General features: G+C 63.1%; 40 protein-coding genes, 1 other RNA gene and 1 pseudogene (1 of these 42 cut by a window edge). 28 read left to right on the top strand and 14 right to left on the bottom strand.

Going from position 1 to position 44,253, the window contains the following annotated elements; genetic code table 11:
• Positions 1-136 precede the first annotated feature (136 nt).
• Positions 137-589, top strand: coding sequence for a YaiI/YqxD family protein (locus J7573_RS14055; RefSeq protein ID WP_103446197.1), 453 nt, complete (start codon positions 137-139; stop codon positions 587-589).
• Here J7573_RS14055 and elbB read toward each other — a convergent pair whose 3' ends face one another.
• A complete protein-coding gene (gene elbB / locus J7573_RS14050) occupies positions 590-1,255 on the bottom strand; it encodes an isoprenoid biosynthesis glyoxalase ElbB (RefSeq protein ID WP_294335687.1) in 666 nt (221 codons plus the stop codon).
• 113 nt (positions 1,256-1,368) lie between these two features.
• On the opposite strand from elbB, the pseudogene J7573_RS14045 reads away from it, so the two are divergent.
• Positions 1,369-1,995 (top strand): annotated as a pseudogene (locus tag J7573_RS14045) (sterol desaturase family protein); the annotation flags it as partial.
• A 501-nt stretch (positions 1,996-2,496) separates the two neighbouring features.
• On the opposite strand, the gene J7573_RS14040 reads toward J7573_RS14045, so the two are convergent.
• Positions 2,497-3,141 (bottom strand): DedA family protein, encoded by a 645-nt coding sequence (locus tag J7573_RS14040; protein ID WP_294335685.1) that lies wholly within the window; start codon positions 3,139-3,141, stop codon positions 2,497-2,499.
• A gap of 213 nt (positions 3,142-3,354) precedes the next feature.
• Between J7573_RS14040 and ppk1 the strand changes: the two genes are divergently transcribed.
• Positions 3,355-5,586, top strand: a complete 2,232-nt coding sequence (gene ppk1, locus J7573_RS14035) for a polyphosphate kinase 1 (RefSeq protein WP_294335683.1) — start codon at positions 3,355-3,357, stop codon at positions 5,584-5,586.
• Here ppk1 and ppx read toward each other — a convergent pair.
• Complete coding sequence (gene ppx / locus J7573_RS14030) at positions 5,573-7,075, bottom strand: exopolyphosphatase (protein ID WP_294335682.1); 1,503 nt, start codon at positions 7,073-7,075, stop codon at positions 5,573-5,575. The genes ppk1 and ppx overlap by 14 nt on opposite strands.
• Positions 7,076-7,317: 242 nt before the next feature.
• On the opposite strand from ppx, the gene trxA reads away from it, so the two are divergent.
• The 5 genes from trxA (at position 7,318) to J7573_RS14005 (ending at position 12,618) form a co-directional block, all read left to right on the top strand.
• Positions 7,318-7,647: a thioredoxin TrxA gene (trxA, locus tag J7573_RS14025; RefSeq protein WP_294335681.1), complete on the top strand. Its 330-nt coding sequence runs from the start codon at positions 7,318-7,320 to the stop codon at positions 7,645-7,647.
• Between the two features lie 232 nt (positions 7,648-7,879).
• Complete coding sequence (gene rho / locus J7573_RS14020; protein ID WP_003253661.1) at positions 7,880-9,139, top strand: transcription termination factor Rho; 1,260 nt, start codon at positions 7,880-7,882, stop codon at positions 9,137-9,139.
• A 123-nt stretch (positions 9,140-9,262) separates the two neighbouring features.
• Positions 9,263-10,729, top strand: coding sequence for a 4-hydroxy-3-polyprenylbenzoate decarboxylase (ubiD, locus tag J7573_RS14015; protein WP_027920866.1), 1,467 nt, complete (start codon positions 9,263-9,265; stop codon positions 10,727-10,729).
• Positions 10,729-11,697, top strand: coding sequence for a CDP-6-deoxy-delta-3,4-glucoseen reductase (locus J7573_RS14010; RefSeq protein ID WP_294335677.1), 969 nt, complete (start codon positions 10,729-10,731; stop codon positions 11,695-11,697). Before ubiD ends, J7573_RS14010 begins: the two co-directional genes overlap by 1 nt.
• Before the next feature lie 246 nt (positions 11,698-11,943).
• Entirely contained in the window at positions 11,944-12,618 is a 675-nt protein-coding gene (locus J7573_RS14005; RefSeq protein ID WP_294335676.1) for a gamma-glutamylcyclotransferase, read from the top strand.
• Between the two features lie 24 nt (positions 12,619-12,642).
• Here the strand turns inward: J7573_RS14005 and J7573_RS14000 are convergent, their stop codons facing one another.
• On the bottom strand, positions 12,643-13,620 hold the full coding sequence (locus J7573_RS14000) for an NADPH:quinone oxidoreductase family protein (protein ID WP_294335675.1): 978 nt from the start codon (positions 13,618-13,620) through the stop codon (positions 12,643-12,645).
• Between the two features lie 169 nt (positions 13,621-13,789).
• Between J7573_RS14000 and J7573_RS13995 the strand changes: the two genes are divergently transcribed.
• Together J7573_RS13995 and J7573_RS13990 are read left to right on the top strand one after the other, a co-directional pair.
• On the top strand, positions 13,790-14,194 hold the full coding sequence (locus J7573_RS13995) for a flagellar basal body-associated protein FliL (protein ID WP_027920870.1): 405 nt from the start codon (positions 13,790-13,792) through the stop codon (positions 14,192-14,194).
• Between the two features lie 131 nt (positions 14,195-14,325).
• On the top strand, positions 14,326-14,766 hold the full coding sequence (locus tag J7573_RS13990; protein ID WP_363263827.1) for a type II toxin-antitoxin system PemK/MazF family toxin: 441 nt from the start codon (positions 14,326-14,328) through the stop codon (positions 14,764-14,766).
• 153 nt (positions 14,767-14,919) lie between these two features.
• Here the strand turns inward: J7573_RS13990 and J7573_RS13985 are convergent, their stop codons facing one another.
• The gene (locus J7573_RS13985; RefSeq protein WP_294335671.1) at positions 14,920-15,372 is read right to left on the bottom strand and encodes an EVE domain-containing protein; all 453 of its coding nucleotides are present in this window, start codon (positions 15,370-15,372) and stop codon (positions 14,920-14,922) included.
• Between the two features lie 178 nt (positions 15,373-15,550).
• On the opposite strand from J7573_RS13985, the gene J7573_RS13980 reads away from it, so the two are divergent.
• Positions 15,551-15,700, top strand: coding sequence for a hypothetical protein (locus J7573_RS13980; RefSeq protein ID WP_165837333.1), 150 nt, complete (start codon positions 15,551-15,553; stop codon positions 15,698-15,700).
• A gap of 20 nt (positions 15,701-15,720) precedes the next feature.
• Here the strand turns inward: J7573_RS13980 and J7573_RS13975 are convergent, their stop codons facing one another.
• From J7573_RS13975 to J7573_RS13960, 4 genes are all read right to left on the bottom strand, one after another.
• Complete coding sequence (locus J7573_RS13975; RefSeq protein WP_110632669.1) at positions 15,721-16,329, bottom strand: 5-formyltetrahydrofolate cyclo-ligase; 609 nt, start codon at positions 16,327-16,329, stop codon at positions 15,721-15,723.
• 56 nt (positions 16,330-16,385) lie between these two features.
• A non-coding RNA gene (ssrS, locus tag J7573_RS13970) (6S RNA) lies at positions 16,386-16,565 on the bottom strand.
• A gap of 17 nt (positions 16,566-16,582) precedes the next feature.
• Positions 16,583-16,903 carry a cell division protein ZapA gene (locus J7573_RS13965; RefSeq protein ID WP_294335669.1) on the bottom strand — a complete coding sequence of 107 codons (321 nt, stop codon included), beginning with the start codon at positions 16,901-16,903 and terminating at the stop codon, positions 16,583-16,585.
• On the bottom strand, positions 16,900-17,082 hold the full coding sequence (locus tag J7573_RS13960; protein ID WP_029886233.1) for a TIGR02449 family protein: 183 nt from the start codon (positions 17,080-17,082) through the stop codon (positions 16,900-16,902). Before J7573_RS13960 ends, J7573_RS13965 begins: the two co-directional genes overlap by 4 nt.
• A 182-nt stretch (positions 17,083-17,264) precedes the next feature.
• On the opposite strand from J7573_RS13960, the gene J7573_RS13955 reads away from it, so the two are divergent.
• From J7573_RS13955 to gcvP, 10 genes are all read left to right on the top strand, one after another.
• Positions 17,265-17,819 (top strand): YecA family protein, encoded by a 555-nt coding sequence (locus J7573_RS13955; RefSeq protein WP_294335667.1) that lies wholly within the window; start codon positions 17,265-17,267, stop codon positions 17,817-17,819.
• 22 nt (positions 17,820-17,841) lie between these two features.
• Positions 17,842-19,176 (top strand): Xaa-Pro aminopeptidase, encoded by a 1,335-nt coding sequence (pepP, locus tag J7573_RS13950; protein WP_110632672.1) that lies wholly within the window; start codon positions 17,842-17,844, stop codon positions 19,174-19,176.
• Positions 19,173-20,372, top strand: a complete 1,200-nt coding sequence (gene ubiH / locus J7573_RS13945; protein WP_294335666.1) for a 2-octaprenyl-6-methoxyphenyl hydroxylase — start codon at positions 19,173-19,175, stop codon at positions 20,370-20,372. The genes pepP and ubiH overlap by 4 nt, the downstream gene beginning before the upstream one ends.
• Positions 20,369-20,851 (top strand): DUF4442 domain-containing protein, encoded by a 483-nt coding sequence (locus J7573_RS13940; protein WP_294335665.1) that lies wholly within the window; start codon positions 20,369-20,371, stop codon positions 20,849-20,851. Before ubiH ends, J7573_RS13940 begins: the two co-directional genes overlap by 4 nt.
• Positions 20,852-20,860: 9 nt before the next feature.
• Complete coding sequence (locus J7573_RS13935; protein WP_294335742.1) at positions 20,861-22,078, top strand: 2-octaprenyl-3-methyl-6-methoxy-1,4-benzoquinol hydroxylase; 1,218 nt, start codon at positions 20,861-20,863, stop codon at positions 22,076-22,078.
• Positions 22,079-22,194: 116 nt separating this feature from the next.
• Positions 22,195-23,196, top strand: coding sequence for an extracellular solute-binding protein (locus J7573_RS13930; RefSeq protein WP_294335663.1), 1,002 nt, complete (start codon positions 22,195-22,197; stop codon positions 23,194-23,196).
• Between the two features lie 141 nt (positions 23,197-23,337).
• Complete coding sequence (locus J7573_RS13925; protein ID WP_294335661.1) at positions 23,338-24,960, top strand: iron ABC transporter permease; 1,623 nt, start codon at positions 23,338-23,340, stop codon at positions 24,958-24,960.
• 123 nt (positions 24,961-25,083) lie between these two features.
• The gene (gene gcvT / locus J7573_RS13920) at positions 25,084-26,166 is read left to right on the top strand and encodes a glycine cleavage system aminomethyltransferase GcvT (RefSeq protein ID WP_294335659.1); all 1,083 of its coding nucleotides are present in this window, start codon (positions 25,084-25,086) and stop codon (positions 26,164-26,166) included.
• A 48-nt stretch (positions 26,167-26,214) separates the two neighbouring features.
• Entirely contained in the window at positions 26,215-26,598 is a 384-nt protein-coding gene (gcvH, locus tag J7573_RS13915; RefSeq protein WP_294335658.1) for a glycine cleavage system protein GcvH, read from the top strand.
• Positions 26,599-26,795: 197 nt separating this feature from the next.
• Positions 26,796-29,669 carry an aminomethyl-transferring glycine dehydrogenase gene (gene gcvP / locus J7573_RS13910; protein ID WP_294335656.1) on the top strand — a complete coding sequence of 958 codons (2,874 nt, stop codon included), beginning with the start codon at positions 26,796-26,798 and terminating at the stop codon, positions 29,667-29,669.
• Between the two features lie 117 nt (positions 29,670-29,786).
• Here the strand turns inward: gcvP and J7573_RS13905 are convergent, their stop codons facing one another.
• From J7573_RS13905 to J7573_RS13895, 3 genes are all read right to left on the bottom strand, one after another.
• Entirely contained in the window at positions 29,787-30,101 is a 315-nt protein-coding gene (locus J7573_RS13905; protein ID WP_294335654.1) for a DUF2388 domain-containing protein, read from the bottom strand.
• Positions 30,102-30,190: 89 nt separating this feature from the next.
• A complete protein-coding gene (locus tag J7573_RS13900; protein ID WP_294335652.1) occupies positions 30,191-31,867 on the bottom strand; it encodes a GspE/PulE family protein in 1,677 nt (558 codons plus the stop codon).
• A gap of 99 nt (positions 31,868-31,966) precedes the next feature.
• Entirely contained in the window at positions 31,967-32,284 is a 318-nt protein-coding gene (locus tag J7573_RS13895) for a hypothetical protein (RefSeq protein WP_294335650.1), read from the bottom strand.
• A 125-nt stretch (positions 32,285-32,409) separates the two neighbouring features.
• Between J7573_RS13895 and J7573_RS13890 the strand changes: the two genes are divergently transcribed.
• A complete protein-coding gene (locus J7573_RS13890; protein WP_294335649.1) occupies positions 32,410-32,880 on the top strand; it encodes an Lrp/AsnC family transcriptional regulator in 471 nt (156 codons plus the stop codon).
• Positions 32,881-32,997: 117 nt separating this feature from the next.
• On the opposite strand, the gene J7573_RS13885 is transcribed toward J7573_RS13890, so the two are convergent.
• A complete protein-coding gene (locus J7573_RS13885; protein WP_294335647.1) occupies positions 32,998-34,365 on the bottom strand; it encodes a CYTH domain-containing protein in 1,368 nt (455 codons plus the stop codon).
• A 115-nt stretch (positions 34,366-34,480) separates the two neighbouring features.
• On the opposite strand from J7573_RS13885, the gene argE reads away from it, so the two are divergent.
• Both argE and argA read left to right on the top strand, forming a co-directional pair.
• Entirely contained in the window at positions 34,481-35,623 is a 1,143-nt protein-coding gene (argE, locus tag J7573_RS13880) for an acetylornithine deacetylase (protein WP_294335645.1), read from the top strand.
• Positions 35,624-35,748: 125 nt separating this feature from the next.
• Complete coding sequence (gene argA / locus J7573_RS13875) at positions 35,749-37,047, top strand: amino-acid N-acetyltransferase (RefSeq protein ID WP_110632713.1); 1,299 nt, start codon at positions 35,749-35,751, stop codon at positions 37,045-37,047.
• A gap of 150 nt (positions 37,048-37,197) precedes the next feature.
• On the opposite strand, the gene J7573_RS13870 is transcribed toward argA, so the two are convergent.
• Positions 37,198-38,574: a glutamine synthetase family protein gene (locus J7573_RS13870; RefSeq protein ID WP_294335643.1), complete on the bottom strand. Its 1,377-nt coding sequence runs from the start codon at positions 38,572-38,574 to the stop codon at positions 37,198-37,200.
• Between the two features lie 574 nt (positions 38,575-39,148).
• Between J7573_RS13870 and J7573_RS13865 the strand changes: the two genes are divergently transcribed.
• From J7573_RS13865 to J7573_RS13850, 4 genes are all read left to right on the top strand, one after another.
• A complete protein-coding gene (locus J7573_RS13865) occupies positions 39,149-40,507 on the top strand; it encodes a glutamine synthetase family protein (RefSeq protein ID WP_159412555.1) in 1,359 nt (452 codons plus the stop codon).
• A 46-nt stretch (positions 40,508-40,553) separates the two neighbouring features.
• Positions 40,554-41,915: an aspartate aminotransferase family protein gene (locus J7573_RS13860; protein WP_294335639.1), complete on the top strand. Its 1,362-nt coding sequence runs from the start codon at positions 40,554-40,556 to the stop codon at positions 41,913-41,915.
• A 169-nt stretch (positions 41,916-42,084) separates the two neighbouring features.
• Complete coding sequence (locus tag J7573_RS13855; RefSeq protein ID WP_294335638.1) at positions 42,085-43,182, top strand: polyamine ABC transporter substrate-binding protein; 1,098 nt, start codon at positions 42,085-42,087, stop codon at positions 43,180-43,182.
• Between the two features lie 173 nt (positions 43,183-43,355).
• Positions 43,356-44,253, top strand: the 5' portion of a protein-coding gene (locus tag J7573_RS13850) for a polyamine ABC transporter substrate-binding protein (protein ID WP_294335637.1). Its footprint extends 197 nt past the window's final position; 898 of the gene's 1,095 nt are visible here — the first part of the coding sequence; its start codon is at positions 43,356-43,358; its stop codon lies beyond the right edge, outside the window.

The following is a 44,253-nucleotide window of genomic DNA, read 5'->3' as shown; positions in this document are numbered from 1 at the left end:
CTTCTTTCCTGCACCGGCCTCTTCGCGGGCACGCCCGCTCCCACAGGTACTGCACAGGTTTCAGATATTGTGCGATCCCTGTGGGAGCGGGCGTGCCCGCGAAGAGGCCGGTGCAGGAAAGAAGAGATTTAACTGAATGCGCATCTGGATCGACGCCGACGCCTGCCCCAAGGCAGCCAAGGACCTGATCGTCAAATTCGCCCTCAAGCGCCAGCTCGAAGTGGTGATGGTGGCCGGCCAGGCCGTGGCCAAGCCGGCCTTCGCGATCGTTCGCCTGATCGTGGTGCCCAGCGGCATGGACGCGGCCGACGATTACCTGGTCGAGCACGCTGTGCCCGGCGAGCTGGTGATCTGCAGCGACGTGCCGCTGGCCGACCGCCTGATCAAGAAGGGCGTGGCGGCCCTGGACCCACGTGGCCGCGAGTTCGACGAACGCAACATGGGCGAGCGCCTGGCGGTGCGCAACCTGTTCACCGAGCTGCGTGAGCAGGGCCAGGTCGGAGGCGGGCAGGCGCCCTATGGCGAACGCGAGAAGCAGGCTTTCGCCAATGCCCTGGATCGAATCCTGACCCGCCTGAGCAAGGGCTGATCACGCCCCTTCGTGGGTCAGCTCCAGCACCCGGTCCACCAGCTTGTAGATGCCACTGGCCGCTTCACTGATCGACTTGGCCACCATGTAGGCCGGGGTGGTCACCAGCTTGCGTTGGGTGTCTTCGACGATGTCATGTACATCGCACTCTTCGTGCTTGCCGCCCATCTTTTCCACAGCTGCCGCGGTGCCCGCGTCATTGCCGATGGTGCAGATCACGCCCGGGCCATAGATCTTCGCCGCCAGCGCCGGCGAGATGCAGATCAGGCCAACCGGCTTGCAGGCATCGGCAAACGCTTCGGCCAGCGCCAGTACATCTGGGTTCACTGTGCACCCGCTGCCTTCCACGGCAAAGTTGGACAGGTTCTTCGCCGCGCCGAAACCGCCTGGCACGATCAACGCATCGAAGTCTTCGGCCTTGGCCTCGCGGATGTCCTTCAGTTCGCCACGGGCGATGCGCGCCGATTCGGTCAGCACATTGCGTGATTCCGGCATTTCCTGACCAGTCAGGTGGTCGATCACGTGCATCTGCGCGATGTTCGGCGCAAAGCACTGCACCTGTGCGCCGCGCTGGTCGAGGCGCAGCAGGGTGATCACGCTTTCGTGGATTTCGGCGCCGTCGTAGACGCCGCAGCCGGAAAGAATCACCGCTACTTTCTTGGTCATGCTCATTACTCCATTTTCGAGGCGCTAAATGTCCTCTAGTTTGGCAGATGTGGCCATAGGGATTACGGCAGGCGCATCCTAATCTCTGTGGATAACCTTACCGAGCGTTGCCCATGGACCTGATTCTGCTGGCCGTGCCGTTTTTCTTCGTGCTGATCGCCGTGGAGCTGATTGCCGACCGCGTGCGCGGCCAGCGCAACTTCACCCTGGCCGATTCGATCAACAGCCTCAGCACCGGCGCGCTGTCCACCAGCACCGGCCTGCTGACCAAGGGGGTAGGGCTGCTGACCTATGCGCTGGCCTGGGAGCACCTGGCGCTGCTGCGTCTGCCGCAGAACGCCGTGTGGGTCTGGCTGCTGGCCTTCGTGCTGTACGACCTGTGCTACTACTGGCTGCACCGCCTGGGTCATGAACGCAACGTGTTGTGGGCGGCGCATTCGGTGCATCACCAGAGCGAGGAGTACAACCTCACCACGGCGCTGCGCCAGACCAGCAGCGGTTTCATCTTCTCGTGGATCTTCTACCTGCCGCTGGCGCTGATTGGCGTGCCTCCGGTGGTGTTCATCACCGTGGCGTCGCTGAACCTGCTGTACCAGTTCTGGGTGCACACCCGGCACATCCCCAAGCTCGGCTGGCTTGAGTGGGTGCTGATCACACCATCCAACCATCGCGTCCACCATGCGCAGAATCCTGCCTACTTGGATCGCAACTACGGCGGCGTGTTCATTATCTGGGACCGTCTGTTCGGCACGTTCAAGGAGGAGGACCCGGCCGAGCCGGTGGTGTTCGGCGTGACCACGCCCTTGGCCAGCTGGAACCCGCTGTGGGCCAACCTGCAGTTCTACGCCCAGCTGTGCAGCGATGCCCGCCGTACCCGCAGCTGGAAGGACAAGCTGCGCATCTGGTTCATGCCCACCGGCTGGCGCCCGGCCGATGTCGCGGCGGCTTATCCACAGGCGAAGCAGAACCTGGCGTTGTTCCGCAAGTTCGAGATTGCCCTGGGCCGGGCGTGGCAGGTGTACGTGGCGGCACAGTTCGCCGCCTACATCGCACTGGGCAGTTATCTGATGGACGTGGCCGAGCGCGTGCCAACCGCGGCACTGGTGCTGGGCTGGTCGCTGATGGCGTTCGGCTTGTTCGTGCTGGGAGCGGCCCTGGAAAAGCGGCCGTGGGCGGTGCGCCTGGAGCTGGCGCGCCTGCTGACGCTGGTGCCGGCGCTGTACCTGGCCGGCACGCTGGGCTTAGCGGTGGTCGTGCCCGTGTTCTGGCTGCTTCTCGGCGGCTACCTGCTGCTCAGCGCTGGCGGGCTGCTCGTCTGCCGCCGCGCGGCGCTCGGCGCGGATGGTGCGGAAGCGCCGGCGCAGCCAGAGCAGGCCACCCAGCAGCAACAGGCCGCCGAGCACCCATAGCTCGTATTTCTTGATGCTGCCCAGCATGCCTTCGAGGATGGCGCCGAAGTGGTAGGCCGCCAGGCCCAGTGCCAGGGCCCATACGGCAGCGCCGATGCCGTTGAGCAGCAGGTAGCGGCGCGGCGAGTAGCCGGACAGGCCGATGGCGATCGGCATCACCGTACGCAGGCCGTAGACGAAGCGGAAGCTCAGCACCCAGATGTCCGGGTGGCGGCGAATGTGCTCCAGCGCCCGGTCACCCATGGCCTGCCAGCGCGGCTTGCGCGCGAGGATCTTGCGCCCGTGCCGCCGGCCCATGAAGTACCACAGTTGGTCGCCGGCGTAGCTGCCGCAGAAGGCCACCAGGACCACCAGCTTGATGTCCATGTATTCGCGGAACGCAAGGAATCCCGCAAGTACCAGAATGGTCTCGCCTTCGAAGAAGGTGCCTAGAAAAAGGGCAAAGTAGCCGAAATCCTGCAGGAATTGTTGGAGCATTTTCTGAGGTGCTGGCGAAATGAACGCGCAGCCTACCCCTTCGCGCGCATTCGTGAAAGTGTCCAAATGTGTCTCGACGTGAACAATTCCTGCACGGACAATACCGGCAGCCTTAAGTCGCGGCTTGCGCGAAGCTGTAACACAGCCGTCATAATGGGCGCTTATCTTGCCGCTCAATTGATCATAGGGCGTTAACGTCCTCAGGAACGTCAGATGAATAATGAAGTGCTAACCCCTGTCGCGATCAAGGATGCCCAGGCAGTCCCCGAAGAGATGGTACAGACCCCGCCAGACCTGCCCGAGGTCGTGGAGCCGGTGGTCGAAGCCGCCGCCCCGGCCCCCGCGCCTGCGCCGGCCATCGCCGTCCCGGGCCTGGACGACAGCAGCCTGTACATTCATCGCGAACTTTCGCAGCTGCAATTCAACATCCGCGTGCTGGAACAGGCGCTGGACGAATCGTACCCGCTGCTCGAACGCCTCAAATTCCTGCTGATCTTCTCCAGCAACCTCGACGAGTTCTTCGAGATCCGCGTCGCCGGCCTGAAGAAGCAGATCAACTTCGCCCGCGAACTGGCCGGCGCCGACGGCCTGCAGCCGCACCAGGCACTGGCGCGCATCAGTGAGCTGGTGCACTTCGAGGTGGAGCGCCAGTACGCGATCCTCAACGACGTACTGCTGCCGGAGCTGGAAAAGCACGCCATCCGCTTCATTCGTCGCCGCTACTGGACGCCCAAGCTCAAGACCTGGGTACGCCGCTTCTTCCGCGACGAGATTGCGCCGATCATCACCCCGATCGGCCTCGACCCGACTCACCCGTTCCCGCTGCTGGTGAACAAGAGCCTGAACTTCATCGTCGAGCTCGAAGGTGTCGACGCCTTTGGCCGCGATTCCGGTCTGGCGATCATCCCGGCACCACGCCTGTTGCCACGGGTCATTCGTGTGCCGGAAGAAGTCGGTGGCCCAGGCGACAACTATGTCTTCCTGTCGTCGATGATCCATGCCCACGCCGATGACCTGTTCCAGGGCATGAAGGTCAAGGGTTGCTACCAGTTCCGCCTGACCCGTAACGCCGACCTGGCGCTGGACTCCGAAGAAGTCGACGACCTGGCGCGCGCCCTGCGCGGCGAGCTGTTCTCGCGCCGCTACGGCGATGCCGTGCGCCTGGAAGTCGCCGACACCTGCCCGAAACACCTGTCGGACTACCTGCTCAAGCAGTTCAGCCTGAGCGAGAGCGAGCTCTACCAGGTCAACGGCCCGGTCAACCTGACCCGTCTGTTCAGCATCACCGGCCTCGACAGCCATCCGGAGCTGCAGTACACGCCGTTCACCCCGGCCATCCCCAAGCTGCTGCAGAACGCCGACAACATCTTCAGCGTGATCGGCAAGCAGGACATCCTGCTGATGCACCCATTCGAGTCCTTCACCCCGGTGATCGACCTGCTGCGCCAGGCCGCCAAGGACCCGCACGTGCTCGCCGTGCGCCAGACCCTGTACCGTTCCGGGGCCAACTCGGAGATCGTCGACGCCTTGGTGGATGCGGCGCGTAACGGCAAGGAGGTCACCGCGGTGATCGAGCTGCGCGCGCGCTTCGACGAAGAGTCCAACCTGCAGATGGCCAGCCGCCTGCAGGCAGCCGGTGCGGTGGTGATCTACGGCGTGGTCGGCTTCAAGACCCACGCCAAGATGATGCTGATCCTGCGCCGCGAGCAGGGCGAGATCGTGCGTTACGCGCACCTGGGTACGGGCAACTATCACGCCGGCAACGCCCGCCTGTACACCGACTACAGCCTGCTGACCTCTGACGACGCCCTCACCGAGGACGTCGGCAAGCTGTTCAGCCAGCTGATCGGCATGGGCAAGACCCTGCGCATGAAGAAGCTGCTGCACGCGCCGTTCACCCTGAAGAAGGGCATGCTCGACATGATCGCCCGGGAGACCCAGTTCGCCCTGGATGGCAAGCCCGCGCACATCATCGCCAAGTTCAACTCGCTGACCGACGCCAAGGTCATCAAGGCGCTGTACAAGGCCAGCCAGTCGGGCGTGAGGATCGACCTGGTGGTGCGCGGCATGTGCTGCCTGCGCCCAGGTATTCCGGGGGTTTCGCACAACATCCAGGTGCGCTCGATCATCGGCCGCTTCCTCGAGCACACGCGGGTGTTCTACTTCCTCAATGGCGGCGAAGAGCAGATCTACCTGTCCAGCGCCGACTGGATGGAGCGTAACCTCGACAAGCGCGTCGAGACCTGCTTCCCGGTAGAGGGCAAGAAGCTATTGCTGCGGGTGAAGAAGGAGCTGGAAGGCTACCTGACCGACAACACCCACGCCTGGACCTTGCAGCCTGACGGGCGCTACGTGCGCAGCACCCCGACCGGCAACCAGAACCCGCGCAGTGCCCAGGCGACCCTGCTGGAGCGCCTGAGCAACCCGCTCCTCAACGTACGCTGAGGACGAAGCCGACCCGGGCCAGCCACTCCGCCTCGTTGGCGAAGTCGGCCTGGGTCAGCTGGTTCTGTTCCAGCCAGCCTTCTGGGAACACCACTTCAAGGCTGTCTTCGCCGGCCTGCAGGTCCACCTTGGGCATCTGCTGGTTGCCACGGATGTGGTGGAACAGGATGGCGAAGCGCAGCAGCACGCACAGGCGAATCAGCTGCACGGCGTCGTCACCGAATTCCGTGAACTTGTCCTTGGGAATGTTGCGGCGATGGCCGCGCACCAGCAAGGCCATCATCTGCTGCTCGTCGCGCGAGAAGCCCGCCAGGTCGGAGTGCTCGATCAGGTAGGCGCCGTGCTTGTGGTAATGGTAGTGGGCGATATCCAGGCCGATTTCGTGGATTTTCGCCGCCCAACCCAGCAGATCGCGCCAGTTTCCTTCTTCAAGCTTCCATGCCTTGGCCACCTGGTCGAAGGCGCTCAGGGCCTTGCGCTCGACCCGTGCTGCCTGGCCCTGGTCGGCGTGATAGCGTTCCATCAGCGAGTTCAGGGTGCGCTCGCGCACATCCTCGTGGTGGTGGCGACCGAGCAGGTCGAACAACACGCCTTCACGCAGGGCGCCGTCGCAGTGGTCCATGCGCTGCAGCTCAAGGGCATCGAAGATGGCCTCGAGAATCGCCAGGCCGGCCGGGAAGATGGTGCGACGGTCGGGTTTGATGCCTTCGAAGTCGATCTTGTCGACCTCGCCGAGCTTGAACAGCTTGCGCTTGACCCAGGCCAGGCCCTCGGCATTGACCTCGCCGTTGCCCAGGCCACCGGCCTTGATCGCGGCGCCGATGGCGCGGATGGTGCCGGACGAACCGATGGCCTCGTCCCAGGTCAGGCGATGCAGGGCGTTTTCGATGCTCATCAGTTCCAGACGTGCGGCGGTATAGGCCTGGGCGTAGCGTGCCGGGGTGATCTTGCCGTCGCGGAAGTAGCGCTGGGTGAAGCTGACGCAGCCCATCTGCAGGCTTTCGCGCAGCAGCGGCTCGAAGCGCTGGCCGATGATGAACTCGGTGCTGCCGCCGCCGATGTCGGCGACCAGGCGCTTGCCGGGAGTGTCGGCCAGGGTGTGCGACACGCCGAGGTAGATCAGGCGCGCCTCTTCACGGCCGGAGATGACCTCGACCGGGTGGCCGAGGATGGCTTCGGCACGCAGGATGAAGTCGTTGCGGTTGCGCGCTTCGCGCAGGGCGTTAGTGCCGACGATGCGCACGGCGCCTGCCGGCATGCCGTTGATCAGTTGGGCAAAACGCTTGAGGCATTCCAGGCCTCGCTCCATGGCTTCTTCGCTGAGCATGCGCTCATCGTCGATGCCGGCGGCCAGCTGAACCTTCTCGCCGAGCCGCTCGAGAATGCGGATTTCGGTGTGGTGCGCCTTGGCCACGACCATGTGGAAGCTGTTGGAGCCCAGGTCGATGGCGGCGATCAGGGACAGGTTCTTCGCGGAGGTATGCGGCATTCTGTGTGTTCTCGGTCGGTAACCCGGCAATCGTGCCACGATCCTTGGCTGACGCCAACGCGCACCACACCGGGCCTTGATGCAAGGCAATGTGCCATTCCATGCTATGACACTTGTGTGACAGTTTCGATTCGCGGCGTCTTGCACAACTATAGTTACACTCAATCGTCCGTGACTTCCTGTAGGGCCTGGGTGCCGCTATCATGGGCCACGTTTTTTTGCTTACGACCCTGGAGATATCCATGAGCAGCGATCTGATCAAACACGTCACCGACGCTACCTTCGAAGCCGAAGTCCTGAAGGCCGAAGGCGCGGTACTGGTCGACTACTGGGCTGAATGGTGCGGTCCATGCAAGATGATCGCTCCGGTTCTGGACGACATCGCCGCTGAATACGAAGGCAAGGTGACCATCGCCAAGCTGAACATCGACAACAACCAGGAAACCCCGGCCAAGCACGGCGTACGTGGCATTCCGACCCTGATGCTGTTCAAGAACGGCAACGTCGAAGCCACCAAGGTCGGCGCCCTGTCGAAGTCGCAGCTGAAGGCGTTCCTCGACGCCAGCCTGTGATGTGATGTGAAAAAGCCCCGCAAATGCGGGGTTTTTTCTTTTTCAGAGCACTAGACGCAGAAAAAAGCAAGTGTTACATTCGGCCTCGCACTGCTTCTCCAGTGCCCTCTGCACGCCGTCGCCGAAGCATCCCTAATTCGAATCAGTACGCGATCCTGTCGCCATCTAGCGGCGCGGCCTCATTAAGCCACAGCTTAATTCTCCCTTCTTACATGATTACGTCACTCCCCTTATGAACCTGACTGAACTCAAGCAAAAGCCGATTACCGATCTTTTGGAAATGGCCGAACAGATGGGCATCGAAAACATGGCCCGTTCGCGCAAACAGGACGTGATTTTCGCCCTGCTGAAGAAGCACGCGAAAAGCGGCGAAGAGATCTCGGGTGACGGCGTGCTGGAGATTCTCCAGGATGGTTTCGGTTTCCTGCGTTCGGCTGATGCGTCCTACCTGGCCGGCCCCGACGACATCTACGTCTCGCCAAGCCAGATCCGCCGTTTCAACCTGCGTACCGGCGACACCATCGTCGGCAAGATCCGCCCACCGAAGGAAGGGGAGCGTTACTTCGCCCTGCTGAAGGTCGACACCATCAACTTCGACCGTCCGGAAAACGCGAAGAACAAGATCCTGTTCGAAAACCTGACGCCGCTGTTCCCGAACAAGCGCCTGAAGATGGAAGCCGGTAACGGCTCCACCGAAGACCTCACCGGTCGCGTCATCGACCTGTGCGCCCCGATCGGCAAAGGCCAGCGTGGCCTGATTGTCGCTCCGCCGAAAGCCGGTAAGACCATCATGCTGCAGAACATCGCGGCGAACATCACCCGTAACAACCCCGAGTGCCACCTGATCGTCCTGCTGATCGACGAGCGCCCGGAAGAAGTGACCGAAATGCAGCGCACCGTGCGCGGCGAAGTGGTCGCCTCGACCTTCGACGAGCCACCAACCCGCCACGTGCAGGTTGCCGAAATGGTCATCGAGAAGGCCAAGCGCCTGGTCGAGCACAAGAAGGACGTGGTCATCCTGCTGGACTCCATCACCCGCCTGGCGCGTGCCTACAACACCGTGATCCCGAGCTCCGGCAAGGTGCTGACCGGTGGTGTCGACGCCCACGCCCTGGAGAAGCCGAAGCGCTTCTTCGGTGCCGCGCGTAACATCGAGGAAGGCGGTTCGCTGACCATCATCGCCACCGCGCTGGTCGAAACCGGCTCGAAGATGGACGAAGTGATCTACGAAGAGTTCAAGGGTACCGGCAACATGGAACTGCCCCTGGACCGTCGCATCGCTGAAAAGCGCGTGTTCCCGGCCATCAACATCAACCGTTCCGGTACCCGCCGCGAAGAGCTGCTGACCGCCGACGACGAACTGCAGCGCATGTGGATCCTGCGCAAGCTGCTGCACCCGATGGACGAGATCGCCGCCATCGAGTTCCTGGTCGACAAGCTCAAGCAGACCAAGACCAACGACGAGTTCTTCCTGTCGATGAAGCGCAAGTAAGATCGTCGTACCACGCGAAAAGCCGGGGAAACCCGGCTTTTTGCTATCTGTACTTTGGCTATTGCGGCCCTATCGGCGCTACACTCTGCACCCCGACCGATACGGCCAACACGAGGCTCATGCATGCAGTATCGCGATTTGCGCGACTTCATCCGTGGCCTGGAGCAGCGCGGTGAACTCAAGCGCATCCAGGTTCCGATTTCCCCTGTCCTGGAAATGACCGAGGTCTGCGACCGCACCCTGCGCGCCAAGGGTCCGGCGTTGCTGTTCGAAAAGCCCACCGGCTTCGACATCCCGGTACTGGGCAACCTGTTCGGCACGCCAGAACGCGTGGCCATGGGCATGGGCGCCGAGTCGGTCGACGAACTGCGTGAGATCGGCAAGCTGCTGGCCTTCCTCAAGGAGCCCGAGCCGCCGAAAGGCCTGAAGGACGCCTGGTCCAAGCTGCCGATCTTCAAGAAGGTCGTGTCGATGGCGCCGAAGGTGGTCAAGGACGCGGTGTGCCAGGAAGTGGTCATCGAGGGTGACGATGTCGACCTCGGCCAGCTGCCGATCCAGCACTGCTGGCCAGGCGACGTGGCGCCGCTGATCACCTGGGGCCTGACCGTGACCCGTGGCCCGAACAAGGATCGCCAGAACCTGGGCATCTACCGTCAGCAGGTGATCGGCCGCAACAAGGTGATCATGCGCTGGCTGAGCCACCGTGGCGGCGCCCTGGATTATCGCGAGTGGTGCGAAAAGAATCCGGGCCAGCCGTTCCCGGTCGCCGTGGCCCTGGGCGCTGACCCGGCCACCATCCTTGGCGCCGTGACGCCAGTGCCGGACACCCTTTCCGAATACGCCTTCGCCGGCTTGCTGCGCGGCAACCGCACCGAGCTGGTCAAGTGCCGTGGCAGCAACCTGCAGGTGCCGGCCACTGCCGAGATCATCCTCGAAGGCGTGATTCATCCGGGCGAAATGGCCCCGGAAGGCCCGTATGGCGATCACACCGGCTACTACAACGAAGTGGACAGCTTCCCGGTGTTCACCGTCGAGCGCATCACCCACCGACAGAAGCCGATCTACCACAGCACCTACACTGGCCGGCCGCCGGATGAGCCGGCGATCCTGGGTGTGGCGCTGAACGAAGTGTTCGTGCCGATCCTGCAGAAGCAGTTCCCGGAAATCGTCGACTTCTACCTGCCGCCGGAAGGCTGCTCGTACCGCATGGCGGTAGTGACCATGAAGAAGCAGTACCCAGGCCACGCGAAGCGCGTGATGCTGGGTGTGTGGTCGTTCCTGCGACAGTTCATGTACACCAAGTTCGTTATTGTCACCGACGACGATATCAACGCCCGCGACTGGAACGATGTGATCTGGGCCATCACCACGCGCATGGACCCCAAGCGTGATACGGTGATGATCGACAACACGCCGATCGACTACCTGGACTTCGCGTCACCGGTATCGGGGCTGGGGTCGAAGATGGGCCTGGACGCCACGCACAAGTGGCCGGGCGAGACTACACGCGAATGGGGCCGGGTCATCGTCAAGGACGAGGCCGTCACCCGCCGTATCGATGAGCTGTGGGATCAGTTGGGAATAGATTGATGCAGGTAACGTTGCAGCCGTCCGGGGCGGTGCTGGCGCTCGAACCCGGGGAACGGATCCTGGATGGAGCGCGGCGGCTGGGCTATGACTGCCCGAACAGCTGCCGCAATGGCAATTGCCATGTCTGCGCCGCGTTGTTGGTCGAAGGAAGCGTGCGTCAGGACGGTGTAGTCCGTGACCATGGCGAGTTGTTTACCTGCATTGCCGAACCGCTGGAGGACTGTGTGTTGCTCTGGGATGGTGTGCTTGCCCTGGGCGAGCTGCCAGTGCGCAAGCTGGCGTGCAGCGTGAGCGAATGCGTCGAGGTCGGTGGCGACGTCTGGCGCGTGCGCCTGCGCGCGCCGGCCGGCAAGCCGCCGCGTTACCATGCCGGGCAGTACCTGATGATCGAGCGCGAGGGCGGCAAGCCGGCGGCCTTCTCGCTGGCCTCTGCGCCGCATTCCGGGCGAGAGCTCGAACTGCATGTGCTGGCCCGCGAAGCCAGTGCGCTGCAGCTGTTGGCGCAGCTGCAGCGTGACCGCGTGGCGCGTATCGAAATGCCGTTCGGCGATACCCACCTGGCCGAGTTGCCTGACGGGCCGCTGGTGCTGATTGCCGCTGGCACCGGCATGGGCCAGATGCACAGCCTGGTCGAACATTGCCGCGCCCAGGGCTTCAAGCACCCGGTGCACCTGTACTGGGGTGTCCGTCGCCCGGAGGACTTCTACAGCATCGAGCACTGGGCTGAATGGGAGCGCTTGCCGAACCTGTTCCTGCATAAGGTGGTCAGCGACCTGTGTGGCTGGGAAGGGCGTTGCGGCATGCTGCATGAAGCGGTGTGCGAGGACGTGAAAGACCTAAATACCGTGCATGTGTATGCCAGCGGTTCGCCGAACATGGTCTACGCCACCCTCGATGCCCTGGTCGAGGCCGGCATGGATGCGCACCGCATGCGCGCCGATGTGTTTGCCTACGCACCACGCGGTTAATAACCGAAGTTCCAACTAGCGGGTATAAGGCGGTAATTGTTACCGCCTTGGCCATTAACTTTCGCGGCCATCGAAACAATACTTCCCAGTCGTCGGAACTGTGCATGAAACTCTGTTCATGGGACTTGAGTATTGGCGCATTTCTATCCTATGGTTACAGCAAGCGCCGCTGGCGCGGCCGCGCAGGCCACGTCATCAGCGCCTCCCGCTTTATGCGTAGTAAACAGGGAATAATGGCGGCAGCTTATGTCGGCACTTGAAAGTTTGTCCTGGGAAGTTGCATATCCTCCGACGCTCGACTTCGGTCAGCAACTGACCCGTGAGCAATTGCTCAACTCCATGCAAATGACCATGTCTCGCCATGAAGGTGGCCCTGTCTGGCTGTTTGCCTATGGCTCGCTGATCTGGCGGCCGGAATGTAATTCGGTGGAGCGCCAACGGGCGCGAGTGCATGGTTATCACCGTGGGTTGTACCTGTGGTCGCATGAGCACCGGGGGACGCCGGAAACGCCAGGCCTGGTGTTCGGCCTTGATCGCGGCGGCTCCTGCAGCGGTTTTGCCTACCGACTTGAAGACAGCAACCTCGATGATTCGCTGATGGCCCTGTGGCAGCGGGAAATGCCTTATCCGGCGTATCGGCCGCACTGGCTCAGCTGCCGACTGGGTGATGGCAGCAAGGTGCAGGCCTTGGGGTTCGTGCTGGAACGGCATCTGCCGTGCTATGCGGGCAATTTGCCGGATACGCTGCTCAGCCAGATTCTGGCCAGTGCCAAGGGGCGCTATGGCACCACGCGGGACTATGTCGAGCAGACATTGAATGCGCTGCGCAGCCATCAGATGCCGGATCGCAACCTCGAGGCGCGGTTCAGGCGCTGCCATAACCTGCACGGGCCTCTTCGCGGCGGTTCGACGCCTCGATAAACCCGCGAAGAGGCCAGACCTGCCTTACTTGGCCAATACCACCAACTTACCCACAGCCCGCCGCTGCCCAAGTTCTTCAATGGCAGCCCCGGCTTCAGCCAGTGGATAAGTCTTCGACACCAACGGCTTCAACTTGCCCTCGGCATGCCAGGCAAACAATTGCCGGAAGTTCGCCGCATTGTCCTCAGGTTGACGCTGGGCAAACGCCCCCCAGAACACCCCAAGTACCGCCGCCCCCTTGAGTAGCACCAGGTTCGCCGCCATCTGCGGAATCGTCCCGCTGGCAAACCCCACCACCAGCAGCCGTCCCTGCCACGCCAGCCCGCGCACGGCCTGGTCGAACAGCTCGCCACCCACCGGGTCGTAGATCACATCCACGCCCTGGCCGCCGGTCAGGCGCTTGATTTCTTCCTTGAGGCTGGCCTGGCTGTAGTCGATCAGTTCGTCAGCCCCGGCAGCCTTGGCAACGGCGAGCTTCTCGGCGCTGCTGGCTGCGGCGATCACTCTTGCGCCCATGGCCTTGCCGATTTCCACCGCTGCCAGGCCAACACCACCGGATGCACCGAGCACCAGCAGGGTTTCGCCGGGCTGCAACTGGCCGCGCTGCTTGAGGGCATGCATCGAGGTGCCGTAGGTCATGCCGAACGCCGCGGCGGTGGCAAAATCCATGTGCTCGGGGATCGGCATCACGTTGTAGAACGGCACCGCCACTTGCTCGGCGAACGCCCCCCAGCCGGTCAGGGCCATCACTCGGTCGCCCACCTTGAAGTTGCCGGCCCGTTCGCCGACCGCAGCAACCACACCGGCGGCCTCGCCACCTGGCGAGAACGGCAGCGGTGGCTGGAACTGGTATTTGCCTTCGATGATCAGCGTGTCGGGGAAGTTGACCCCGGCAGCCTGCACATCGAGCAGGATCTCGTTCTTCTTCGGCACCGGGCTGGCCACGTCTTCCAGCACCAGGTCACGAGCCGGGCCCAGGGTTTTGCACAACACAGCTTTCATCGGGGCTATTCCTTTGCGTGTAGTGGCCGATAAGTGTAGGAGGGTCGCCTGCCGGGTCAACGAGCATGCCCCGCCCTGATGTGCAGACATAAGTGGTTGCACAAGCCCGTGCTTGGGTTTGTGCTGCATGCTGGGTAAGCTGGCGCCAACTGTTTTGAGGAGCGAATTCGTGAAAGCGTGGATCTTGATGGTACTGGCGCTGATGCTGCCAGCGGCGGCCATGGCCGAGGAAGCCAAGGAAGGGGAACCGAAAGTTTCCTACATCACCCTGAGCCCACCCTTCGTCGGCAACTATGCCCTTGATGGCAGCCCCAAGCTGCGCGTGTACAAGGCCGATGTCGCCCTGCGCGTGACCGGTGACGCCGCGGCGGCTGCGGTCAAGCACCAGGAGCCGCTGATCCGCAACCAGCTGGTAGCCCTGTTCACCCAGCAAACGGTGGATAGCATGAGCAACGTCGACGCCAAGGAGAAGCTGCGCCAGGAAGCGTTGAAGCAGGTGCAGCAGGTGATGGAATCGGAAGAGGGCAAGCCGATTGTCGAGGATCTGCTGTTCAATAACCTGATTGTGCAGTGATTTGATTTTGCCAGTGGCGCCTATGGCGTAGGAGAGATCTATCTTTCCTGTAGGTCTGCCAATTTTCGACTCGTGATGTCTCTGCCACGCTAGATTGCGCATGGTTTTCAGATGTTCGAGAGAAGTTGGCAATGCCATTGAAGTTTCAGCCGAAGGAAGCGACTGTTCTGATGTGCGATTTCTCGGGTTTTCAGGTACCTGAGATGGTCAAGGTTCGACCGGTCGTTGTCCTTCGCAAGCATAGCCACAATCAACAACTGGTTACCATTGTGCCGCTGAGCACGACTGAGCCTGAGCGGTTGGCCAGGCATCATGTAGTACTGCCCAGCTATCTGCCAGGCTCTGCTTTGGCATGCTGGGCCAAGTGCGACATGGTATACACCGTCTCCATAACCAGATTGGACAGGTGTCGTATCAAGTCGCGCCGAGGTGGTGGCCGAGAGTACGTGGTGTTGACGATGCAGCCAGAGCACTTCGCCGCTGTGCGGGAAGCTGTCAGTTGTGCGCTTGGCTTCAAACATCCAGCAACAGTGCGGACAGTTGTCAGTAGGGCACAGGATGGACCATACTGACGCTCGTTCCCGAGAGGGGCTTGTGAGACTCTGCGGATCCTGGATTATCCAGCAATTACAGAGCCGGGCAGGTATAAGGCGATAACAAGCCTACCTGTCTGTGAGTAGGGCGCCGCGAGGCGCCCTTTGTCTTTGTGGGCTATGGAAAAGCGGTTAGCGCGCCAGCGCGATGATCGCCGCCCACTGCTCTTCGGTCACTGGCATCACCGACAACCGCGTGCCTTTCTGCACCAGCGGCAAATCTGCCAGCGCACTCTGCTGTTTCAGCAGGCCCAACCCCAGCACCTGGCGGAAGGTCTTCACGTGGGCCACGTCCACCGCGCTCCAAGGGTTCTTTTCGGCATTGGCCTTGGCGTCGAAGTAGTGGCTTTCCGGGTCCAGTGCCGTCGGGTCCGGGTAGGCCGCCGCAATGATGCGGGCGATGCCGGCAATGCCCGGCTGCGGGCAGCTGGAGTGGTAGAAAAAGAACTCGTCGCCTACGCTCATGGCCCGCATGAAGTTGCGCGCCTGGTAGTTGCGTACGCCATCCCAGCGTGCCTCGCCCAAGCGGCCCAGGCCTTCGATCGAGAGCTCATCGGGCTCGGACTTCATCAGCCAATAGGCCATGGATACTGCTCCTGAAAAGGTTTGAAATAACCTGTTGCACGAAACCGACAGCCGGTTGGCGTCAACGTTTGCGTGACGACTCAGGTTGTCGGAAAATGCGCCGATTTTAAAGCTAGACGCTCCGGCGGCACCAAGAAGGTCGCCGAGCCTGAACGTATGCCTAGGGGGGCATTCTTCGATGAATCAACGCAAACCGGATCTGCTGTGGATCCTGGTCTTCATCTTTGGCCTTGGTGTGGTCACCACCGGTTATGCCCAGGGTATCTGGGAGCGCAAGCTGGATACCGCCTATCAGACGCCGGTCGACGCCAACCCACAGCAACGCTGATATCCCCTCGCTGACGCCGCCTACTTCGGCGCCAGGTACCAGCCACGGTCACTGACCGTGCCCTGCAGTGGTACATCCCAACTGGCCTGCGCCAGTCGCTCGACCTTCTGGCATTCATGCGCCAGCCCCAGCAGCAGCGGTTTTTTCCAGGTCTTGCGGCGTGCCTGGTAGGCCAGGCTACGGTCGTAGAATCCCCCACCCATCCCCAATCGCCCGCCGACTTCATCGAAGCCGACCAGCGGCAGCAGGATCAGGTCCAGCGACCAGATCGGGCGCTGGCGCCGACGATCGGTCAACGGCTCGGGAATACGGAAGCGGTTACGCTTGAGCTTTTCGCCCTGTTCGAAACGCTGGAACACCATGCGCGTGCGCGGCCAGGCATGCAGTACCGGCAGGTAGGTGCGCTTACCCCGGCGCTGGGCCTCGCGCAGCAGCAGGCGCGGGTCGATTTCACCGTCATTGGGCAGGTACAGGGCGATATGCCGGGCACGGCGGAACAGTGGGTGCTGCGCCAATTGCCGGTACAGGCCACGTGAAGCCTGGTGTTGCTGGGCGGGGGTAAGGGCGCGGCGGGCATTGCGAAGCAGGCGACGAAGCTGGGGGCGGGTGAGCGGCGCAGTTTCGGTCATGGCACTGGCGATCCCAGGTGTCGGATTGCCCAGCTGGGCGCTGGGCAGGAAGAATCAGGCTCCCCGATAAGACCGCTATCGGTGTAGCCCTTGAACCCGAAAGTTCAAGGTGGAGATTGCAGGGGGCGTTAAGGCTTTCCGTCGGGCGGACATGCACACCGGCCCCAGCGTGCAACCCCCGTGGTTGTGCGTATCGGCTCAGGGACATAACCGACTGGCGCATCCCCCAGGGAGTGGCGCCAGTATACCAATCTCAGCCGTTTTTGGTACCCGCATCGTCGGACAAAGCCTGATCGACCCGCTCCAGCAGGTCACGCACCTGTTCACGGTTGGTGCCGCTCACCGGCGCATCGCTGCGATCCTCCTGGCGGTGCAGCATCTCGTGAGTGATGTTCAACGCCGCCATGACCGCAATGCGGTCGGCTCCGATCACCTTGCCGCTGCTGCGGATCTCGCGCATCTTGCCGTCCAGGTAGCGCGCAGCGCTGACCAGGTTGTTGCGCTCTTCCGGCGGGCAGATGATCGAATACTCCTTGTCGAGGATCTGCACGGTGACGCTATTGCTTGAACTCATGAGTCTTGCTCCAGGGCCTTCAGGCGTAAAATCATCGACTCGACCTTGCGCTTGGCGATCTCGTTCTTTTCGATGAGGTGGGCGCGCTCCTCGCGCCAGGATTTTTCCTGAGCTACTAGGAGTGCATTTTGCCGTTTTAGTTGCTCGACGCGTTCAATCAGCAACTCGAATCGGCTCATCAGCGCTTGCAGGTCATTCTCTTGCGTGGGTTGCACTCGATTCGCTCCGTCGTTGAATCACCCTGCGATGATGCCTCTCCCTGCGCGGCTGCGGCCAGTGCCGATGGTCTTGGCGCGCCTGCCGGTGCTAGGATACAAGGTCTTCATTCTAGTCAAATGCGCCGTCTGGCGCCTAGCCGACCATGCCTAATACTCAATCGCCTTATGTTGCTTTTGCCATGCTCCTCTCGAGCAATGGCCATCCTGTCACCCCTGCCGAGCTGCACGGCCTGCTGATCGGGCGCAGCTGTGCCGGTGCGGGCTTCGATGCCGAGGCCTGGTTGGCCGACGCCGCCCAACTGCTGGAAACCGAACCCGGCGACACCGTGCGCAATGCCCTGATCGGCCTGCAAGAGATGGTCAAGGGTGAGCTGAACAGCGAAGACATGGCCATCGTCCTGCTGCTGCCGAGCGACGATGCCGCACTGGCCGACCGCGCCGAGGCGCTGGGCCAGTGGTGCCAGGGCTTCATCACTGGCTTCGGCCTGAACGCCGGTGGCAAGGACCTGTCTACCGAAGCCAAGGAAGTGCTGCAGGACCTGGTGGCCATTTCCCAGGTCCAGGAGGCCCTTGAAGAATCCGAAGACGGCGAGAGCGACTACATGGAAGTCATGGAGTACCTGCGCGTCGCACCGCTGCTGCTGTACACGGAGCTGGCGGCGCCTGCCGCACCTGCATCAAAACCTTCGCTGCACTGATCAACCGAGGGTAGTCCTGCCCATGAGCCACATACCCAAGGCCGAGTATGCCCGTCGGCGCAAGGCGCTGATGGCGCAGATGGTCCCCAACAGCATTGCCATCCTGCCGGCTGCCGCGGTTGCCATCCGTAACCGCGATGTCGAGCACGTGTACCGCCAGGACAGCGATTTCCAGTACCTCAGCGGCTTCCCCGAGCCAGAGGCGGTGATCGCACTGATCCCTGGCCGTGAGCATGGCGAGTACGTGCTGTTCTGCCGTGAGCGCAACCCGGAGCGTGAGCAATGGGACGGGCTGCGTGCCGGCCAGGAAGGCGCAGTCCGTGACTTTGGTGCGGACGATGCCTTCCCGATCACCGATATCGACGAGATCCTGCCGGGCCTGATCGAAGGCCGCGAACGGGTCTACAGCGCCATGGGCAGCAACGCTGAGTTCGACCGGCGCCTGATGGACTGGATCAACGTGATCCGCTCCAAGGCGCGCCTCGGCGCCCAGCCGCCGAACGAGTTCGTTGCGCTGGATCACCTGCTGCACGACATGCGCCTGTATAAATCGGCAGCGGAAGTGAAGGTGATGCGTGCCGCTGCGGATATCTCCGCACGCGCCCATGTACGGGCCATGCAGGCTTGCCGCGCCGGGCTGCACGAATACAGCCTGGAAGCCGAGCTGGACTACGAGTTCCGCAAGGGCGGGGCGAAGATGCCGGCCTACGGCTCGATCGTCGCCGCCGGGCGCAATGGCTGCATCCTGCACTACCAGCAGAACGATGCTCCGCTCAAGGACGGTGACCTGGTGCTGATCGATGCCGGTTGCGAGATCGACTGCTACGCCAGCGATATCACCCGTACCTTCCCGGTCAGCGGGCGTTTTTCGCCCGAGCAGAAGGCCATCTACGAGCTGGTGCTCAAGGCCCAGGCCGCCGCCTTTGCCGAGATCGCCCCGGGCAAGCACTGGAACCACGCCCACGAGGCGACCGTGCGTGTCATCACCGAAGGCCTGGTGGAACTCGGCTTGCTCAAGGGTGAGGTGCAGGCGCTGATCGACAGCGAGGCCTACCGGGCCTTCTACATGCACCGTGCCGGGCACTGGCTGGGCATGGATGTGCACGATGTTGGCGAATACAAGGTGGGTGGCGAGTGGCGGGTGCTGGAGCCTGGCATGGCGTTGACGGTCGAGCCCGGCATCTACATTGCCGCCGACAACGAGTCGGTCGCGAAGAAATGGCGCGGCATCGGCATCAGGATCGAGGACGACGTGGTAGTGACCAGGCAAGGCTGTGACATTCTGACCTCGGGCGTGCCCCGTACGGTCGCTGAGATCGAGGCGCTGATGCAGGCTGCACGTAAGGACGCGGCATGAGTCGGGTCAACCTGGCAATTATCGGCGGTGGTCTGGTCGGCGCAAGCCTGGCCCTGGCTCTGCAGGCCGGCGCCAAGGCACGTGGCTGGAAGATCCTGCTGATCGAGCCGTTCGCCCCCGGCGACAGCTTCCAGCCCAGCTACGACGCACGTTCCTCGGCATTGTCTTTCGGCACCCGGCAGATCTATCAGCACCTTGGCCTGTGGCAAACCATCAGTCTGCGCGCCGAGCCGATCCGGCAGATCCAGGTCTCTGACCGGGGCCGTTTCGGTGCTACCCGCCTGGATGCCATGGAAGAGGGCGTGCCGGCCCTGGGCTACGTGGTGGAGAACGCCTGGCTCGGCCAATGCCTGTGGCAAGGGCTGGACAGCGAGGTGGTGAGCTGGCGCTGCCCGGCCGAGGTGAAGGCCATGCAGGCCATTGAAGGTGGCTACCGCCTGCTGCTGGACGACGACACCAGCCTGGAATGCGACCTGGCGGTGCTGGCTGACGGTGGCCGCTCCGGCCTGCGCGAGCAACTGGGTATCCATGTGCGCCGTACGCCCTACGAGCAAAGCGCGCTGATCGCCAACATCACCCCAGGCGAGGCCCACTGTGGTCAAGCCTTCGAGCGCTTCACCGAGCAAGGCCCGATGGCCTTGCTGCCATTACCGGAAAACCGCTGCGCGCTGGTCTGGACGCGGCAGGGGATGGATGCCCGGCGCCTGGCTGAAATTGATGAGCGCAGCTTCCTGCGTGAGCTGCAGGATGCCTTTGGCTATCGCCTCGGCGCCCTGCGCCAGGTCGGTGCCCGGCATCTCTACCCGCTGGCGCTGATCGAAGCCCAGGAGCAGGTACGCCCACACCTGGTGGTGCTGGGCAACGCCGCGCACAGCTTGCACCCGATTGCCGGGCAGGGCTTCAACCTGTCGCTGCGTGACGTACAGTCGCTGGCCGATGCGCTGCTGGCCGGCCCGCAGCATCCGGGTGATCTTGCCAGCCTGTTGGCCTATCACCAGCGCCAGCGGCTCGACCAGGCCCTGACCATTGGTTTCTCCGACCAGGTCACCCGCCTGTTCGGCAGCAACCAGCCGCTGCTGGCGGCGGGGCGCAATATCGGCCTGCTCGGGCTCGACCTGCTTCCACCGGCAAAAAGCTGGTTCGCCCGCCAGGCCATGGGTCTCGGCACCCGCCCCGATCCGCGGGGCCAGGCATGAGCAACCCGCGCAGGCTGGCGCGCCGGGCGCGCATGTTGCGCTGGCTACTGAACCTCTACCCGCCCTACATGGGTGCCGGTATCCGCATCCAGCACATCAGCCCTGACATGCGCAGCGTCAAGGTTCGCATGAAGCTGACCCGCTGGAACCGCAACTATGTCGGCACCCAGTTTGGCGGCAGCCTGTACTCGATGGTCGACCCGTTCTACATGCTGCTGCTGATCGAGCAGCTGGGCCGCGAGTACATCGTCTGGGACAAGGCTGCCACCATCGATTTCATCGCTCCGGGCAAGGGCACGGTGTACGCCGAATTCCACGTCGATGACGCGCTGCTGGACGAGATCCGCCAGCAGACCGCCACCGGCAAGAAGTACCTGCCGCGTGTGCAGGTCGATATCCGTGACGAAGCCGGCGAGCTGGTGGCGCGGGTCGATAAAACCCTATACGTGCGGCTCAAGCCGCAAGCGAGGCAGGCGTAAGGCATGGAAATGCGCGCAGATCTGTTGATTGTCGGTGCCGGTATGGTCGGCAGCGCCCTGGCCCTGGCGCTTCGCCACAGCGGCCTGGAAATTCTCCTGCTCGATGGCGGCCCGCTGTCGGTCAAACCGTTCGATGGCGCCGCTCCGTTCGAGCCTCGGGTCAGTGCCCTGTCGGCGGCCAGCCAGCGCATCCTCGAACGCCTGGGTGCCTGGGAAGGTATCGCCGGGCGGCGCGTGTCGCCGTATTCCGACATGCATGTATGGGATGGCAGCGGTACCGGTCAGATTCATTTCTCGGCAGCCAGCGTGCATGCCCAGGTACTCGGCCATATCGTCGAGAACCGGGTGGTACAGGACGGTCTGCTGGAGCGCCTGCACGACAGCGACATCGGCCTGCTGCCCAATGCCCGCCTGGAGCAGCTGCGCCGTTCTGGTGACGAGTGGCTGCTGACCCTGGCCGACGGCCGCCAGCTGCGGACACCGTTGGTGGTGGCCGCCGATGGCGCCAACTCGGCGGTGCGCCGGCTGGCCGGCTGCGAGACCCGCGAATGGGATTACCTGCACCACGCAATCGTCACCAGCGTGCGCTGCAGTGCTGCGCACCAGGCCACCGCCTGGCAGCGGTTCACCGATGAGGGGCCGCTGGCGTTCCTGCCGTTGTCCCGTGACGGCAAGCAGGACTGGTGCTCGATCGTCTGGTCGACAACACCGGAGCAGGCCGAGCAGATCATGGCATTGGATGAGCAGGCCTTCCTCAAGGCCCTGGAACGCGCCTTCGAGGGGCGTCTGGGGGATGTGCTGGAGGCCGACCCGCGCGTCTGCGTGCCGTTGCGCCAGCGCCACGCCAAGCGCTACGTGGACGAAGGGCTGGTGTTGATCGGCGATGCCGCGCACACCATTCACCCGCTGGCCGGGCAGGGCGTCAACCTGGGCTTCCTCGACGCCGCGGTGCTGGCCGAGGTGCTGGAGAATGCCTGCGAGCGCGGTGAGCGGTTGGCGGATGTGAAGGTGCTCAGCCGTTATGAGCGTCGGCGCATGCCGCACAACCTGGCGTTGATGGCGGCGATGGAAGGTTTCGAGCGGTTGTTCCAGGCCAATCCGTTGCCGCTGCGCTGGTTGCGTAACAGCGGGTTGAAGCTGGTGGAACAGCTGCCGGAGGCCAAGGCGCTGTTCGTGCGCCAGGCGCTGGGGCTGACCGGGGACCTGCCGGAACTGGCCAAGGCTTGAGATAGGCGGGGCCGCACAGCGGCCCTCTGCAACATTCGGTAACTGCTCGGATGATGAGTCGGAAAATGGGATTCACTACCATTTGCACCTCTCATACGATCCGAGGAGTGCTTTCCATGTTGCCACGCAAGCCCCTACTGGCCGCCCTGGCCCTGACCCTGTTCGGCGGCACAGCCCAGGCGGCGGACGAAGTGGTGGTGTACTCCTCGCGCATCGACGAGCTGATCAAGCCGGTGTTCGATGCCTACACCGCCAAGACCGGGGTCAAGGTCAAGTTCATCACCGACAAGGAAGCCCCGTTGATGCAGCGCATCAAGGCCGAGGGCGAGAACGGCGTGGCCGACCTGCTGCTCACCGTCGATGCCGGCAACCTCTGGCAGGCCGAGCAGATGGGCATCCTGCAGCCGATCAAGTCGGACATCATCGACCAGAACATTCCCCCGCAGTACCGCGCCTCGTCCCATGACTGGACTGGCCTGAGCCTGCGTGCACGGACCATTGTCTACTCCACCGAGCGGGTCAAGCCGGCCGAGCTGACCACCTATGAAGCCCTCGCCGACAAGCACTGGGAAGGACGCCTGTGCCTGCGCACCGCGAAGAAGGTGTACAACCAGTCGCTGACCGCCACGCTGATCGAGAACCATGGCGAGGCCAAGACCGAGCAGATCGTCAAAGGCTGGGTCGGCAACCTGGCCACCGATGTGTTCTCCGACGATAACTCGGTGATCCAGGCCATCGAGGCCGGCCAATGCGATGTGGGCGTGGTCAACACCTACTACTACGGCCGCCTGCATGCCCAGAACCCGAAACTGCCGGTGAAGATCTTCTGGCCCAACCAGGGTGACCGTGGCGTGCACGTCAACCTGTCGGGCATCGGCCTGACCAAGCATGCGCCGCACCCGGAAGCCGCCAAGAAGCTGGTCGAGTGGATGACTGGCGAAGAGGCGCAGAAGCTGTTCGCCGACATCAACCAGGAGTTCCCGGCCAACCCGAAGGTCAAGCCGTCGGAGGAAGTGGCAGCCTGGGGTAGCTTCAAGGCCGACAGCCTGCCGGTGGAAGTGGCCGGCAAGCGCCAGGCCGAGGCCATTCGCCTGATGGATCGCGCTGGCTGGAATTAAGCACCCGGCCTTAAGCTTCCGGGTTCTTCAAGGGCCTGTTCGCGGGCACGCCCGCTCCCACAGGAAAACTCGATCCCTGTGGGAGCGGGCACGCCCGCGAACGACCGCAAAGCGGTCGCAATCAGTCACAGAGACATTCACTTGCCCCATACCGCCCAACGCCGCTGGTACCTCCCGGTCACCCTGACCGCCGCCCTGGTCCTCCTGCCCCTGAGTGTGCTGCTGCTGTCCTGGCAGTCGGTCGACCTGCAGATCTGGTCGCACCTGCTCGACACCCAGATGGGCCGCCTGCTGGGCAATACCGCGACCTTGGTGGTCGGCGTCGGTATCGGCGTCACCCTGCTCGGGGTCAGCCTGGCCTGGCTCACCAGCCTCTGCGAGTTCCCCGGCCGACGCTGGCTCGACTGGGCGCTGATGCTGCCGTTCGCCATTCCGGCCTACGTACTGGCCTTCGTCTTTGTCGGCCTGCTCGATTTTTCCGGCCCGGTACAAAGCGCCCTGCGCGAAGTGTTCGGGCCCATGCGCCTGCCACGGGTACGCTCTACGGGTGGGGTGATCATCGTGCTGGTGCTGGTGTTCTACCCCTATGTCTACCTGCTGGCGCGCACGGCGTTCCTGGCCCAGGGCAAGGGCTTGATGGAGGCTGCGCGGGTACTGGGCCTGTCACCCCTGCAGGCCTTCTGGCGAGTGGCGATGCCGATGGCGCGGCCTGCGATTGGTGCGGGTATTGCCCTGGCGCTGATGGAGACCCTGGCTGATTTTGGCGCAGTGGCCGTGTTCAACTTCGACACGTTCACCACGGCCATCTACAAGACCTGGTACGGGTTCTTCAGCCTGTCCAGCGCGGCCCAGTTGGCCAGTCTGCTGCTGTTGGCGGTGATGCTGGTGCTGTATGGCGAGCGCCGCGCCCGTGGCGCGACCCGCAGCGGCAACGAGCGCCCGCGCGGGCAGGCGCTATACCACTTGCGCGGGTTCAAGGCGCTGCTGGCCAGCGGCTGGTGCCTGCTGGTGTTCGCCTGCGCATTCGTCATTCCGCTGCTGCAGTTGCTGGCGTGGTTCTGGCAGCGCGGCCGGCATGATCTGGACGAGCGGTATGTCGGCCTGGTGCTGCATACGTTGTACCTGGGCGGTATGGCCGCTCTGATCACCGTTTGCGTGGCCCTGCTGCTGGCCTTCGCCCGCCGTCAGGCGCCGACGGGCGGCATCCGTGCCGGCGTCGGGCTGGCCAATCTGGGCTACGCCTTGCCCGGCTCGGTGCTGGCGGTCTCGATCATGCTGGCTTTCAGCTATCTGGATAATCAGCTGGTCATTCCGCTGTCGACCTGGTTGGGCGGTGCGGGCAAGCCGCTGTTGCTGGGCAGCCTGGCCGCGTTGCTGCTGGCTTACCTGGTGCGTTTCATCGCCGTGGCCTATGGCCCATTGGAGAGCAGCCTGGAACGTATCCGCCCCTCATTGCCGGAGGCTTCGCGCAGTCTCGGCGTCGGTGGCGTGGGTTTGTTTTTCAAGGTGTATCTGCCGCTGCTGGTGCCCGGGGCTTTGAGCGCTGCGTTGCTGGTGTTCGTCGACGTGCTCAAGGAAATGCCCGCCACCCTGCTGATGCGCCCGTTCGGCTGGGACACCCTGGCGGTCAGGGTGTTCGAGATGACCAGCGAAGGCGAATGGGCGCGCGCCTCGCTACCGGCGCTGACCTTGGTGCTGGTCGGGCTGTTGCCGGTCATCGGGCTGATTCGCCGTTCCGCTCGGCGTCCCGGTCACAGTCACTGAGGATGCCAGCTTGCGCCCTTGCGGCTACAATGCGCGGCATTCGCGCGGCGGGTCCTACAAGAAGAGCTGACGATTAAACGTCATCGACCGCCGCCGCTTCGCCACGCCCGGAAGGAGAAACCCATGGGACAGCGCACGCTTTTGTACGACTTGCACCTGGCGCTCGGCGCCAAGACGGTCGATTTCGGCGGCTGGGACATGCCGCTGCACTATGGCTCGCAGGTCGAGGAGCACCATCAGGTGCGCAGCGACTGCGGTGTCTTCGATGTGTCCCACATGACGGTCATCGACATCACCGGCGACGACGCCACGCCCTGGCTGCAACGTCTGCTGGCCAACGACGTGGCCCGTCTCGACGGCACCGGCAAGGCGCTGTACAGCCCGTTGCTCAACGAAGACGGCGGGGTCATCGACGACCTGATCGTCTACCGCACCCAGAGCGGCTACCGCCTGGTCACCAACGCGGCCACACGGGCGAAGGTCGCCGATTGGCTACAGCGCCAGAGCGCCGGCTTCAGCGTATCGTTCGATGTGCGTCCCGACCTCGCCATCCTCGCCATCCAGGGGCCCCATGCCCGTGAGAAAGTCGCCGCGCTGCTCAGCCCGGCCCGCGCCGCGCTGATCCGTGAACTGCGCCCGTTCGAAGGTATTGCCGAAGGTGACTGGTTCATCGCCCGCACCGGCTACACCGGTGAAGACGGCCTGGAAATCATCCTGCCGGGTGATCAGGCCGTAGCGTTTTTCAACGACCTGGTCGGCGCCGGCATCGCGCCGAGCGGCTTGGGCGCGCGCGACACCCTGCGCCTGGAAGCCGGCATGAATCTGTACGGCCAGGACATCGATGAAAGCCATACCCCGCTGACCTCCAACCTGGGCTGGTGCATTGCCTGGGAACCTGCCGAACGCAACTTCGTCGGCCGTACCGGCCTGTTGGCGGAAATCGAGCGCGGTGTGCAGGAAAAACTGGTTGGCCTGGTGCTCGAAGAGCGCGGCGTTCTGCGTGCCCACCAGGTGGTGCGTGTAGCCGGGATTGGCGAAGGGGAGATCACCAGTGGTAGTTTCTCGCCTACGCTGAGCAAGTCCATTGCCTTGGCGCGCGTGCCCATGGCTACTGGTGACCGTGCCGAGGTCGAGATCCGCGGCAAATGGTACCCGGTGCGGGTGGTCAAACCGACCTTCGTGCGCCACGGCAAGATTCTGATCTGATCATTCAACGGCGGGCCGAACCGCTGACCCAAACGAGGAATTCAAGACATGAGCAATATCCCCGCCGATCTGCGTTTCGCCGAAAGCCACGAGTGGGCACGCCTGGAAGCTGATGGCACTGTGACCGTGGGTATCAGCGACCACGCCCAGCAAGCGCTGGGTGACGTGGTGTTCGTCGAGCTGGCCGAAGTCGGCAAGGTGTTCGCTGCGGGCGACGCTGCTGGCGTGGTCGAGTCGGTCAAGGCCGCTTCCGACATCTACGCCCCGGTTGCCGGTGAAGTGATCGCGGTCAACGAAGAACTGGCCGACAGCCCGGAGCTGCTCAACGAAGAGCCTTACGCGTCGTGGATCTTCAAGCTGAAGCCAAGCGACAAGTCGCAACTGGACAAGCTGCTGGATGCCGCTGGCTATCAGGCACTGATCGGCGAGTAAGTCTGCGTCGCCTGCTTCGCGGCTAAAGCCGCTCCTACAGGAATAGCGCCGCCTTCGAGGCCTGTGTGTTGCCCTGTAGGAGCGGCTTTAGCCGCGAAGAGGCCGAGCCTGCCGAAACAAGTTTTCCCGCACCATCGCCGATCCCTTCCTAGACTTATAAGTCTCCATGAGACCTGGTCTAGGAAGAGAGCGTCGACATGTCCCAGTCGCCATCCCTGCATCAACTGCAAGAGCTCAACCCTTTCCTGCGCCGCCACCTGGGGCCCGATGCCTCGGAGCAGCAGGCGATGCTCAGCACCCTCGGCCTCAACAGCCGCAGCGAGCTGATCGAGCAGACCGTGCCGCCAGGCATCCGCTTCAACCGCGCCCTCGACTTGCCGCCGGCCTTGGATGAACAGGCTGCGTTGGCCAAGCTCGCCGGCTACGCCGAGCAGAACCAGGTGTGGACCAGCCTCATCGGCATGGGCTACCACGGCACCGTCACGCCCACCGTCATCCTGCGCAACGTGCTGGAAAACCCCGGCTGGTACACCGCCTACACGCCCTATCAGCCGGAAATCGCCCAAGGCCGTCTGGAGGCGCTGCTCAACTTCCAGCAGATGGTCATCGACCTCACCGGGCTGGCCCTGGCCAATGCGTCGTTGCTCGATGAAGCCACGGCCGCTGCCGAAGCCATGGCCCTGGCCAAGCGAATGGCGCGCAACAAGAGCAACGCCTTCTTTGCCGACGAGCATTGCCACCCACAGACCTTGTCGGTACTGAAAACCCGCGCGGAGGGCTTCGGTTTCCAGCTGATCATCGACACTGTGGATAACCTTGCCAAACACCAGGTATTCGGTGCCCTGCTGCAATACCCGGACACCCACGGCGAAGTGCGTGACCTGCGGCCATTGATTGACCAGCTGCACAGCCAGCAGGCCGTGGCCTGTGTGGCCGCCGACCTGCTCAGCCTGGTGATGCTGACACCACCCGGTGAGCTCGGAGCCGATGTAGTGCTGGGTTCGACCCAGCGCTTTGGTGTACCGATGGGCTACGGTGGCCCGCACGCGGCCTACTTCGCTTGCCGTGACGACTACAAGCGGGCGATGCCCGGGCGCATCATTGGCGTGTCCCGCGATGCCCGTGGCAACACGGCGCTGCGCATGGCCCTGCAGACGCGTGAGCAGCATATCCGCCGCGAAAAGGCCAACTCCAACATCTGCACCGCCCAGGTGCTGCTGGCCAACATCGCCAGTTTCTATGCGGTGTATCACGGCCCGGAAGGCCTGCAGCGCATCGCCCAGCGGGTGCATCGGCTGACCTTCGTGCTGGCGGCAGGCCTTGAGGCCAAAGGCATCAAGCGCCTCAACCAGCACTTTTTCGACACCTTGACCCTGGACGTCGGCGGCGCTCAGGCGGCGATCATCGAAAGTGCCGAGGCCGCCCGCATCAACCTGCGCATTCTGGGGCGCGGCCATCTGGGCGTGAGCCTGGACGAAACCTGTAACGAAGCCACCGTGCTGCGGCTGTTCGACATTTTCCTGGGCGTCGATCACGGCCTGGATATCGCCACGCTCGACCAGCACGCGCTGCCCGAAGGCATCCCCGCTGCGCTGGTGCGCCGCACGCCGTTCCTCAGCCACCCGGTGTTCAACCTGCACCACAGCGAAACCGAGATGCTGCGCTACCTCAAGCAGCTGGAAAACAAGGACCTGGCGCTGAACCAGTCGATGATCCCGCTCGGCTCCTGCACCATGAAGCTCAATGCCACCAGCGAGATGATCCCCATCACCTGGCCTGCTTTCGCCCAGCTTCACCCCTTTGCGCCCGCCGCACAGGCCACGGGCTACAGGGCGATGATCGACGAGCTGGAAAGCTGGTTGTGCGCCATTACCGGCTTCGACGCCATCTGCATGCAACCCAACTCCGGCGCCCAGGGTGAATACGCCGGGCTCATGGCCATTACCCGTTATCACCGCAGCCGTCATGAGCCTCAGCGCACGCTGTGCCTGATCCCGTCATCGGCCCATGGCACCAACCCGGCTTCGGCGCAGATGGCGGGCATGGAGGTGGTGATCGTCGATTGCGACGAGGCTGGCAACGTCGACCTCGAAGACCTCAAGGCCAAGGCCCATGCCGCCGGGGCCAGGCTGTCGTGCCTGATGGTCACCTATCCCTCGACCCATGGTGTGTACGAAGAGGGCATCCGCGAGATTTGCGAGGTGGTCCACCAGCACGGTGGCCAGGTGTACATGGACGGCGCCAACCTCAACGCCCAGGTCGGCCTGGCGCGACCGGCTGATATCGGTGCCGACGTTTCGCACATGAACCTGCACAAGACGTTCTGCATTCCCCACGGTGGTGGCGGCCCAGGCATGGGGCCGATTGGCATCCGTGCGCATCTGAAGCCGTTTGTCGCCAGCCATCCGGTGGTGCCGGTGCCGGGGCTGGACCCGAACAACAGCGCGGTCAGCGCCGCGCCCTGGGGCAGTGCGAGCATCCTGCCGATCAGCTGGATGTACATCGCCATGATGGGCCCACAGCTTGCTGATGCCAGCGAAGTGGCGATCCTCTCGGCCAACTACCTGGCCAGCCAGCTCGGCGGCGCGTTCCCGGTGCTGTACCGCGGGCGCAACCAGCGCGTGGCCCATGAGTGCATCCTCGACCTGCGGCCACTCAAGGCACAGACCGGCATCACCGAGGAGGACGTCGCCAAGCGCCTGATGGACTATGGCTTCCACGCCCCGACCATGTCATTCCCGGTGCCGGGGACCTTGATGGTCGAGCCCACCGAAAGCGAGTCGAAGGCCGAGCTGGACCGCTTCGTCGAAGCGATGCTGGCGATTCGGGCAGAGATTGCCGAGGTGCAGGAGGGTAACTGGCCGGCGGAAGACAACCCGCTCAAGCATGCACCGCATACCCTGGCCGATGTGCTGGCGCCGTGGAGCCGGCCTTACAGCCTGGAGCAGGCGGTTGCGCCCAGTGCTCACGTGCGCCAGCACAAGTACTGGCCAGCGGTGAATCGGGTCGACAACGTGTATGGGGACAGGAATCTGTTCTGTGCTTGCGTGCCGGTGGAGGCTTACCGGTAAGGCTGAAGATAAGTGCTGGGTTCTTCGCGGGACAAGCCCGCTCCTACAGGTTATTCACAAGCCCTCAGGCAGTGTTTTCCTGTAGGAGCGGGCTTGCCCGCGAAGCAGGCGACGCGGTTATTCGGCTACCGCGTTCTTGGCCAGAATGGCGTTGGCCAGATCCATGTCCGAGGCTTGCAAACCTGGGTTCTCGGCGCGCACCTGTTGCAGCGCCTGCTCCAGGAACGGCCCGCGAATCGCACCTTCACTGGCGACGAAGCTGCCGGCGTCATCCTGTGCCGCGAGTACCAGCTTGTGGTCGTGCGAAGTGATGTAGCTCGACGCCGTGGTCGCGCCGGAAGTCATTACGTTACGCCAGAAGGTATCGGCCATGGCAGAGCCAACAGGCAGCGAAAGCAGGGCAGCAGCTGCGATGGCGGTTTTGAGACGCATGATGAAACACCTCGAAGGGTGAGGGTTGGGGATGGTCGGTTTGATCCAGCAAAATGGGCGCAAGTTCCTTGAATACAAGGGTTTTTTGCTCAGGAACAGACCCGCAGCACCTCCTCGGAACGGGTCAGCCCACGGGCCACTTTCGCCTCCCCACAGCGGCGCAGATCCTGTAACCCTTCAGCTAGAGCCTGCCGTTGCAGTGCGGCCAGATCGGTGCTGGCGCCTATCCGTGCACGCAGGCTGTCGCTCGGGATCAGCAGTTCGAACAAGCCCGTACGGCCACGGTAGCCGGTGCCCCGACAAACCTGGCAAGGATTGCTCGATGGGCGACCCCGGCATGCCTGGCAGAGCAAGCGCACCAGGCGCTGGGCCATGACCCCGCCCAGGGTCGCCCGGATCAGGTAATCGGCCACCCCCAGCTCAAGCAGGCGGGTAATGGCGCTACAGGTGTCATTGGTGTGCAGGGTCGAGAGTACCAGGTGCCCGGTGAGCGCAGCCTGAACCGCCACCAGTGCGGTCTCGCGGTCGCGGATTTCACCGATCATGATGATGTCCGGGTCCTGGCGCAGCAGGGTGCGCACGCCATCGGCAAAACCCAGGCCCAGGGCTGGCTGCACCTGCATCTGGTTGAACGCCGGTTCCAGCCGCTCGATCGGGTCTTCGATGGTGCACAGGTTGACCTGCGGCGTGGCCAGCTGCTTGAGGCTGGCGTAGAGCGTGCTGGTCTTGCCGGACCCGGTAGGCCCGGTGACCAGCAGGATACCCTGGCGGCGCTGCAGCAGCGTTTGCCACTGGGCCAGTGGCTCGCCCTCCAGGCCCAATTGGTCGAAGTCCTCCTGCAGCTGGCGCGGGTCGAACAAGCGCAACACCAGTTTTTCACCAAAGGGCGTCGGCAGCGTCGAAAGGCGCAGCTCGACCTCGCTACCGCCTGGCAGGCTGCTCTTCACCCGGCCGTCCTGCGGGCGGCGCTTTTCCGCTACATCCATGCGGCCCAGGTGTTTCAGGCGGCTGACCACGGCCAGGGTGACGCTGGCCGGGAAGGCGTAGACCGTGTGCAGCAGGCCATCGATGCGGTAGCGCAGGTGGCCTTGATCGCGGCGTGGCTCCAGATGGATGTCGCTGGCACGTTGCTCGATGGCGTACTGCAGCAGCCAGTCGACGATATGCACGATGTGCGCGTCGTCGGCCGTGGCCTCTGCCTGCCGCTTGCCGAGCTCAAGCAAGTGCTCGAGCTCGCCCAGGCTGGTCGCTTGTTGGTGCTGCGCACCTTGTACCGAGTGGGCCAGGCGAAACAGCGACTGGCCCAGTTGGCGAATCTGCAGCGGGCTGGCCAGCACGCGGCGAATCGGTTTGCCCAGGCTGCGCGCCAGGTCAGCCTGCCAAAGCTGTTGATAGGGTTCGGCACTGGCCACGGTGATGGCGTTGGCGTCGTTGGCAATGATCAGGATGCCGTGGCGTTGCGCGAAGGCGGGGGAGATCAGGCCATTGACCTGGGCCAGGTCGAGTTGCATGGGGTCAATGCGCAAGTAAGGCTGGCCGACCTTTTGCGCCAGCCATTGGCAGAGGGTGTCCAGATTCAGCCGCTGACCGGGCTGGCAGCGATCCTCCAGGTCCAGCGCCGCGATGGCTTCAAGCGGGTGGTGAGCACTGTACCGGGACGCTTGCTCGCGGACTTGGCATGAGTCGGTGGCGGTCAGGTGCTGGTCGGCCTGCAAGGCGTCCAGCAGGCTTTTGAGATCGAGGGATTGCTCGTTGGGAGTGAACATCGGCGGCGTCCGTGCCTTGGGGGAGTCCTGGGTCAAGGCTAGCCGGGCAAGGAGGCGCGAGGTTCGGGAAAGGGTTTCGGGATTTTGCGCCGCCGGGTTTCAGACTGCCGCGAGCTCCAGGCGCGCCAGGTTTTCCAGGCTCACCTCCCCGACACACACCAGGTTGCGCAGTTTTTGCGCAATCACTTCAGCCCGGTGCCAGCTCAACCCGCCGATGCCGACCTCGATGTCGAGCCAGTCGTCCTGCTGGCTGACCTGCACGCTGTGCGGCGTGAGGAACTGCAAGGCAAACAGGTTGAGCACCCGGCACAGGGTATCCGGCTCGGCTTCGGCCTGCAGGCGATAGCGTACGGTGCTGTGGCTGGCGTTGGCGGCCCAGGCATCGCTGCGGGGCAGGGGGCGTTCGAGTGCGTTCATGCTGGATCTCCGAATGTGGGAGAAATTCTTGCACGTCGAAGCCGGTATTTTTTCGCTATGATTCCATCGAATTGCGGGTGTTAAAGATTAAATAATTCGCATAAGCATATTTAGGAGAATTATTCATGCAAGGCGAACTGGATGCCTACGACCGGCGCATTCTCGAGCTTCTGCAAGAGGACGCATCGCTGTCCAGTGCGCAGATCGCCGAGCGTGTGGGGCTGTCGCAATCACCCTGCTGGCGCAGGATTCAGCGGTTGAAAGAGGAGGGGGTGATCCGTGGGCAGGTGACCCTGCTGGATCGCAAGAAGGTCGGCTTGAATACGCAGATCTTCGCCGAGGTGAAGCTCAATGCCCATGGCCGCTCCAACTTCACCGAATTCACCGAGGCGATCCGCGGCTTTCCGGAAGTGCTGGAGTGCTATGTGCTGATGGGGGCTGTGGACTTTTTGCTGCGCATCGTCACCTCGGATATCGAGGCTTATGAGCGCTTCTTCTTCGAAAAGCTATCGAACGTGCCCGGGATCCAGGAAGTGAACTCGATCGTGGCGCTTTCGGAGATCAAGTCCACCACCAGCCTGCCGCTGGCGAGGTGAGGCTATTCGCGGGCAAGCCCGCTCCCACAGGGACTGCGCAGGCCTCAGGCTTTGCGCGATCCCTGTGGGAGCGGCGGTGCGGCGATCCGATTTACCCGCGAAGAAAGCGACTCGGTATCAGGCCTTGAGCAGGTGCTTCCAGCCGCGGCTCTGGTCAACCGCCCGGGCCTGCTCGATCCGCGCTTCCAGCACTTCATCGCTGATCGGCAGTTCCGCCAGCTCATGCAGCTTCTTCAGGTCGCCGTACAGGCGGTCCATCTGCGGTGCTTCGAGCACCTGGCGGGCGTGGTGCAGCCAGGCCAGCAGCTGTTCGATACGCGGCAGCTGTTCGGCCAGGTCTTCCGGACGCTGGGTGTACAGCGGCAGCTTCAGCGAGCGGCCTTCTTCGCCCAGCAGGTGCGCCAGCCAGCTGGCCAGCTGCGCCTTGCCCTGGCGCTCGCCACGGCCCTTGCGCTCCACGGTCCAGGCACGGGCCAGCAGCCAGCGCGAGGTTTCCAGGGAGAACTGGCCCCAGCGTACGTCTTCAAGCTCTTCGATGAACTGCTCGGGCGCGGCACGGCGGATGTCTTCGTCGTCGTTGCCGGCCTGCACCAGCGGGCGCCAGTCTTCCAGCAGCGCGTCGAGGCTGGCGCGCAGCTCGCGAGTGGTCGCGCGTGGTGCGGCCTGGCCCAGGCTGGCAACCAGTGCACGCAGTTCGGCCAGGCACTGTACCCAGTCTTGCAGCAGGCGCCAGTGGCCATTGTGGCGGTACTGCTCGGCCAGGCGCTGGCTGCTGCCCAGCAGCTGCCAGGCGAGCGCGGTGAACGCGTCGTCCACGGCCATTTCGGCGTCCAGTTCGGTGGAAGGCAGGCCCAGCTCGTAGCTGTCCGGCTCCAGCAGGCGGTAGCCACGCTCGGCCTTGCTGATATCGCACGGCATCAGTGGCAGGCTCGCGGCCAGCTCGGCGGCCAGTTCCAGCAGCGCTTCAGGTGCGCCTTCGCGCAGTTCCAGTTCCAGCTCGCTGATCTCTTCCTTGCGCTTGCCAGCGATCACGAAGCCCTGGTCCAGCGCGGCCTCGATCACCACCTTGCTCTTGCCGCGGCCCCAGCTGATCTCGGCATATTCGCGGGTGAAATCGGTGGTGAACAGCGGCTTGATGGTTTTCTTGTCCAGTTCGGCCAGCTGCTCGGGCCAGCAAGTGGCGTCGAGCTTTTTCAGGTCGAGCTTGACCTTGTCCAGGTGCCATTCGTACTCGTTGCGCTCGGACAGCCCGGCGACGCTCTGGCCGCGGCACTTCAGGGTCTGGATGATTTCTTCGCCATCACGGCGCAGGCGCAGGGCGACACGGGCGGTGGAGAGGTCGCGCTCGGGGGTGTCGAAATACTGGTTGAGCAGCTCGCGAGTCTGCCAGCCGGACTTGTTGCGCTTTTTCAGCAGGGGGTGCTCGCGCAGGGCGGCCAGGGTCTCGCGGCTGGCGCGGAGCTTGAGTTCGGTTTCTTTGTGCATCACAGGCTCGAAGGAGGGGCGTCGTTGCAGGGCAGTCTACAGGAGTCGGCCGGCAACGGTTTATTCCAGACGGCGGATAGTCCTATGATGGGCAACGCTTCCGAGGAGTACGCGCATGCCGTTGCCGACGCTGAAAGACCAGTTTGCCGCCTTGATCGCCGCGCCCTCGGTCAGCTGCACCCAGCCTGCACTGGACCAGTCCAACCGCCAGGTCATCGACCTGCTGGCCGGCTGGCTGGGCGATCTGGGCTTCAGCTGTGACATCCAGCAGGTCAGCCTCGGCAAGTTCAACCTGCTGGCCAGCCGTGGTAGCGGCCCTGGCGGCCTGGTGCTGGCGGGTCATAGCGACACCGTGCCGTACGACGAACAGCTGTGGTCCAGCGACCCGCTCAAGCTGACCGAGGCCGATGGCCGCTGGGTCGGCCTGGGCAGCTGCGACATGAAAGGCTTTTTCGCCTTGATCATCGAAGCGGTGATCCCGCTGCTGGAGCACGATTTCAAGCAACCGCTGCTGATCCTCGCCACCTGCGATGAAGAAAGCTCCATGTCCGGCGCCCGCGCCCTGGCCGCTGCCGGCCAGCCGCTCGGCCGCGCGGCGGTGATCGGCGAGCCTACGGGCTTGCGACCGATCCGCATGCACAAGGGCATCCTCATGGACCGCATCGATATCCTCGGGCGCAGCGGCCATTCGTCCGACCCGAGCCTGGGCCGCAGCGCGATGGAGGCCATGCACGAGGTGATGGGCGAGCTGATGGGCCTGCGCCGGCAGTGGCAGGCACACTTCAGCAACCCGCAGTTCACCGTGCCTACGCCCACCATGAACTTCGGCTGCATCCATGGCGGTGACAACCCCAACCGCATCTGCGGCCAGTGCGCCCTGGAGTTCGACCTGCGCCCGCTGCCAGGCATGGATGTCGAACAGCTGCGCGCCACCATTCGCGGCAAGCTGCAGCCGGTGGCCGAGCGCCATGAGGTACGCATCGACTACGCGCCTCTGTTCCCTGAGGTGCCACCGTTCGAGCAGGCCGCCGATGCCGAGCTGGTGCAAGTGGCCGAGCGCCTCACCGGCCATCGGGCCGAAGCGGTGGCGTTCGGTACCGAAGCGCCTTATCTTCAGCAGCTCGGTTGCCAGACCATCGTGCTGGGCCCCGGCGACATCGCCTGCGCCCACCAGCCTGGCGAATACCTTGAAATGTCACGAATCGAGCCTACCGTGCGTCTATTGCGTGACCTGATCCGGCACTATTGCCTGAATTAAACGTCCACCCTGCTGATTCGTTCTTGCCTAGAGGAGACCGCGCGTGACCGCAAGCCTGTTCCGACGATGATCCTGAACGCCGTGTGATTCACCGTTCTCCGTCCACTTTATCCACAGGCCCTGTCATGCCCGAATACGTCAACTGGCTACGTCATGCCTCCCCGTACATCAATGCCCATCGCGACTGCACCTTCGTGGTGATGCTCCCCGGTGACGGCGTTGAACACCCGAATTTCGGCAACATCGTTCACGACCTGGTGCTGCTGCACAGCCTGGGTGTGCGCCTGGTGCTGGTGCATGGCTCGCGCCCGCAGATCGAGAGCCGCCTGGCTGACCGCGGCCTGACCCCGCACTACCACCGGGGCATGCGCATTACCGATGCCGCCACCCTGGACTGCGTGATCGACGCCGTCGGCGCCCTGCGCCTGGCCATTGAGGCGCGCCTGTCGATGGACATCGCCGCTTCACCGATGCAGGGCTCGCGCCTGCGCGTGGCCTCCGGCAACCTGGTCACCGCACGGCCGATCGGCGTGCTTGAAGGGGTGGACTACCACCACACCGGCGAAGTGCGTCGGGTCGACCGCAAGGGCATCAGCCGCCTGCTCGACGAGCGCTCCATCGTGCTGCTGTCGCCGCTGGGCTACTCGCCCACTGGCGAAATCTTCAACCTGGCCTGCGAAGACGTCGCCACGCGTGCGGCCATCGAGCTGGGCGCCGACAAGCTGCTGCTGTTCGGAGCCGAGCCGGGCCTGCTGGATGAAAACGGCAAGCTGGTGCGTGAGCTGCGCCCGCAGCAGATTGCCCCGCACCTGGCGCGCCTGGGCAGCGATTATCAGGGCGAGCTGCTGGATGCCGCCGCCGAGGCCTGCAAAGGCGGCGTGGCACGTAGCCATATCGTCAGTTATGCCGAGGACGGTGCGCTGCTGACCGAGCTGTTCACTCGCGAAGGTGGCGGCACGCTGGTGTCGCAGGAGCAGTTCGAGGTGGTGCGCGAGGCGACCATCGACGATGTCGGTGGCTTGCTGGAGTTGATCAGCCCGCTGGAAGAACAGGGCATTCTGGTGCGTCGTTCGCGCGAGGTGCTGGAGCGTGAGATCGAGCAGTTCAGCGTGGTCGAGCGTGAGGGCATGATCATCGCCTGTGCGGCGCTGTATCCGATCGCCGATTCGCAGGCGGGTGAACTGGCGTGCCTGGCGGTGAACCCGGAGTACCGCCATGGCGGGCGCGGGGATGAGTTGCTTGAGCGCATCGAGGGGCGGGCGCGGCAGATGGGGTTGAATACCTTGTTCGTGCTGACCACGCGTACGGCGCACTGGTTCCGTGAACGCGGGTTTGCGCCTAGCGGCGTGGAGCGCCTGCCGGCTGCGAGGGCTTCGCTGTACAACTACCAGCGCAATTCGAAGATTTTCGAGAAATCGTTGTAAGCCTGTACCGGCCTCTTCGCGGGCGCGCCCGCTCCCACAGGATACTCACAATGCTTGAGCCTGTGATGTACCTGTGGGAGCGGGCAAGCCCGCGAAACAGGCGACGCGGTCCGGAATGAAAAACGCCGCCCTTGTGGGCGGCGTTTTTGCTTACACGGTATGCAGATACCAGTTGTACTCGAGGTCGGAGATCGAGTGCTCGAACTCCTCCAGCTCGCTCTCCTTGCACGCGACGAAGATGTCGATGTACTTCGGATCGATGTACTTGTTCAGGATCTCGCTGTCGTCCAGCTCGCGCAGGGCATCGCGCAGGTTGTTCGGCAGGCTCTGCTCCAGCTGCTCGTACGAGTTGCCTTCGATCGGCTCACCTGGCTCGACCTTGTTGGTCAGGCCATGGTGCACGCCTGCCAGTACGGCAGCCATCATCAGGTACGGGTTGGCGTCGGCACCGGCCACGCGGTGTTCGATGCGCACGGCGTCCGGCGAGCCGGTCGGCACGCGAAGGGCCACGGTGCGGTTGTCCAGGCCCCAGCTCGGTGCGTTCGGCACGTAGAACTGTGCACCGAAGCGGCGGTACGAGTTGACGTTCGGGCAGAGGAAAGCCATGGACGCGGGCAGGGTCTCGAGCACACCGCCGATCGCGTGACGCAGCGCGGCGTTCTGCTCGGGATCCTCGCTGGTGAAGATGTTGTTGCCATCTTTGTCCAGCACGGAAATGTGTACATGCAGGCCGTTGCCAGCCTGGCCCGGGTAGGGCTTGGCCATGAAAGTGGTGTCCATTTCATGGTCGTAGGCAATGTTCTTGATCAACCGCTTGAGCAGTACCGCGTAGTCACAGGCCTTGAGCGGGTCGGCGACGTGGTGCAGGTTGACTTCGAACTGCGCCGGGGCGCTTTCCTTGACGATGGCGTCGGCCGGGATGCCTTGCTCTTTCGCGCCTTCGAGGATGTCCTGCAGGCAGTCGGCATATTCGTCGAGGTCGTCGATCAGGTACACCTGGGTCGACTGTGGGCGCTTGCCCGAGATTGGCGAGCGTGGCGGCTGCGGGCGGCCGTTCACGTTCTCCTGGTCGATCAGGTAGAACTCCAGCTCGAACGCGGCGCAGATGGTCAGGCCCATTTCGGTGAACTTGCTCACCACCTGACGCAGCACTTCGCGCGGGTCGGCGAAGAACGGCTCGCCTTCGAGTTCGTGCATGGTCATCAGCAGCTGTGCGGTCGGGCGCTTCTGCCAGGGTTCGTTGGAGAGGGTGCCGGGGATCGGGTAGCAGATGCGGTCAGCATCGCCGATGTCCAGGCCCAGCCCGGTGCTTTCGACGGTGGAACCGTTGATGTCCAGGGCGAAGAGGGAGGCAGGCAGGTTGATGCCTTTCTCGTAAACCTTGTGGAGGCTGGTGCGCTCAATGCGCTTGCCACGCACCACACCATTCATATCTGCAATCAGAAGGTCAACGTAGAGAACCTCAGGATGTTCCTTAAGGAACGCGTTCGCTTCGTTAAGCTGAACGGCACGCGGGGGTACCGACATGATGCAACACCTTTGTTGTTAAAAATATCAATCAAGGGGGGCTTGCAGGACCAGTCAATCGAAAAGACAAACTGATGTCAAGCCAACCCCATGATGCCTCGAAATGGCACATCGACGGCAGATTTGCTGCATATCGGGGCGTGCCATTATCCGCTATTTCCCCCGCAAAGGGCTATCTCCGACACGCCGTGTTTTATTTTTTACGGAGGTGTTGTGTAAAAAATTTAACAAGGCTAAGCTCGGACTCAACCCAGAACACAATAATACGAGGGTCACATGGTCCGCTTGTCGCGACCTGAACGCGCTGCCTGCGCAGTGCAGTCGGGTATCCCTGCCGTTCCCGCACGCATCGGTCGAGCTGTGGCCTGCATGGCCGCAATAATTGACGCTTTGCGCCTCTGGACCACACCTCGTAACGCTTTTTCGTTGCTCTTCTCGTATTCCTGCCCTTTGATTCCACTACGGACACGCTTGTTTTCAGTGTATCCACAGTGCGCCTGCGCGTGGGTTTTTGCTTTAGCAATCTACTCCATCCAGAATCAGGGCGCGGACCACCTTACCTCCTGAGGTATTTATGAGTAACAACCTCGACCAGCTCACCGATTGGTTGAAAGAGCACAAGATCACCGAAGTCGAATGCCTGATCAGCGACCTGACCGGCATCACCCGCGGCAAGATCTCGCCGACCAACAAATTCATCGCCGAAAAAGGCATGCGCCTGCCCGAGAGCGTGCTGCTGCAGACCGTGACCGGCGACTATGTCGACGATGACATCTATTACGACCTGCTCGACCCGGCCGACATCGACATGATCTGCCGCCCCGACCAGGACGCCGTATTCCTGGTGCCGTGGGCCATCGAGCCGACCGCTCAGGTGATCCACGACACCTACGACAAGAAGGGCAACCCGGTCGAACTGTCGCCGCGCAACGTGCTGAAGAAAGTCCTCAAGCTCTACGCCGACAAGGGCTGGCAGCCGATCGTCGCGCCAGAGATGGAGTTCTACCTGACCAAGCGCAGCGAAGACCCGGACTTCCCGCTGCAGCCGCCGGTGGGTCGCTCTGGCCGCCCGGAAACCGGCCGCCAGTCGTTCTCGATCGAAGCCGCCAACGAATTCGACCCGTTGTTCGAAGACGTCTACGACTGGTGCGAACTGCAGCGCCTGGACCTCGACACGCTGATCCACGAAGACGGCACGGCGCAGATGGAAATCAACTTCCGTCATGGCGACGCCCTGCACCTGGCCGACCAGATCCTGGTGTTCAAGCGCACCATGCGCGAGGCCGCGCTCAAGCACAACGTGGCTGCCACCTTCATGGCCAAGCCGATGACCGGCGAGCCGGGCAGCGCCATGCACCTGCACCAGAGCGTGGTCGACGTGGCCACCGGCAAGAACATCTTCAGTAATGAAGACGGCAGCATGAGCGAGCTGTTCCTGCACCACATCGGTGGCCTGCAGAAGTTCATCCCCGAAGCGCTGCCGCTGTTCGCCCCCAACGTCAACTCGTTCCGCCGCTTCCTGCCCGACACCTCGGCGCCAGTGAACGTCGAGTGGGGCGAGGAGAACCGCACCGTTGGCCTGCGTGTACCGGATGCCGGCCCGCAGAACCGTCGCGTCGAGAACCGCCTGCCGGGTGCCGATGCCAACCCTTACCTGGCCATCGCCGCCAGCCTGCTGTGCGGCTATATCGGCATGGTCGAGGGCATTGACGCCAGCGCGCCGGTCCAGGGCCGTGGCTACGAACGCCGCAACCTGCGCCTGCCGCTGACCATCGAGGACGCCCTCGAGCGCATGGAAAACAGCCGTGCACTGGTGCAATACCTGGGCAAGAAGTTCATCACCGGCTATGTCGCGACCAAACGCGCAGAGCACGAGAACTTCAAGCGCGTCATCAGCTCGTGGGAGCGTGAATTCCTGCTATTCGCTGTCTGATCAACCCTGAGGCCGCCGGTGCGGCCGCCGGAAAATGGAGAGGCACATGAGCGTCAACAACCCGCAAACCCGTGAATGGCAGAACCTGAGCGGCGAGCACCACCTTGCACCCTTCTCTGACTACAAGCAGTTGAAGGAGAAGGGGCCGCGCATCATCACCAAGGCGCAGGGTGTGCATTTGTGGGACAGCGAGGGGAACAAGATCCTCGACGGCATGGCCGGCCTGTGGTGCGTGGCGGTCGGCTATGGCCGTGAAGAACTGGTGCAGGCGGCAGAAAAGCAGATGCGCGAGCTGCCGTACTACAACCTGTTCTTCCAGACCGCTCACCCGCCAGCCCTGGAGTTGGCCAAGGCGATCACCGACGTGGCGCCGGAAGGCATGACCCATGTGTTCTTCACCGGCTCCGGCTCCGAAGGCAACGACACCGTGCTGCGCATGGTCCGCCACTACTGGGCGCTGAAGGGCAAGCCGCACAAGCAGACCATGATCGGCCGCATCAACGGCTACCACGGCTCCACCTTCGCCGGTGCGTGCCTGGGTGGCATGAGCGGCATGCACGAGCAGGGCGGCCTGCCGATCCCGGGCATCGTGCATATTCCGCAGCCGTACTGGTTCGGCGAAGGCGGTGACATGAGCTCGGACGAGTTCGGCGTCTGGGCTGCCGAGCAACTGGAGAAGAAGATTCTCGAAGTCGGCGAAGACAACGTCGCCGCGTTCATCGCCGAGCCGATCCAGGGCGCCGGTGGGGTGATCATTCCGCCGGAAACCTACTGGCCGAAGGTCAAGGAAATCCTGGCCAAGTACGACATCCTGTTCGTCGCCGACGAAGTGATCTGCGGTTTCGGCCGCACCGGCGAGTGGTTCGGCTCCGATTACTACGACCTCAAGCCCGACCTGATGACCATCGCCAAGGGCCTCACTTCCGGCTACATCCCCATGGGCGGTGTAATCGTGCGTGACAAGGTGGCCAAGGTGCTCAGCGAAGGCGGTGATTTCAACCACGGCTTCACCTATTCCGGCCACCCGGTGGCGGCAGCGGTGGGCCTGGAAAACCTGCGCATCCTGCGCGACGAGAAGATCGTCGAGAAGGCGCGTACGGAAGCGGCACCGTATTTGCAAAAGCGTTTGCGTGAGCTGCAGGACCACCCACTGGTTGGCGAGGTACGTGGCCTGGGCATGCTCGGTGCAATCGAGCTGGTCAAGGACAAGGCGACCCGCAGCCGTTACGAGGGCAAAGGTGTCGGCATGGTCTGCCGCAACTTCTGCTTCGAGAACGGCCTGATCATGCGTGCGGTCGGCGACACGATGATCATCGCGCCACCGCTGGTGATCAGCCATCAGGAGATCGACGAGTTGGTGGAAAAGGCGCGCAAATGCCTCGATTTGACGCTGGAAGCGATTCGATAATCATTTGCTAGGCTAGCGATGTGACATTAAGTCGTTACAAGGCCCTGCTTTCCTTGAAACAGAGCCTTGTAACTTGCCAGACTAGCGGTTGTTTCAGTCGCCGCGCGCTCTGCACCGTGGGTTCTGGCTGCTGGACAGTTGCTAACATAAAAATTCTGGAGCATTACGCATGAATAAAATGGGCAAAACGTTGCTGGCCGCCTCCCTGATGGGTGCCATGGCTACCGCTGTTCAGGCTGACGACACTGTGTTGAACGTCTACAACTGGTCTGACTACATCGCGCCGGACACCATCGCCAAGTTCGAGAAGCAGACCGGTATCAAGGTCAAGTACGACGTATTCGACAGCAACGAAACCCTGGAAGCCAAACTGCTGGCCGGCAAGTCGGGCTACGACATCGTCGTGCCGTCGAACAACTTCCTGGCCAAGCAGATCAAGGCTGGTGTCTACGAGGAGCTGGACCGCTCCAAGCTGCCTAACTGGAAGAACCTCGACAAGGACCTGCTCAAGGCCGTAGGCGACGCCAGCGACAAGGACAACAAGCACGCCTTCCCGTACATGTGGGGTTCGATCGGCATCGGCTACAACCCGGAGAAGGTCAAGGCCGCGCTGGGCGTGGACAAGATCGACTCGTGGGACGTGGTGTTCAAGCCTGAGAACATCGCCAAGCTCAAGAGCTGCGGCGTGAGCTTCCTGGATGCCCCGACCGAAATGCTCCCGGCCGCGCTGCACTACCTGGGCAAGCCGAGCAACAGCACCAGCAAGGAAGACCTGAAGGCCGCCGAGGACCTGTTCCTCAAGGTCCGTCCTTCGATCACCTACTTCCACTCGTCCAAGTACATTGGCGACCTGGCCAACGGCAACATCTGCGTGGCCGTCGGTTATTCGGGTGACGTCGAGCAGGCCAAGGCTCGCGCCCACGAAGCCGGCGACAAGGTCAAAGTGGACTACATCATTCCGAAAGAAGGCGCCGGTACCTTCTACGACATGGTCGCCATCCCTAAAGATGCCGAGCACAAGGAAGCTGCCTACAAGTTCATGGACTTCCTGATGCAGCCGGAAGTCATGGCTGAAATCACCAACGCCGTGCGTTTCCCGAACGGCAACGAGGCCGCTACGCCGCTGGTCGACAAGGCCATCACCAGCGACCCGAGCATCTATCCACCCGCTGACGTGAAGAAACAGCTGTATGCCATTGCTGCACCGGATGCCAAGGTTCAGCGTGACATCACCCGTAGCTGGACCAAGATCAAATCGGGCAAATAACCCGATGCGTGACCTCTGGGCCGGGGTTTTCCGGCCCAGAGCCAGTGAATGGCAATTGTTGATTGCGGCATCGAAGCTGCGCAGGTAAGTTGCGCGCCGGTTTTGTGTGCGCGGCAACGCTTGTACCCAATAAGTACGCCGTCACCCAGGCACTGATTGTGAGGACCACCCACTTGTCTATTTCTGTTTTACGCAAGGCCTTGATGGCTGGAGCGGGCCTGACGCTGGCATGCAGCGTCCAAGCGGCGCCTACGGTGCACTTCTACAACTGGTCGGACTATATCGGCCCGAATACCCTCGCGGACTTCGAGAAAGAAACGGGCATCAAACCCGTGCAGGACGTTTTCGATTCCAACGAAACCCTGGAAGGCAAACTGCTGGCCGGCAATACCGGCTATGACGTGGTGGTGCCGTCCAACCATTTCCTCGGCAAGCAGATCAAGGCGGGCGCGTTCCAGAAGCTCGACAAGAACCTGCTGCCCAATTATTCCAATCTCGACCCGGCACTGATGAAGCGCCTGGAAAAGAACGACCCGGGCAACCAGTACGCCGTGCCTTACCTGTGGGGCACCAACGGCATCGGTTACAACGTCGACAAGGTCAAGGCCACGCTGGGCGTGGACAAGATCGACTCCTGGGCCGTGCTGTTCGAACCCGAGAACATGAAGAAGCTCTCCAAGTGCGGCGTGGCCTTCCTCGACTCGGCGGACGAAATGCTCCCGGCGGTGCTCAACTACATGGGGCTCAACCCCAACAGCACCGACCCCAAGGATTACGCCAAGGCCGAGCAGAAGCTGCTGGCCGTACGCCCGTACGTGACCTACTTCCACTCGTCCAAGTACATCACCGACCTGGCCAACGGCGACATCTGCGTCGCGGCAGGTTTCTCGGGTGATGTGTTCCAGGCCAAGGCCCGCGCTGAAGAAGCGAAGAAGGGCGTGAACCTGGCCTACGCCATTCCCAAGGAAGGCGGCAACCTCTGGTTCGACGTACTGGCGATTCCCAAGGACGCCAAGAACGTCAAGGAGGCCCACGCCTTCATCAACTATTTGCTGAAACCTGAGGTTATCG

Source organism: Pseudomonas sp. (genome assembly GCF_017744435.1).
GTDB lineage: Bacteria > Pseudomonadota > Gammaproteobacteria > Pseudomonadales > Pseudomonadaceae > Aquipseudomonas.
This window is presented reverse-complemented; position numbering and strand designations above follow the sequence as displayed.

Excerpts from the sequence above, each read along its gene's own strand:
- J7573_RS14055 (WP_103446197.1), top strand. The coding sequence starts at position 137 with ATGCGCATCTGGATCGACGCCGACGCCTGCCCCAAGGCAGCCAAGGAC.
- elbB (WP_294335687.1), bottom strand. The coding sequence starts at position 1,255 with ATGACCAAGAAAGTAGCGGTGATTCTTTCCGGCTGCGGCGTCTACGAC.
- J7573_RS14040 (WP_294335685.1), bottom strand. The coding sequence starts at position 3,141 with ATGCTCCAACAATTCCTGCAGGATTTCGGCTACTTTGCCCTTTTTCTA.
- ppk1 (WP_294335683.1), top strand. The coding sequence starts at position 3,355 with ATGAATAATGAAGTGCTAACCCCTGTCGCGATCAAGGATGCCCAGGCA.
- ppx (WP_294335682.1), bottom strand. The coding sequence starts at position 7,075 with ATGCCGCATACCTCCGCGAAGAACCTGTCCCTGATCGCCGCCATCGAC.
- trxA (WP_294335681.1), top strand. The coding sequence starts at position 7,318 with ATGAGCAGCGATCTGATCAAACACGTCACCGACGCTACCTTCGAAGCC.
- rho (WP_003253661.1), top strand. The coding sequence starts at position 7,880 with ATGAACCTGACTGAACTCAAGCAAAAGCCGATTACCGATCTTTTGGAA.
- ubiD (WP_027920866.1), top strand. The coding sequence starts at position 9,263 with ATGCAGTATCGCGATTTGCGCGACTTCATCCGTGGCCTGGAGCAGCGC.
- J7573_RS14010 (WP_294335677.1), top strand. The coding sequence starts at position 10,729 with ATGCAGGTAACGTTGCAGCCGTCCGGGGCGGTGCTGGCGCTCGAACCC.
- J7573_RS14005 (WP_294335676.1), top strand. The coding sequence starts at position 11,944 with ATGTCGGCACTTGAAAGTTTGTCCTGGGAAGTTGCATATCCTCCGACG.
- J7573_RS14000 (WP_294335675.1), bottom strand. The coding sequence starts at position 13,620 with ATGAAAGCTGTGTTGTGCAAAACCCTGGGCCCGGCTCGTGACCTGGTG.
- J7573_RS13990 (WP_363263827.1), top strand. The coding sequence starts at position 14,326 with ATGCCATTGAAGTTTCAGCCGAAGGAAGCGACTGTTCTGATGTGCGAT.
- J7573_RS13985 (WP_294335671.1), bottom strand. The coding sequence starts at position 15,372 with ATGGCCTATTGGCTGATGAAGTCCGAGCCCGATGAGCTCTCGATCGAA.
- J7573_RS13980 (WP_165837333.1), top strand. The coding sequence starts at position 15,551 with ATGAATCAACGCAAACCGGATCTGCTGTGGATCCTGGTCTTCATCTTT.
- J7573_RS13975 (WP_110632669.1), bottom strand. The coding sequence starts at position 16,329 with ATGACCGAAACTGCGCCGCTCACCCGCCCCCAGCTTCGTCGCCTGCTT.
- J7573_RS13965 (WP_294335669.1), bottom strand. The coding sequence starts at position 16,903 with ATGAGTTCAAGCAATAGCGTCACCGTGCAGATCCTCGACAAGGAGTAT.
- J7573_RS13960 (WP_029886233.1), bottom strand. The coding sequence starts at position 17,082 with ATGAGCCGATTCGAGTTGCTGATTGAACGCGTCGAGCAACTAAAACGG.
- J7573_RS13955 (WP_294335667.1), top strand. The coding sequence starts at position 17,265 with ATGCCTAATACTCAATCGCCTTATGTTGCTTTTGCCATGCTCCTCTCG.
- pepP (WP_110632672.1), top strand. The coding sequence starts at position 17,842 with ATGAGCCACATACCCAAGGCCGAGTATGCCCGTCGGCGCAAGGCGCTG.
- ubiH (WP_294335666.1), top strand. The coding sequence starts at position 19,173 with ATGAGTCGGGTCAACCTGGCAATTATCGGCGGTGGTCTGGTCGGCGCA.
- J7573_RS13940 (WP_294335665.1), top strand. The coding sequence starts at position 20,369 with ATGAGCAACCCGCGCAGGCTGGCGCGCCGGGCGCGCATGTTGCGCTGG.
- J7573_RS13935 (WP_294335742.1), top strand. The coding sequence starts at position 20,861 with ATGCGCGCAGATCTGTTGATTGTCGGTGCCGGTATGGTCGGCAGCGCC.
- J7573_RS13930 (WP_294335663.1), top strand. The coding sequence starts at position 22,195 with ATGTTGCCACGCAAGCCCCTACTGGCCGCCCTGGCCCTGACCCTGTTC.
- gcvT (WP_294335659.1), top strand. The coding sequence starts at position 25,084 with ATGGGACAGCGCACGCTTTTGTACGACTTGCACCTGGCGCTCGGCGCC.
- gcvH (WP_294335658.1), top strand. The coding sequence starts at position 26,215 with ATGAGCAATATCCCCGCCGATCTGCGTTTCGCCGAAAGCCACGAGTGG.
- gcvP (WP_294335656.1), top strand. The coding sequence starts at position 26,796 with ATGTCCCAGTCGCCATCCCTGCATCAACTGCAAGAGCTCAACCCTTTC.
- J7573_RS13905 (WP_294335654.1), bottom strand. The coding sequence starts at position 30,101 with ATGCGTCTCAAAACCGCCATCGCAGCTGCTGCCCTGCTTTCGCTGCCT.
- J7573_RS13900 (WP_294335652.1), bottom strand. The coding sequence starts at position 31,867 with ATGTTCACTCCCAACGAGCAATCCCTCGATCTCAAAAGCCTGCTGGAC.
- J7573_RS13895 (WP_294335650.1), bottom strand. The coding sequence starts at position 32,284 with ATGAACGCACTCGAACGCCCCCTGCCCCGCAGCGATGCCTGGGCCGCC.
- J7573_RS13890 (WP_294335649.1), top strand. The coding sequence starts at position 32,410 with ATGCAAGGCGAACTGGATGCCTACGACCGGCGCATTCTCGAGCTTCTG.
- J7573_RS13885 (WP_294335647.1), bottom strand. The coding sequence starts at position 34,365 with ATGCACAAAGAAACCGAACTCAAGCTCCGCGCCAGCCGCGAGACCCTG.
- argE (WP_294335645.1), top strand. The coding sequence starts at position 34,481 with ATGCCGTTGCCGACGCTGAAAGACCAGTTTGCCGCCTTGATCGCCGCG.
- argA (WP_110632713.1), top strand. The coding sequence starts at position 35,749 with ATGCCCGAATACGTCAACTGGCTACGTCATGCCTCCCCGTACATCAAT.
- J7573_RS13870 (WP_294335643.1), bottom strand. The coding sequence starts at position 38,574 with ATGTCGGTACCCCCGCGTGCCGTTCAGCTTAACGAAGCGAACGCGTTC.
- J7573_RS13865 (WP_159412555.1), top strand. The coding sequence starts at position 39,149 with ATGAGTAACAACCTCGACCAGCTCACCGATTGGTTGAAAGAGCACAAG.
- J7573_RS13860 (WP_294335639.1), top strand. The coding sequence starts at position 40,554 with ATGAGCGTCAACAACCCGCAAACCCGTGAATGGCAGAACCTGAGCGGC.
- J7573_RS13855 (WP_294335638.1), top strand. The coding sequence starts at position 42,085 with ATGAATAAAATGGGCAAAACGTTGCTGGCCGCCTCCCTGATGGGTGCC.